Genomic DNA, 55,196 nt, shown 5'->3' with positions numbered 1-55,196 from the left:
GCTGGTTCGTCAGCGGCGATTACGACCAGAACAAGAATGGCCTGGAAAACCCGGTCGACAGCCTCAACCCCATCCACGACAAAACCCATCAGGGCAAGGGCTTCGCCGATCTGACCTACCTGGTCAACGAGAACACCCGTCTCAGCCTGCTGGTCGGCTACGCGAACAACCGCTTCCAGATCCCCAACAATCCGGGGCAGACGCCAGCCTTCGATTACCTGGGCACCACCGATTTCGACTCCTCGCGCCTGGACGAGAACCAGCGCGAAAACACCCGTTTCGGCACCCTGGCCCTGCAAGGCACGCTCGGCGACACCAACTATCAGCTCTCCGCCGGCCAGCGTTACAGCAGCGTCGCCTTCTCCCCCGACGTTGCCGGCGACCTGATCTTCAACGGCATCGCCTCGCAGGTGGACCGCAGCAACCGCGCCAATACCGTGCAGGCGGACTTCGCAACGCCATGGGGCGGCTCGCATACGCTGCGCTACGGCGTGTACGGCAATTTCGAACACGCCATCGCCAGCAACAATTCGTCTGTCTTCCCCGCCAACGACGACGGCAGCCAGAGCAGCAACGTGCCACTGTTCATTCCCGACGGCAGCCGTTTCCATGCCAGCACCTACGCGCTCTACCTGCAGGACGAGTGGAAGATCGGCGAAGATTGGACCGTCAATTACGGGTTGCGCGGCGACAAGTACAAGGCCTTCGGCACGACCGAAGGTCAACTCAGCCCGCGCCTGGGCGTCATCTGGCACGCCACCGACAGCACCACCATGCATGCCGGATACGCGCGTTACTTCACCCCGCCGGCCAGCGAGCTGATCTCCACCAGCGACATCGCGCTCTACGACGGCACCACCAACCAGCAGTCGGCCGGTGACGGTCCGACCACGCCACTGAGCGAACGTAGCGACTACTACGACCTGGGCATCTCGCAAGTGGTCACCGACCATCTGACGCTTGGCCTGGACACCTATTACCGCAAGGCCGACCGGCTGCAGGACGAAGGCCAGTTCGGTGCCGCCTATATCTATTCCACCTTCAATTACCGCTATGGCCGCATCCGCGGCGCCGAATTCAGCGCCGACTACACCAACGGGCCAGTGACGGCATATTTCAACCTCGCCTACAGCAAAGCCATGGGCAAGCGGGTCATGACCAGCCTGTACAACTTCGATCCGGATGCGCTGGCCTACACCTACGACAACTGGATCCACCTGGATCACGATCAGAAGCTGACCTCGTCCGGCGGCATCAACTACGCCTTCAGCGAAGGCAGCAAGGTCGGCCTCAACTATCTGTTCGGCAGCGGATTGCGCACCGATACCGACACCGTGCCCAACGGCGCCTCGCTTCCGTCGTACTTCCAGTTGAATGCCAGCGTCGGCCACGACTTCGACGTCAATACGCATCCGCTGCATGTGCAACTGGCCGCGGTCAATGTCCTCAACCGCAGCTACCAGTTGCGCGATGGCGGCGGTATCGGCGTCTTCGCGCCGCAGTGGGCGCCGCGCCGCGGCGTCTATGTGAGCCTGCAGCAGGACTTCTGACGCGGTGCAAGGCAGCGAATGGACCGGAACAACACCGGCCCATTCGTTGCCGAAGTCCGATGACCAAGCCTGCAGCACGGCTGGCCACGCTGCGGACCGCCTGCCCGGCTGATGCGCATCGTTTGGCAGACACGTAAATATCGGCTTATCGATTGAAGCAATGCCGCGATCCATCCGCGCTAGCCAGCGGAAAGAGCCAGGAATCAGTCACGTCTCCAATGTCGTTCTTGGCGCTCGCGGTCGACACGCCGCAGACGCATGCAAGCGGCAGCAACGGCATCCAGTATCAAGGCCAGGAAGCAGACGCGTCGAGCAAGCGCAGCGCAGGCGCCTTGCGACGAATCAAGCCGCCTGACCTGCAGCGGATCAGGCGGCCCTTCAACCGCCAACCGCGCATCAGCCTCGCCTAAGCAACGCACAGCGCCCGTTGCCCGTCACGATCCCACTGCACGCCTACAAGGCTGCCGCAGGGCTTTGCAAGGCGCTAGCCCTGCCATGCGTCAGTGATGGACCGAGCTACGCCGCGCCTTGAAGCCCGCGTACAGCGCCCACAACGCCAACCCCACGAACCACACCATGCTCCACATGGGCATGCTCAACCCGAGGAAGCGCCAATCGATATTGCCGCAATCGCCGGTGCCGGTCAGCACGGTGCGGAACACCTCGAAGGGCCCCATGGTCTCGCTCAGAAAGCTCAACGGCGGCCCGCACGAAGACATCATGTCCTTGGGCCGGATCTGCACCCACACATGCCGCGCAGCGATGCCCATGCCCACGCCCGCGGCGATGAAACTCAAGACCCCATAGACCTTGCGCCCGGCGGCGGCACGCGGCCCATGCAGCGCGCCGAGCAGAAAAAACACGGCCAGCGCCGCGAAGGCGATCCGTTGGAAGATGCACAGCGGGCAAGGCTCCAGACCCAGATGCAACTGCACATAGATCGCGTAAGCCAGCAATCCTGCGCATGCAAGAAAGCCCAGCAGAAACTGCGCCCGGAAACTCCAGCGAAATGGATTCATCGTCACTGCTTGCCTTGGGTCAAGTCGTCGATTATCAGCCATCGCCACGGCCGTGACCACGCATGACTGAGCGGGCAGTCCAATCGCGCGAGCGCCTGGTGCTTGTGCGCTGCAGCGCCGCGGCGACACGGGCTGACACGCATGCGATGTCCGAAAGACCAGGGCCCACCGCACGCCCACCCGCGAGCGGCAATCCAGAGCCCGCAAGCCGTCGTCGACCAAGCGGAAGGAGATTCCAATTGGCCGAGCAAGCGGCAGCAGCTGCACTGGATCATAGGCTTTGGCGACGTCGCCCTGCTTGCTGCGTAACGCACACATCCACGCGCACGCACGCGTGCCCGTGCAGTCGACAGCCGTCGGCAGACACGCAGTTTCAAGCATCCAACAAAAAAGCCCGGCGTCAGCCGGGCTTCTTCGAGAATCTGTGCAGCAGCGATCCGATTACTCGGCCACTTCTTCGGCAACGACCGGACGGTCGACCAGCTCGACATACGCCATCGGCGCATTGTCGCCGGCACGGAAGCCGGCCTTCAGGATGCGCAGGTAGCCGCCGGGACGGGTCGCGTAACGCGGGCCCAGTTCGACGAACAGCTTGCCCACGGCTTCCTTGTCGCGCAGGCGAGCGAACGCCAGACGACGATTGGCAACGCCATCGACCTTGCCGATGGTGATCAGCGGCTCGGCGACGCGACGCAGTTCCTTGGCCTTCGGCAAGGTGGTCTTGATCAGCTCGTGCTTGAACAGCGAGGCGGCCATATTACGGAACATGGCTTCGCGATGCGCGCTGGTGCGGTTGAACTTACGGCCGGATTTCTGGTGACGCATGAGTATGGTTTCCTAGGGAATGTTGAGACTGCTTGAGAAACGTTGTCGCCATCCTGGCGCTGTTGAATGGACTGCGGTTGGTCCGAGCCGGCCGTCCTTGAACCGGATGTCATCGCAGGCTTTAACCCGTCGATGTAGAAAACAAACATGGGCGCCCGAAGACGCCCATGCCTTGATGCATTAACCAAGCATGCCGTGCTGGGCGACACCGGCCGGCGGCCAGTTCTCCAGCTTCATGCCCAGCGCAAGGCCTCGCTGTGCCAGCACTTCCTTGATTTCTGTCAGCGACTTCTTGCCCAGATTCGGGGTCTTAAGCAGCTCGACTTCGGTCTTCTGGATCAGATCGCCGATGTAGTAGATGCTCTCGGCCTTGAGGCAGTTGGCCGAACGCACGGTCAGCTCGAGGTCGTCGATCGGACGCAGCAGCACCGGATCCACGCCGCTGGCAGCCGGCTTGGCCGCACCGCGATCGCGGTGGGTGAAATCGCCGAACACCGACAGCTGATCGCTGAGGATGTCGGCGGCGGTGCGCACGGCTTCCTCGGCATCGATCGTGCCGTTGGTTTCGATATCGATGACCAGCTTGTCGAGGTCGGTACGCTGTTCGACGCGCGCAGCTTCCACGGCGTAGGCAACGCGACGCACCGGCGAGAACGACGCATCCAGCATCAGACGACCGATGGTGCGGGTCTCTTCATCCGGGCGACGACGCGCAGCAGCCGGCTGGTAGCCAAAGCCACGCTCGATCTTCAGGCGCATGTTCAATGCGGTGTCTTTGGTCAGGTGGCAGATCACGTGGTCGCCGTTGATGATCTCAACGTTGTGATCGGTCCTGATGTCTGCCGCAGTGACCGTACCCGGACCCTGCTTGGACAACGACAGCGTGGCGCTGTCGCCACTGTGCATACGAATCGCCACGTCTTTCAGGTTCAGCAGGACGTCAAGCACGTCTTCCTGCAAACCTTCCACCGTGGTGTACTCGTGCAGCACGCCGTCGATCTCGACCTCGGTGATCGCAAAACCGGGGATCGACGACAACAACACACGACGCAGGGCATTGCCCAGCGTGTGCCCGTAACCGCGCTCCAAGGGTTCGATCACGACCTTGGCGCGGTTGTCGGTAAGACGTTCGATCTGCGGACCACGGGGGCGCAGAACCTGGTTGGCGGTAACCGTCATGTTGCGGGGTCTCCTGCGAACCTCCGGCAGTACCGGAGGTTCTCCAATGTGAATTACTTCGAATACAACTCGACGATCAGCGCTTCGTTGATATCCGAAGGCAGGTCAGCGCGATCCGGAACGGCCTTGAACACGCCGCTAAACTTCTTCGAATCGACTTCAACCCACGACGGCGTCATGTCGTGCTGCTCAGCCACGGTCAGGGCTTCCTGCACGCGGAGCTGCTTCTGTGCCTTTTCCGACAGCGTGATCGCATCGCCAGCCTTGATCTGGTACGAGGCCAGATTCACCGACTTGCCGTTGACCAGCACGCCACGGTGCGACACCAGCTGGCGCGCGGCCGGACGGGTGACGGCAAAGCCCATGCGGTAGCAGACGTTGTCCAGACGGGTTTCCAGCAACTGCAGCAGGTTCTCGCCGGTGTTGCCCTTCTTGGTCGAGGCCTTCTTGTAGTAGTTGCGGAACTGACGTTCCAGCAGACCGTAGATACGCTTGACCTTCTGCTTTTCGCGCAGCTGGGTGGCGTAGTCGGAGAGCTTGCCCTTGCGAGCAGCACCGTGCTGGCCGGGCTTCTGCTCAAGCTTGCACTTGGAGTCCAGCGCACGCGCCGGGCTCTTGAGGGAAAGGTCGGCGCCTTCGCGACGCGCGAGCTTACAGGTAGGACCGATATAACGAGCCATTTCTTATCGCTCCCTTTAGACGCGACGCTTCTTCGGCGGACGGCACCCGTTGTGCGGGATTGGCGTCACGTCGATGATGTTGGTGATCTTGTAGCCCACGTTGTTCAACGAACGCACGGCCGACTCACGGCCCGGACCCGGACCCTTGATACGCACTTCCAGCGACTTCACGCCGTAATCGAGCGCAGCGCGGCCAGCCTTCTCGGCGGCAACCTGCGCAGCGAACGGGGTCGACTTGCGCGAACCACGGAAACCGGCGCCGCCGGACGTAGCCCACGACAGCGCGTTGCCCTGGCGATCGGTGATGGTGACGATGGTGTTGTTGAACGAAGCGTGGACGTGAGCGACGCCGTCAGTGATGACGCGCTTGATCTTCTTCTTCGTTTTCTTTTCTGCTGGCTTGGCCATGATCTATCCCTTACTTCCTGATCGCCTTGCGCGGACCCTTACGGGTGCGGGCGTTGGTACGGGTGCGCTGACCACGCAGCGGGAGACCACGGCGATGACGCAGACCGCGATAGCAGCCCAGGTCCATCAGTCGCTTGATCGCGATACCGATTTCGCGGCGCAGGTCGCCTTCGACGACATACTTGCCGACTTCGGCGCGCAGGCGCTCGATTTCGGGTTCGGACAGATCACGAATCTTCGTGGTCGAGGTAACGCCTGCGGATTCGCAGAGCTTCTTCGAACGGGTACGGCCGATGCCGTAGATGCTTTGCAACCCGACCCAGACGTGCTTCTGGGCTGGCAGGTTGACGCCTGCAATACGCGCCATGACGCGATTCTCCAACTGAGTGATGGCCCGACAGCGCCCAGGCGCCATCCGGCAGGATGGATCAAAAGTGAACTCGGAATTATAGCAAGGCCTCGGATTGCTTTGAAGCCCGTGAAACCAGAGGTTCCATGGACCCGGCGTGGGGAGTGTGCCCTCGCTCCGGCGCCGGACGATGTTGATCCAGAAAACTGCTCCGAATCGCCTGTGCTACTCCCGCACAGGACCACCCCGTCACACCCGCGCGCGAGACGTCGCGCGAGCCGCCCTTCTGATCGGAAGATCGTGGCCCGGGAACCGGGCCGTCTTCACGCAATGAAGATCTAGTGTACCACTTAACCGCGCGCAAGACCGCCGCGCGAGCCGCCCTTGAGGTTGGCCTTCTTCAGCAAGCTCTCATACTGGTGCGACATCAGATGCGCCTGAATCTGCGCAATGAAGTCCATCACCACGACCACTGCAATCAACAGCGAGGTGCCGCCGAAGTGGAACGAGGTGCCGAGCTGCGTGCGCATGATTTCCGGCAACAGGCACACGATCACCAGGTACAGCGAACCGGCCGCGGTCAGGCGCGTCAGCACGCCATCGACGTAGTCGGCGGTGGCCTTGCCAGGACGGATGCCCGGAATCAGCGCGCCCGACTTCTTGAGGTTGTCGGCGGTTTCCTGCGAGTTGAACACCAGCGCAGTGTAGAAGAACGCAAAACCGATGATCAGCGCAGCGAAGACCAGCATGTGCACCGGCTCACCGGGCCCAAGCGCGTTGGCGATCTTCTGCAGCCAAGACCCCACCCCACCCGACGCCGCCTGGCCCGACCACATCGACAGCGTCGCCGGGAAAGCGAGGATGCTGGACGCAAAGATCGGCGGAATCACGCCGGCCATGTTGAGCTTGAGCGGCAGGAACGAGGTCTGGTTCATGTACGCATTGCGACCGCCCTGGCGGCGCGCGTAGTTGACCGTGATCCGGCGCTGCCCACGTTCGACAAATACGACGAACAGCGTGAACGCCAGGATCGTGATGACGATCAACAGCAGCGAAATGAAGCTCAGATTGCCTTCGCGGAAGGCTTCGACCGTCTGGATGGCTGCCGACGGCAGGCCAGCCACGATGCCGGCAAAGATGATCAGCGATACGCCGTTACCGATGCCGCGCTCGGTGACCTGCTCGCCTACCCACATCAGGAAGATGGTGCCAGCGGTTAATGCGATCACCGCGGTGAGCACGAAGCCCATGCCCGGCGCATACACCACCGGAGCGCCACCGGGCGCGGTCTGGTTCTGCAGTGCCAGCGCGATACTGCCGCCCTGCACCACAGCCAGCAACACCGCACCGATGCGCGAATACTGGGTGATCTTGCGTCGACCCGACTCGCCTTCCTTCTGCATCGCCTTGAGGGCGGGAAAGATATGCGTGGCCAACTGGATCACGATCGACGCCGAGATGTACGGCATCACGTTCAACGCAAAAATACTGAAACGGTGCAGGGCGCCACCCGAGAACATGTTGAACATGTCCACGATGCCGCCGCCCTGCGCCTGCATCAACGAAAGCATGGCATCGGGATTCACGCCCGGCACCGGCACATAGCAGCCGATGCGATAGACGATCAATGCCCCGAGGACGAACAGTAGCCGCTGGCGAAGTTCCGTGAACTTGCCGAGCCCGCCACCGAGGTTACCAATGCCAGCCTGCGCCATCTGCCGATTACTCCTCTACGCTGCCGCCGGCAGCTTCGATTGCCGCCTTGGCGCCTGCGGTTGCCGCAACGCCCTTCAGCACGAACTTCTTGCTCAGCTCGCCCTTCAGCACGACCTTCGCCTTCTTGGCGCGGCTCGGGACCAGATTGGCCGCACGCAGCGCTGCGAAGTCGACATCGCCGGCATCCAGCTTGTCCAGCTGGTAGGACAACACTTCTGCGGTATCGCGCGCCATCTTGGAGCGGAAACCGATCTTCGGCAGACGGCGCTGCATCGGGGTCTGGCCGCCTTCGAAGCCGGCCTTGATCTTGCCGCCGCCCTTACGAGCGAACGAACCCTTGTGACCGCGACCAGCGGTCTTGCCGAGGCCCGAACCGATACCACGACCGACGCGGGTGCGCTCGGTACGGGCGCCGTCGGCCGGCTTGAGGTCATTAAGACGCAGAGTCATGGGATTACTCCTCAACCTTGACGAGGTAATGAACCGTATTGATCAGGCCACGCACCTGCGGGCTGTCCTTCAGTTCACGCACATCGTTCAGCTTATTCAGGCCCAACGCACGCACCGACAGGCGGTGACGCGACTGGGTTCCACGCAGGCCACGCACCAGGCGCACCTTCACGGTCTTGTTGGTGTCCTTAGCCATGGTTGAGCTCCTCCACCTTCTTGCCGCGCTTGGCCGCAACGCGTGCCGGCGACTGCACTTCCGACAGACCCTTCAGGGTCGCACGGACCAGGTTGATCGGATTACGCGAACCGACAGCCTTGGCCAGCACGTTCTTGACGCCAACCGCTTCCAGCACAGCGCGCATGGCGCCGCCTGCGATGACGCCCGTACCTTCCGAAGCTGGCTGCATGTAGACGCGTGCTGCGCCATGGCCGGACTTGACGGCATGCCACAAGGTGCCGTTGTTCAGATCGACAGTGGCCAGATTCTTGCGCGCCTGTTCCATCGACTTCTGGATGGCAACCGGCACTTCGCGCGCCTTGCCGTAACCGAAACCGACCTTACCCAGACCATCGCCGACCACGGTCAGCGCGGTGAAGGTGAACTGGCGACCGCCCTTGACCGTCTTGCTGACGCGATTGACCGCGACCAGCTTTTCGATCATGCCATCGTCGACTTTCTCTTCGCGGTTACGGTCGCGATCACGACCCCGCGGTGCACGTTCTTCTGCCATCTTGATTCCTTGATTGATTGAGTATGTACGGCTCGAAGCCGCTTATGGTTGTGAAGTGAAGCGGTGTTCCCGGCACCGTTGCAAAAGAACGGGACGGTCCGGCATCTCCCTGCCGGCGGTATCGCGAAGGTGGTCGATGACCACCTCCGCAGCAGTGCTTTAGAACTGCAGGCCGCCTTCGCGCGCAGCGTCGGCAAGCGCCTTGATGCGGCCGTGGTAGCGGTAGCCCGAGCGGTCGAATGCGACCTTCTCGATGCCTGCAGCCTTGGCGCGCTCGGCGATCAGCTTGCCGACCTTAGCGGCCGCATCGCTGTTCTTGCCGTTCTTCAAGCCATCCTTGACGTCGGCCTGCAGGGTATTCGCAGCAGCGATCACCTTGGAGCCGTCGGCAGTGAAGACCTGCGCATACAGATGTTGACCGGTGCGCAGCACCGACAGACGGGCAACGCCGAGCTCACGGATGTGCGCACGGGTGGACTTGGCGCGACGCAGACGGGCGATGTTCTTGTTGATGCTCATGATATTTATCCTACGAAAGCTGAAGGAAAACAGGCTTGTACATTGAAAAGTCCGGCCATGGATGGCCAGGCTCCTCGCAGAGGGACCTGCCTTACGCCTTCTTGGCTTCCTTGCGAATGATGACTTCACCGGCGTACTTCACACCCTTGCCCTTGTAGGGCTCCGGCGGACGGAAGCCGCGAATCTTGGCGGCAACTTCGCCGACGCGCTGCTTGTCGGCGCCCTGGACCACAATTTCGGTCTGGGTAGGAGTCGACAGCGTGATGCCTTCCGGCGCCACGAACACCAGCGGGTGCGAGAAACCGAGCGCCAGGCTCAGGTCCTTGCCCTGCATGGCAGCACGGTAACCGACGCCGACCAGCTCGAGCTTGCGCTCGAAGCCTTCGGAAACGCCCTTGACCATGTTGGCCAGGATGGCGCGCACGGTGCCGGTGAGGGCGATCTGCGACGGATCGTTAGCCGACAGCGTGGCAACGTCGCCATCGATGGCGATTTCGACACCAGCCGGCTTGGGCAGGGTCAACGTGCCCTTCGGGCCCTTGACGCTGACCAGCTCAGGCTGGACCTTGAGTTCAACACCCTTCGGGAGGGAGACAGGCTTCTTGGCTACACGGGACATGTTCGATTCCTTCCCTTAGGCCACGAAGCACAGAACTTCACCACCAACGCCGGCTTCGCGAGCCTGCGCATCGGTCATGATGCCCTTCGACGTGGAGATGATGGCGATACCCAGGCCACCGAGGACCTTGGGCAGCTCGGTCTTGCCGCGGTACTGGCGCAGACCCGAGCGCGAAAAACGCTTCAGGGTCTCGATGACCGGGCGGCCTTCGAAATACTTCAGCACGATTTCCAGTTCCGCCTTGTTGTTTTCGGTCTGGGTCACGCGCAGGTCGGTGATGTAACCCTCGTCCTTCAGGACCTGGGCGATCGCAACCTTAATCTTGGACGACGGCAATTTCACCGTCTGCTTACCAACCGCGGCCGCATTCTTGATGCGAACCAGCAGGTCGGCGATGGGATCAGTCATGCTCATGTGAGTACCTTTGAGTGCACCGATATCCGCTTTCGCGAAAATCTTGTGTTTTCCTGGGGACGGGCCAGGACCCTTGACGCCATGCCAAGCCCGAACGGGCAAGACAGAAGCGGAAGTATACGACAAAAGAGCCCGACTTGCGTCGGACTCTCTTGTTGAACAGAACCATCCTGTTCAAATCCGGCCGCGAACGGCCGAAATGCTGTTACCAGCTCGCCTTACGCAGGCCCGGAACGTCGCCGTTCATCGTGGCCTTGCGCAGCATGTTGCGACCCAGACCGAACTTGCGGTAGACACCGCGCGGACGACCGGACAGCTCGCAACGGTTGCGATAGCGGCTCGGCGACGAATCGCGCGGCAGCTTCTGCAACTTGGTCGACGCTTCGATCTTCTCTTCGTAGGACGCATCCTGACTGGAGAGGATCTTCTTCAGCGCATCACGCTTGCCGGCGAATTTCTTCGCCAGCTTTGCACGCTTGATGTCGCGGTGGATCATGGAGGTCTTTGCCATTTCGGATGTCCTCGACGGTCAGTTACGGAACGGGAACTTGAACGCTGCCAGCAGCGCCTTCGCTTCCGCATCCGTCTTGGCGGTGGTGGTGATGGCGATATCCATACCGCGAATCGCGTCGACGGCGTCGAAGTCGATTTCCGGGAAGATGATCTGTTCCTTCACACCCATGTTGAAGTTGCCACGACCGTCGAAGGAGCGACCGGACACACCACGGAAGTCGCGCACGCGCGGCAACGAGATGTTGATCAGGCGATCCAGGAACTCGTACATCTTGGCGCGACGCAAGGTGGTCTTGCAGCCGATCGGCCAACCGTCACGGATCTTGAAGGATGCGACCGAAACGCGCGACTTGGTGACCACCGGCTTTTGACCGGAGATCTTGGCCATGTCGGCGACCGCATTTTCCAGGATCTTCTTGTTGGTAGCGGCTTCGCCCACGCCCATGTTGAGCGTGACCTTGACCAGCTTCGGCACTTCCATCGGATTGGTGTAGCCGAATTCCTTCATCAGGGCCGGCACCACGTTTTCCTTGTAAAACTTTTCGAGACGAGTGTTCATGATCTCATTCCTCAGGCGTCGAGCGCCTCACCGCTGGAGCGGAACACACGCAGTTTGCGTCCATCCTCCAGCACCTTGAAGCCAACGCGCTCGCCCTTGCCCGTTGCCGGGTTGACGATATTGACGTTGGAGATATGGATCGACGCTTCACGCTCGACCACGCCGCCGGCAACGCCTGCCTGCGGGTTCGGCTTGGTGTGGCGCTTGATGACGTTGGCGTTGGAGACGATCACGCGATCGCCCTCCACACGCACCACTTCACCCTGCTTACCCTTGTCCTTGCCGGTGTTGATGACGACCTGGTCGCCCTTCTTGATACGGTTAGCCATGTGTATGTCCTCCGCTCACAGCACTTCGGGAGCGAGCGAGACGATCTTCATGAACTTCTCGGAACGCAGCTCGCGCGTCACCGGCCCGAAGATGCGGGTCCCGATCGGCTCCTGCTTATTGTTCAACAGCACAGCGGCGTTGCCATCGAAGCGGATCAGCGAACCGTCGGGACGGCGCACACCCTTGCGGGTACGCACCACGACGGCGTCGTAGACTTCGCCCTTCTTGACCTTGCCACGCGGAATGGCGTCCTTGACGGTCACCTTGATGATGTCACCAATGTGTGCGTAACGGCGCTTGGAGCCGCCCAGCACCTTGATGCACATCACTTCCTTGGCACCCGAATTGTCGGCGACATCGAGGTAGCTCTGCATCTGGATCATGATTCAGATCTCCCTTATTCGGCCGAACGGGTGACGATTTCCACCACCCGCCAGTTCTTGGTCTTGGACATCGGAGCAATCTCGGTCACACGCACGACGTCGCCTTCGTTGCAGGCATTGTCGGCATCGTGTGCGTGCAGCTTGGTCGAGCGCTTGATGTACTTGCCGTACAGCGCATGCTTGACCTGGCGCTCCACCAACACGGTGACCGTCTTGTCCATCTTGTTGCTGACGACACGGCCTTCGACCGTGCGCAGCGTTTGCTTTTCGTTATTGTCGCTCATCGCGGCCGTCCTTACTTGGTGCTGCCGAGCAGGTGCTTGACGCGAGCAATCTCGCGGCGCACCCGGCGGGTTTCGTGGGTCTTCGGCAGCTGGCCGGTGACCTGCTGCATACGGAGCGAGAACTGCTCCTTACGCAGATCGGTCAGGTGGGCCTTCAATTCGTCAGCCGACTTCTCGCGGAGTTGTTTGATATCCATCAGCGCACCGTCCGGGTCACGAAAGTGGTGGTCACCGAGAGCTTGGCAGCGGCAAGGCGAAACGCCTCACGTGCGGTCTCTTCGGGGATTCCCTCGATTTCATAGATCATGCGGCCCGGCTGAATCTGCGCGACCCAGTACTCCACGTTGCCCTTACCGGAGCCCATGCGGACTTCGATCGGCTTCTTGGTGATCGGCTTGTCGGGGAACACACGGATCCACATCTTGCCGCCCTTCTTGACGTGGCGGCTGATCGTGCGGCGTGCTGCTTCAATCTGGCGTGCGGTCAGCTGACCGTGCGCCGTGGCCTTGAGGCCGTACTCGCCGAAGCTGACGGCGTTTCCGCTCCATGCCAGGCCGTCGTTACGGCCCTTGTGCATCTTGCGATATTTGGTTCGCTTGGGTTGCAACATTGCCGTTACCTCGCTTCACGAGCCGGGCGCGACGGGCGGTCACCACGGTCGCCGCGATCGTTACGATCGTTGCGCGGGCTGTCGTCCTGCTTTTCCTGGCCAACCTGAGAGAAGTCGAAGACTTCGCCCTTATAGATCCAGACCTTGATGCCGATGATGCCGTACGTCGTGGACGCCTCGGCAAAACCGTAATCAATGTCGGCACGTAGCGTGTGCAGCGGCACGCGGCCTTCGCGGTACCACTCCGAACGGGCAATTTCTGCACCGTTGAGGCGGCCAGCCACATTGACCTTGATGCCCAAGGCACCCAGGCGCATCGCGTTACCGACCGAGCGCTTCATTGCACGGCGGAACATGATGCGACGCTCAAGCTGCTGCGCGATCGACTCGGCGACCAGCTGCGCATCCAGCTCCGGCTTGCGCACTTCGGTGACGTTGATGTGCGCCGGAACGCCCATCAGCTGGCTCACTTCCTTGCGCAGCTTTTCGATGTCCTCGCCACGCTTGCCGATCACCACACCCGGACGGGCGGTGTGAATGGTCACGCGGGCGGTTTTGGCAGGGCGCTCGATCAAGATCTTGCTGACACCTGCCTGCGCGAGCTTCTTGCGCAGCATTTCACGCACTTTCAGGTCGGCTGCCAGATAGGAGGCGAACTCGGCCTTGTTTGCGTACCACTTGGAATTCCAGTCCTTGGCGATGCCGAGGCGGATTCCAGTCGGATGAACTTTATGACCCATGGTCTTTTCCTTTCCGCTTACTTGGCGGCGCCCACAACCACAGTGATGTGGCTGGTGCGCTTGAGGATGCGGGTACCGCGGCCTTTCGCCCGCGCCATGAAACGCTTCAGGGAGGGACCTTCATCAACCATGATGGCCTTGACCTTCAGCTCGTCGACATCCGCGCCCTGATTGTTCTCGGCATTGGCGATCGCCGACTCCACCACCTTTTTGATCAGGTGTGCAGCCTTCTTGTCCGAGAACTTCAGCAGATTGACCGCACGTTCGGCGGACAAACCACGCACCTGGTCAGCGACCAGGCGGGCCTTCTGCGGGGAGATGCGCGCGGTGCGCAGGATTGCTTTCGCTTCCATCGTCATCTCTCCTTACCTGCCCGACTTCTTGTCGCCACCGTGACCCTTGAAGGTCCGGGTGACGGCAAATTCGCCGAGCTTGTGGCCGACCATATTCTCGTTGACGAGCACCGGAATGTGGTTCTTGCCGTTATGCACGGCGATGGTGATGCCTACCATTTCAGGCAGGATCATCGAACGGCGCGACCAGGTCTTGATCGGCTTCTTGCTACCCGCAGCGGACTCCACCTTCTTTGCAAGGTGGTGATCGACGAACGGGCCCTTCTTAAGTGAACGTGCCATGGTCGATTAGCCCCTACGATCGCGGACGATGAACTGCTGGGTGCGCTTGTTCTTGCGCGTCTTGTAACCCTTGGTCGGAACACCCCACGGGGTGACCGGATGCGGATTACCCTGACCAGCCTTCGCTTCACCACCACCGTGCGGGTGATCGACCGGGTTCATGGCCGCACCGCGAACGGTCGGACGAACACCGCGCCAACGCTTGGCGCCGGCCTTGCCCAGCTTCTCAAGGTTGTGCTCGTCGTTGCCGACTTCGCCGATGGTGGCGCGGCACTCGACCGGCACCTTGCGCATTTCGCCCGAGCGCAGACGCAGCGTGGCATAGATGCCTTCGCGAGCGACCAGCTGGACGGCTGCACCGGCGGCACGTGCGATCTGAGCGCCCTTACCCGGCTTCAGCTCGATACCGTGAACCGTCGTACCGACCGGGATGTTGCGCAGCGGCAGCGTGTTGCCGGTCTTGATCGGTGCGTTGGCACCGGCAATGACCTGGTCGCCGGCCTTCAGGCCCTTGGGGGCGATGATGTAGCGGCGCTCGCCGTCGACGTAGCACAGCAGGGCGATATGAGCGGTACGGTTCGGATCGTATTCGATCCGCTCCACACGCGCCGGAATGCCTTCCTTGTTGCGCTTGAAGTCGATGATGCGGTAGTGCTGCTTGTGGCCACCACCGACGTGACGCACGGTGATGCGGCCGTGGTGGTTACGACCACCGGACTTGCTCTGCGAGTCGAGCAGCGCCGCGTGCGGTGCGCCCTTGTGCAGATCGGGAGTAACCACGCGCACGGCGGAACGACGGCCGGGAGAGGTGGGTTTGAACTTCATCAATGGCATGGGATGGACCTCAGGCCTTGGCCGTTACGTCGATGGACTGACCATCAACCAGGCGGACGTACGCCTTGCGCCAATTGCCGCGGCTGCCAGCACGGTTACGGAAGGACTTGCTCTTGCCCTTGACGTTGACCACGTTGACTGCCTTGACCTTGACGTCGAACAGCTGCTCAACCGCGGCCTTTACATCGGCCTTGGTGGCTTCGTTCGAAACTTCGAAGACATACTGGTTGGAAATTTCCTGCAGGCGCGCGGTCTTTTCGGAGACTCGCGGAGCACGCAGCACGCTGAAGATTTTTTCGTTGCTGCTTTTTTCGTTGCTGCTCATGCCAGCCACTCCTCGACCTTCTTGACCGCGTCGGCGGTGATCACGACCGTATCGGCCCCGACCAGAGCGACCGGATCCAGACCCTGCACGTCACGCACCTGCACATACGGCAGATTGCGAGCGGACAGATACAGGTGCTCGGAAGCCTCTTCGGTAACGATCAGCGGGCGCTTACCCACTTCCAGCCCCTTGAGCTTTTCGATCAAGCCCTTAGTCTTGGTCGCTTCGAGGTCGAACGCGTCGACGATCATCAGACGACCCTGACGGTTCAGCTCGGAGAAGATCGCGCAGATGGCCGCACGGTACATCTTGCGGTTGACCTTCTGCTCGAAGCTGCGCGGCTTGGCCGCGAAGGTCACGCCACCGCCGACGAAGATCGGAGCCGTCAGCGCGCCATGACGCGCACCGCCGCCCTTCTGCTTTTTCGACTTCTTGGTCGTGCCCGCAACTTCCGAACGCGTCTTCTGTGCCTTGGTACCGGCGCGACCGGCATTGCGATAAGCGACAACGACCTGGTGAACCAGATCTTCGCTGAATTCGCGACCGAACACGGCATCGGAGACCGAGACCTTGTTGTTGCTACCCGTGATAACGAGTTCCATCGTCATCTCTCCTTATGCCTTGCTCGCCGGACGGACGATCACATCGCCACCAGCTGCGCCAGGCACGGCGCCGCGGATAGCAATCAGACCACGCTCGACGTCGACCTTGACCACTTCCAGGTTCTGCGTGCTTTGCTGCACTGCGCCCATGTGGCCCGACATCTTCTTGCCCGGGAAAACGCGACCCGGGGTCTGGCGCTGACCCAGCGAACCCGGCGCGCGATGCGACAGCGAGTTACCGTGGGTTGCATCGCCCATACGGAAGTTGTAGCGCTTGATGGTGCCCTGGAAACCCTTACCCTTGGTGACGCCCTGGACGTCGACCTTCTGGCCGACCTCGAAGATGTCCGCCTTGATTTCGCCACCGACGGCGAAATCGCCGAGCTGGGCATCTTCAACACGGAATTCCCACAGGCCGCGACCCGCTTCCACCTTCGCCTTGGCGAAGTGGCCTGCAGCCGGCTTGTTGACCAGCGCGGCACGACGGGCGCCAACGGTGACCTGCACGGCGCTGTAGCCGTCAACTTCGACGGTCTTGATCTGCGCGATGCGGTTCGGAGTTGCTTCGATCAGCGTGACCGGTACCGAGCGGCCGTCTTCAGTGAAGACGCGGCTCATACCAGCCTTGCGGCCCACGAAGCCCAACGAATATTTCTTCGTCATGGTCGTAGTCCTCAGGTCAACTTGATCTGGACGTCGACGCCAGCCGCGAGCTCGAGCTTCATCAGCGCGTCCACGGTCTTGTCGTTCGGGTCGATGATATCGAGCACACGCTTGTGCGTGCGGGTTTCGTATTGGTCACGCGCATCTTTGTCAGCATGCGGGGATACGAGGATAGTGTAACGTTCGATCTTGGTCGGCAACGGGATCGGGCCACGCACTTGCGCGCCAGTCCGCTTAGCCGTTTCGACGATCTCGCTGGCCGAACGGTCAATCAAGCGATGATCGAACGCCTTCAGCCGGATACGGATCTTCTGATCCGCCTTCTGACCGGTCTTTTGCTCCGCCATGACGGTGGGTTCCTTCGTTAAAAGAGCGACGGGCAAGGCCTCTGGGATACCTGCCCCGATATTCCTGACGTTGATGAAATCGCCGCGCATCCTGCTGGCGAGGGCATTTCCTCCGCCCAAAAACTGAGGCAGCCCGGTGACCCGGCCTGCCCAGACGGAAAAGTATAATGCGCAACAAGAGCACGGTCAACAACGTGAGAGTTGTTGAGTGCTCCATGCAACGCGACCTTCCCGGTCTGGCGAACACGAGCGGCATCCTGCCGTTCTTTTCGCTGTAACTCAGCGCCCTACCCAGGGACACCGAGCCGCGCATTCTAGCGGCTCACCTCCGCTCCTGCAAGCGCGCGACTCTGATCCGGAGTTAGCCCGGTAGCAGCTGTGACGCATAAACCCGCCCCGGACACCACCTTTGTCGTGGCGCTAGTCCGGACTGACCAGACTCAGGGCCGGGAATCAAACACGACGGACATGGACAACGGCCGGTGTATAGCGGCCCTGGCTCCAGGCAATATCTAACCCCAGCGGCGTTGCCGGGATACTGCGGTGATCGTTGCAGGGCCCTACTTTGCCAACGCGTTTGCATCACCGGTGTGCTGGTGCAGGCAAAGCCTGCCACGACTGCAGCAATGCTGCTTCCGAAGATGGCCCTGCAGATAACACCTAAGCAGCACGCCCCCCCGATCCGCCCGGTGGCAGGGTGTCGACCACCGGCAAGAATCCGCCCACTACACTGGGAACGCCATCCATATCGAACTCACCAACGACGTCCGTATCCGCGCAAGCGGCGCGCCATTTGACGGCGCTGATGCTAGACCGTATCGCGGTGGACGCTTCCGGTCTCAGCGACATCGACGGCCCCACCGGCGCTTATCGGGTCGACCTCCGTCGCGGACCGGATTACCGACAGCTGCAAAGGCGGCATAAGGTAGACGTATCAACCAATATAAGTAACCAACCTTTCTTTCCCACCCGGCCTCGTCCTTGCAGGATTTCGCCACCGGACACCCCCTATGCCCCGGCACTCTCTCTTGTTTTGCGGCCTACTACTCTTCGGACTCGTCGCCCCGCCTTCCCGCGCTGCCAGCAACGATGGCAAAGCCTGCTCGCGCGCGTTGCACCTGACGTTTATTACCTCCGCCAGCGCGACCACGTTGCCGGCGGCATGCGCGCACATCGGTCCGCTCGCACTTGGAATGCGCAAGCAACAGGTACTGGCCGCGCTAGGGCAGCCTGACGTTACCCACACCGATGCGGTGGATCCGAACAGACTCAGCCTGCTGTATCTGTACCCGCGCGACATCAAAGCACAGCTGGCGCAGCATCCGCGTCGAGCTGTCGTGCAAGGCGAGCTGGCGGTGGGATTGCGCAATGACCGTGTCAGCAACCTGATCGCCTTCGCCGATCAGAGGGCGCCCCTGCCCTTCCATCTGCTCGGCCATCCGGTCGGCACCCACATCAACCGCATCCTCCAAACGATCGGCGGCAGCCCGCAATGGAATGCCAGCCGCGATTACGTCCAGTTCTCCGCCATGCCACTGGGCATTGACGTGGACCCGGACACTTTGGCCATCGTCGGGCTGAACATCGCAACCACCAAACAGGAGCTGGACAATTTCGACCTGCCCGGCCTGAATCTGCTCAAGAGCCCGACAAGCGGCTTGATCAACGGCATTCGCTGACTGTTGCCGGCATCTGCGCGCCATGCCGCCTCACGTCATGACAGCCGGTTTGCCAATCCGCGATCATGCCGCCGATGCGACTTGCGCACGCACCCACCGGATGCAGCGTTATGAGTGGGGCAGGCGCCTATTTTCTTCATCTTTCTCTTTGCATCGGCAAGCGCATTCCCGCGCCAGTCAGAGCCCGGCCAACACGCGGACAAAGAAAAAGGCCGGCTCTCGCCGACCTTTTCTTTTCCAGCGACACGGCAGCCGAAGCTGCCGTGCTGCAGGTGTTGCTTACTTGATGATCTTGGCAACCACGCCGGCGCCGACGGTACGACCGCCTTCACGGATGGCGAAGCGCAGACCTTCGTCCATCGCGACCGGGTTGATCAGGGTCACGACCATCTTCACGTTGTCGCCCGGCATCACCATCTCCACGCCTTCCGGCAGCTGGCAGGCGCCAGTGATGTCGGTGGTGCGGAAGTAGAACTGCGGACGGTAGCCCTTGAAGAACGGGGTATGACGGCCACCCTCGTCCTTGGACAGCACGTAGACTTCGGCTTCGAACTCGGTGTGCGGCTTGATCGAACCCGGCTTGCACAGCACCTGGCCGCGCTCGACGTCGTCACGCTTGGTGCCGCGCAGCAGCAGACCGGCGTTGTCGCCTGCCTGACCCTGGTCCAGCAGCTTGCGGAACATTTCCACGCCGGTAACGGTGGTCTTCTGCGTGTCGCGGATACCGACGATTTCGATTTCGTCGCCCACCTTGATGATGCCGCGCTCGATACGACCGGTCACCACGGTGCCGCGACCGGAGATCGAGAACACGTCTTCGACCGGCATCAGGAACGGACGATCCACGTCGCGGGTCGGCTCCGGAATGAACGAATCCAGCGCCTCGACCAGCTTCAGGATCGCCGGCACGCCGATGTCGCTCTGATCGCCGTCCAGCGCCAAACGCGCCGAACCGTGGATGATCGGGGTGTCGTCGCCCGGGAAGTCGTACTTGCTCAGCAGTTCGCGCACTTCCATTTCGACCAGCTCGAGCAGCTCGGCGTCGTCGACCATGTCGGCCTTGTTCAGGAACACCACGATGTGCGGCACACCGACCTGACGCGAGAGCAGGATGTGCTCACGGGTCTGCGGCATCGGGCCGTCAGCGGCCGAGCACACCAGGATCGCGCCGTCCATCTGCGCTGCACCGGTGATCATGTTCTTGACGTAGTCGGCGTGGCCGGGGCAGTCAACGTGCGCGTAGTGGCGGGTCGGGGATTCGTATTCGACGTGTGCGGTCGAAATCGTGATGCCGCGCGCCTTCTCTTCCGGCGCCGCGTCGATCGCGTCGTACGCCTTGAACTCACCACCGAAACGCTCGGCACCGATCTTGGTCAGCGCAGCGGTCAACGTGGTCTTGCCATGGTCAACGTGACCGATGGTGCCGACGTTCACGTGCGGCTTGGTGCGCTCGAATTTAGCTTTTGCCATGACTAACTACCTCTAATTGAAAAATTTGTGAGAAGCGGCTGAGCGAACTCAGCCCTTCTTGGTGACGGCGTCGGCGATATTGGCCGGTGCCTCTTCGTAGTGGTCGAACTCCATCGAGAACGTCGCACGGCCCTGGCTCATCGAGCGCAGCGAAGTGGCGTAACCGAACATTTCACCCAACGGGATCATCGCGTTGATGATCTTGCCCGACGGGCTGTCGTCCTGACCCTGCAACACGCCACGACGGCGGCTCACGTCGCCCATCACGTCACCCAGGTAATCCTCCGGACTGACGATTTCGACCTTCATGATCGGCTCCAGCAACACCGGGCTGGCTTTCGCGAAGCCCTGCTTGAACGCCATCGATGCAGCCAGCTTGAACGCCATTTCCGAGGAGTCGACGTCATGGTACGAGCCGAACACCAGCTTGACCTTCACGCCCACCACCGGGAAGCCGGCGATCGGACCACTGGTGATCGTTTCGCGCAGACCCTTTTCGACCGAGGGGATGAATTCCTTCGGAATGATGCCGCCGGTGATGTCGTTGATGAAGAGGAAATCGTCCTTGACGTTCTCGCTCTTGCGCTCTTCCTCGGTCATCGGCGACAGCTCGATCACGACGTGACCGTACTGACCCTTACCACCGGACTGCTTGGCGTGCTTATAGTCAGACTTGACGTCGGACTTGCGGATCGTTTCGCGGTAGGCCACCTGCGGCTTGCCGACGTTCGCCTCGACATTGAACTCGCGACGCATGCGGTCGACGATGATGTCCAGGTGCAACTCGCCCATGCCCGAGATGATGGTCTGGCCGGATTCTTCGTCGGTCTTGACGCGGAACGAGGGATCTTCCTGCGCCAGACGGCCCAGGGCCATGCCCATCTTTTCCTGGTCCGACTTGGTCTTCGGCTCCACCGCCATCGAGATCACCGGCTCCGGGAACACCATGCGCTCCAGGGTGATGATCTTGTCCTGCGCACACAGCGTGTCGCCGGTGGTGACATCCTTCAGACCCACGGCAGCGGCGATGTCGCCCGCACGCACTTCCTTGATCTCTTCGCGATTGTTGGAGTGCATCTGCAGGATGCGGCCCACGCGCTCCTTCTTCGACTTGACCGGGTTGTAGACCTGGTCGCCGGAGTTCAGCGTGCCCGAATAGACACGGAAGAACGTCAGCGAGCCCACGAACGGGTCGGTCATGATCTTGAACGCCAACGCCGAGAACGGCGCGGTATCGGTGGCAGCGCGCGTGTCTTCCTTCTCGTCTTCGTCGATACCCTGCACCGGCGGACGGTCAGCCGGCGACGGCAGCAGGTGCACGACGCCGTCGAGCATGGCCTGCACGCCCTTGTTCTTGAACGCCGAGCCGCAGAACACCGGCACGATCTCCACCTTCAAGGTGCGCTCGCGCAGACCCGACAGGATCTCCTGTTCGCTCAGGTCGCCCTCGTTGAGGTACTTGTCCATGAGGTCTTCGCTGGCTTCTGCAGCCGCTTCGACCATGAACGAGCGTGCCTCGGTCGCGACATCGACCAGGTCGGCCGGAATATCGCGGTATTCGAAGGTGGTGCCCTGCGATGCGGTATCCCAATGGATCGCCTTCATCTTCAGCAGGTCGACCACGCCCTCAAAGCCGTCTTCGGCGCCGATCGGCACCTGCATCGGCACGGCGTACGCACCCAGACGGGCCTTCAGCTGCTCAACGACCTTGTCGAAGTTGGCACCGGTACGGTCCATCTTGTTGACGAAGGCCATGCGCGGCACGGAATACTTGTTGGCCTGGCGCCACACGGTCTCGGACTGCGGCTGCACGCCACCGACGGCGCACAGCACGAACACCGCACCGTCGAGCACGCGCAAGGAGCGCTCCACTTCGATGGTGAAGTCGACGTGCCCGGGGGTGTCGATGATGTTGAAGCGGTGCTGCGGCATGGACTTGTCCATACCCGACCAGAACGCGGTGGTCGCAGCGGAGGTGATGGTGATACCACGCTCCTGCTCCTGCTCCATCCAGTCCATCACTGCAGCGCCGTCATGGACTTCGCCGATCTTGTGACTCACACCGGTGTAGAACAGGATGCGTTCGGAAGTGGTGGTCTTGCCGGCATCGATGTGGGCCATGATGCCGAAGTTGCGGTAACGCTCGATAGGGGTGGTGCGGGCCACGGGGAGCCTCTCAATTTCTTGGATTTCGGATGGCCGAACGCCGCCTTTCGGCGGCCTTCGGATTGGATGCGACGCAACATGCGTCGCAAACAGCACTCATATGGTGCTGAAGGGCCCCGTTACCAAGGCCCCCGAGGTCACCAGCGGTAATGTGCGAACGCCTTGTTCGCCTCCGCCATACGGTGGGTCTCTTCGCGCTTCTTGATCGCGCCGCCGCGGCTTTCCGAGGCGTCCAACAGTTCTGCAGCCAGCTTACGCGGCATGGTGTTCTCGCCACGCTTGCGCGCGGAATCGATCAACCAGCGCATTGCCAGCGCCATGCGACGGGAGGAACGCACTTCGACGGGCACCTGATAGGTAGCACCACCGACGCGACGCGATTTAACTTCGACAGCCGGGGCCACGTTGTCCAGTGCCTTCTGCACCAGTTCGATGGCATTCGGATTCTTTTCGCCAATGACGTCCATTGCGCCATAGACAATTTTCTCAGCAACCGACTTCTTGCCACTCTGCATCACCATATTGATGAAGCGGGCAATGGTTTCGCTGCCATGCTTTGGATCTGGCAGGACGGTGCGCTGCGGAGTAGAACCTTTACGGGACATTTGAGTATTTCCTTAGCTCTTCGGGCGCTTGGCGCCGTACTTGGAACGGCCTTGACGACGCTTGGCGACGCCGGCGGCGTCCAGCGAACCACGGACGGTGTGATAACGCACACCGGGAAGATCCTTGACGCGGCCACCGCGAATCAGGACAACGGAGTGCTCCTGCAGGTTGTGGCCTTCACCACCGATGTAGCTGATGACCTCTTCCTGGTTGGTCAGGCGCACCTTGGCGACTTTACGCAGGGCCGAGTTCGGCTTCTTCGGGGTAGTGGTGTAGACGCGTGTGCAGACGCCACGGCGCTGCGGACACTTGTCCAGTGCCGGAGAGGCACTCTTGTAGGTGGTCGCTTGCCGAGGCTTGCGGACCAGCTGGTTGATCGTCGTCATCAGTTGATTCTTCTGATTGATAGGCCGAGACGGCCTGCACGAAAACAAAGGCAGGCCGAGACCGGCCCACCGAGACAGAGAAGTATAGCTGGCAGGACGAAACTCCGTCAACTTCACGGAATCTGAACCTGCTGGCCCATCCAAGGCCGGAAAACGGAGGGCCTCCTGCCCTCCTTTTCGCCTGGCTTACGGCGGTCTTGCGACCGCCGTCGGAGCGCTTACTCCTCGTCCGCGCCAGCGTCGGCCACTGCAGCGACCGGTTCGGCGGCTGCCGGCTTGCCCGACAGCGTTTCCATTTCCGAGTCGGTCAGACCCGAGGCCTTGCGACGTCCGGCGTGATACGCCAGACCCGTACCGGCCGGGATCAGGCGACCCACGATCACGTTTTCCTTCAGACCGCGCAGGTTGTCGCGGGTACCGCGGACGGCCGCCTCGGTCAGCACGCGGGTGGTTTCCTGGAACGACGCCGCCGAGATGAACGACTCGGTGGCCAGCGACGCCTTGGTGATACCCAGCAACACCGGATCGTACTTGGCCGGCAGTTCGTTGCGCTTGACCAGGCGGGCATTTTCCTCGATGACGCGCTGGCGCTCGACCTGCTCGCCGTTGAGGAACTTGCTGTTGCCCTGGTCAACGATCTCGACCTTACGCAACATCTGGCGCGTGATCACCTCGATGTGCTTGTCGTTGATCTTCACGCCCTGCAGGCGGTACACGTCCTGGATTTCCTTGACCAGGTATGCGGCCAGCGGTTCGACACCCAGCAGGCGCAGGATGTCTTGCGGACTCGGCTCGCCGTCCACCACGGTCTCGCCCTTGGTCACGTGTTCGCCTTCGAACACGATGATCTGGCGGTACTTGGGAATCAGCTCTTCGTGTTCCGAACCATCGGTGTCCTTGATGATCAGGCGCTGCTTGCCCTTGGTGTCCTTACCGAAGCTGATGATGCCCGAGCGTTCGGCCAGGATCGCCGGATCCTTCGGCTTGCGTGCTTCGAACAAGTCCGCAACGCGCGGCAGACCACCGGTGATGTCGCGGGTCTTGGACGCTTCCTGCGGGATCTTGGCCACCACGTCGCCCACGCCGACGGCAGCGCCGTCCTGCAGGTTGACGATGGAGCGCGGCGGCAGCAGGTACTGGGCCGGCAGATCCGTGTTCGGAATCGTCAGGTCGTTACCCTTGGCATCGACGATGCGCACGATCGGGCGCAGTTCCTTGGCCTGTGCACCGCGACGCTTCGGGTCGGTGATTTCGCGCGACGCCAGACCGGTCAGCTCGTCGGTCTTCTCGATCACGGTGACGCCGTCGACGAAGTCGATGAAGCGGATGAAACCGGCCACTTCCGACACGATCGGGTGGTTATGCGGATCCCAGTTGGCAACGCTCTGCCCGGCCTTGACCGCATCGCCGTCTTTGGCGGTGATGGTCGCGCCGTACGGCAGCTTGTAACGCTCGCGCTCGCGGCCATGGCCATCGAGCACGGACAGTTCGCCAGAACGCGAGACCGCAACCAGCGAACCGCTGGCATGCGCCACCGACTTGAGGTTGTTGAACTTCACCGAACCGGTGGTCTTGACGGTGATGTTGTCCACCGCAGCCGCACGCGATGCCGCACCACCGATGTGGAACGTACGCATGGTCAGCTGGGTACCCGGCTCGCCGATCGACTGCGCGGCGATGACGCCGACCGCTTCGCCGATGTTGACCTGGTGACCACGTGCGAGGTCGCGGCCGTAGCAGCGTGCGCACACGCCGAACGAGGATTCGCAGCTGATGGTCGAACGCACCTTCACCGACTGCACGCTGGCGTCTTCGAGCTTGGCTACCCAGGCTTCGTCGAGCAGCGTGTTGCGGGTGACGATTGGCTCTTCGTCGTTGCCCGGCAGGTACACGTCCTCGGCCACCACGCGGCCCAGCACGCGCTCGCGCAACGGCTCCACCACGTCGCCGCCTTCCACGATCGGGGTCATGATTAACCCTTCGGTGGTGCCGCAATCGATTTCGGTGATTACCACGTCCTGCGCCACGTCGACCAGGCGGCGGGTCAGGTAACCGGAGTTCGCCGTCTTCAGCGCGGTATCGGCCAGACCCTTACGGGCACCGTGGGTGGAGTTGAAGTACTCCTGCACGTTCAGACCTTCGCGGAAGTTCGCCTTGATGGGCGTCTCGATGATCGAGCCGTCCGGACGCGCCATCAGGCCGCGCATGCCGGCCAGCTGACGGATCTGCGCCTGGCTACCACGGGCACCGGAGTCGGCCATGATGTACAGCGAGTTCATCGACTTCTGGTCGATGGTCTCGCCCTTGGCGTTCTCGACCTTTTCGGTACCGATGGTGTCCATCATCGCCTTGGCGATGCGCTCGCTGGTACGCGACCAGATGTCCACGACCTTGTTGTAGCGCTCGCCGGCGGTGACCAGGCCCGACTGGTACTGCTCCTGGATTTCCAGCACTTCGGCTTCTGCCTCGGTGAGGATGCCCTTCTTCTCGTCGGGGATCAGCATGTCGTCGATACCGATCGACACGCCGGCGCGGGTTGCGTAGGCGTAGCCGGTGTACATCAGCTTGTCGGCGAACACGACGGTGTCCTTCAAGCCCAGCAGACGGTAGCTGGAGTTGATCAGACGCGAGATGTTCTTCTTGGTCATCTCGGTGTTTGCCAGCTGGAACGGCAGGCCTTCAGGCAGGATTTCGCTCAGCAGCGCACGGCCGACCGTGGTGTCCACGATCGAGGTGCCGCTGCTGCGCTTGCCGCCGGCTTCCACGTCCACCTGGGTGATGCGCACCTTGACCTTGGCGTGCAGTTCGACCACGCGGTTGTCGTAGGCGCGCTTCACTTCGCTGGTGTTGGCGAACACCATGCCCTCGCCCTTCTTGTTCTCCAGGGCGCGGCTCATGTAGTACAGGCCCAACACCACGTCCTGCGACGGCACGATGATCGGCTCGCCGTTGGCCGGCGACAGGATGTTGTTGGTGGACATCATCAACGCACGCGCTTCCAGCTGGGCTTCCAGCGAGAGCGGCACGTGGACGGCCATCTGGTCGCCGTCGAAGTCGGCGTTGAAGGCAGTACACACCAGCGGATGCAGCTGGATGGCCTTGCCTTCGATCAACACCGGTTCGAACGCCTGGATGCCCAGACGGTGCAGGGTCGGCGCACGGTTCAACAGCACCGGATGCTCGCGAATCACCTCTTCCAGGATGTCCCAGACTTCGGCTTCTTCGCGCTCGACCAGCTTCTTGGCGGCCTTGATGGTGGTGGCCAGGCCACGACGCTGCAGCTTGGCGAACACGAACGGCTTGAACAGCTCGAGCGCCATCTTCTTCGGCAGGCCGCACTGGTGCAGCTTGAGGTACGGACCGACGGTGATGACCGAACGACCGGAGTAGTCCACGCGCTTGCCGAGCAGGTTCTGACGGAACCGGCCCTGCTTGCCCTTGATCATGTCGGCCAGCGACTTCAGCGGACGCTTGTTGGTGCCGGTGATGGCACGGCCGCGACGGCCGTTGTCCAGCAGCGCATCGACCGATTCCTGCAGCATGCGCTTTTCGTTGCGCACGATGATGTCCGGCGCATTGAGCTCGAGCAGGCGACGCAGACGGTTGTTGCGGTTGATCACGCGGCGGTACAGATCGTTCAGATCCGAGGTCGCGAAGCGGCCGCCATCCAGCGGCACCAGCGGACGCAGGTCCGGCGGCAGCACGGGAAGCACGGTCATGACCATCCACTCCGGACGGTTGCCCGATTCCAGGAAGGCTTCGATCAGCTTGATGCGCTTGGTCAAACGCTTGAGCTTGGTTTCCGAACCGGTGCTGGCGATTTCTTCGCGCAGGCGGGTCATTTCCGACTGCAGGTCGATCGTGCGCAGCAGCTCGTACACCGCCTCGGCGCCCATGGCGGCGTCGAAGTCGTCGTTGTACTCCTGGCGTGCGGTCAGGTACTGCTCTTCGGTCAGCAGCTGGCGGCGCTCGAGCGGGGTCAGGCCCGGCTCGGTGACGACATAGGCTTCGAAGTACAGCACGCGCTCGATGTCACGCAGGGTCATGTCCAGCATCAGGCCGATGCGCGACGGCAGCGACTTGAGGAACCAGATGTGCGCGACCGGCGAGGCCAGGTCGATGTGACCCATGCGCTCGCGACGCACCTTGGCCAGGGTGACTTCGGTGCCGCACTTTTCGCAGACCACGCCACGGTGCTTCATGCGCTTGTACTTGCCGCACAGGCACTCGTAGTCCTTGATCGGTCCGAAGATGGCGGCGCAGAACAGGCCGTCACGCTCGGGCTTGAAGGTACGGTAGTTGATGGTTTCGGGCTTCTTCACTTCGCCGTAGGACCAAGAACGGATCAGGTCCGGCGACGCCAGCGCGATCTTGATCGCGTCGAAATCCAGCGTCTGGCGCTGCTGATTGAAGAGGTTGAGCAGGTCTTTCATTTGATATCTCCGGGTCGGAGGAATTTCGTATCTGAGATGAAACCGAGGGCGTTACGTTCCGGATCCCGGCAGCGCATTGCGGCGCCGGGATCCGTCTCGATCACTCTTCCAGTTCCATGTTGATCGCCAGCGAGCGGATTTCCTTCACCAACACGTTGAAGGATTCCGGCATGCCCGCGACCATCTCGTGCTCACCATCGACGATGTTCTTGTACATCTGGTTGCGGCCCTGCACGTCGTCGGACTTCACCGTCAGCATTTCCTGCAGGGTGTAGGCCGCGCCGTAGGCTTCCAGCGCCCAGACTTCCATTTCACCGAAGCGCTGACCACCGAACTGTGCCTTGCCGCCCAGCGGCTGCTGGGTCACGAGCGAGTACGGGCCAGTCGAGCGCGCATGCATCTTGTCGTCGACCAAGTGGTTCAACTTCAGGTAGTGCATGTAGCCGACCGTGGTCTTGCGATCGAACGCTTCGCCAGTGCGACCGTCGTACAGCTGGGTCTGACCGCTCTGCGGCAGGTCGGCCAGTTCCAGCATGCGCTTGATTTCCGCTTCGCTGGCGCCGTCGAACACCGGGGTCGCCATCGGCACGCCGTCGATCAGGTTCTTGCCCAGGTTGAGCAATTCCTCATCGCTGAACTGCGACAGGTCCACGCGCTGTGCATTGATCGCGTTGTCGTGGTTGTAGATGTCGTTGAGGAACTTGCGCAGCTCGCTGACGGCGGCCTGGGCTTCCAGCATGCGCTGGATCTTGCGACCCAGGCCCTTGGCGGCCCAACCCAGATGCACTTCCAAAATCTGGCCGATGTTCATACGCGACGGCACGCCGAGCGGGTTCAACACGATGTCGACCGACTCGCCGGTGGCCATGTACGGCATGTCTTCCACGGGCACCACGTTGGAGACCACACCCTTGTTGCCGTGGCGGCCTGCCATCTTGTCGCCCGGCTGGATACGGCGCTTCACGGCCAGGAACACCTTGACCATCTTCAGCACGCCCGGTGCGAGGTCGTCGCCCTGAGTGATCTTGCCGCGCTTGTCGGCAAAACGTGCTTCGAATTCCTTCTCGTGCGCCTGGATCTGCTTCTGCGCACGCTCGATGGCGTCGGCAGCGTCTTCGTCCTTCATGCGCAGCTGGAACCAATCGGACTTCTTCAGCCCGTCCAGGTACGCGTCGGTGACGGTGTCGCCCTTCTTCAGGTTGGCGCCGCCGTTGGCGACCTTACCCACGATCTGCGAGCGCAGACGTGCGTAGATGGCCGCTTCCAGGATGCGGAACTGGTCGTCGAAGTCCTTCTTGACCCGCTTGATCTCGTTTTCCTCGATCTGGCGGGCGCGCTTGTCCTTCTCGATGCCGTCGCGGGTGAAGACCTGCACGTCGATGACGGTGCCGTCCATGCCCGGGGGCACGCGCAGCGAGCTGTCCTTCACGTCGGACGCCTTTTCGCCGAAGATCGCACGCAGCAGCTTTTCTTCCGGGGTCAGCTGGCTCTCGCCCTTCGGCGTGACCTTGCCGACCATGATGTCGCCGGCGCGCACTTCCGCACCGATGTACACCACGCCGCTTTCGTCCAGACGGTTCAAGGCCTGCTCGGACACGTTCGGGATGTCGGCGGAAATTTCCTCCGGCCCCAGCTTGGTGTCGCGCGCAACGCAGGTCAGTTCCTCGATGTGGATCGTGGTGTAACGATCCTCTTCCACCACGCGCTCGGAGAGCAGGATGGAGTCTTCGAAGTTGTAGCCGTTCCAAGGCATGAAGGCGATCAGCATGTTCTGGCCCAGCGCCAGTTCACCGATGTCGGTGGACGGGCCGTCGGCCAGCACGTCGCCGCGCGCGATCACGTCGCCCACATTCACCAGCGGGCGCTGGTTGATGCAGGTGTTCTGATTGGAGCGGGTGTACTTGATCAGGTTGTAGATATCCACGCCGGCATCGGTGCCGCCGCCGATTTCTGCCTCGTTGACCTTGACCACGATGCGGGCTGCGTCGATCTGCTCGATCACGCCACCACGCAGCGCATTGACGGTCACACCCGAGTCGCGCGCAACCGCACGCTCGATGCCGGTACCGACCAGCGGCTTCTGCGAACGCAGCGTCGGCACGGCCTGGCGCTGCATGTTGGCGCCCATCAGTGCGCGGTTGGCGTCGTCGTGCTCGAGGAACGGCACCAGCGCCGCTGCGACCGACACGGTCTGCATCGGCGAGACGTCCATGAAGTGCACTTCGGACGGCGGCTTCAACAGCGATTCGCCCTGGAACCGGCACGGCACGAACTGCTCGGTGAGCATGTTCTTGGCATCGGTCAGCGCGTTCGCCTGGGCGATCACGTACTCGTTTTCTTCGATCGCCGACAGGTATTCGACGTCGTCGGAGACCTTGCCGTCCAGCACCTTACGGTACGGCGTCTCGAGGAAGCCGTACTGGTTGGTGCGGGCGAACACGGCCAGCGAGTTGATCAGGCCGATGTTCGGACCTTCCGGCGTTTCGATGGTGCAGACGCGGCCGTAATGGGTCGGGTGCACGTCGCGCACTTCGAAGCCGGCGCGTTCGCGGGTCAGGCCGCCCGGACCCAGCGCGGAGACGCGACGCTTGTGCGTCACTTCCGACAGCGGATTGTTCTGGTCCATGAACTGCGACAGCTGCGAGGAGCCGAAGAATTCCTTGATCGCAGCAGCCACCGGCTTGGCATTGATCAGTTCCTGCGGGGTCAGGCCTTCGGACTCGGCCATCGACAGGCGTTCCTTGACCGCGCGCTCGACGCGGACCAGGCCCACGCGGAACACGTTCTCGGCCATTTCGCCCACCGAACGCACGCGACGGTTGCCCAGGTGATCGATGTCATCGACCACGCCGCGACCGTTGCGGATTTCGGTGAGCACCTTGATCACTTCCAGGATGTCGGAGGTGTCGGCGTGCTCGGCGACCAGGCGCTTGGATTCTTCGTCGTTACGCTCGGCAAAGTACTTCTTGTCGTACAGCACCGACTCGCCCAGCACGTCCTTGCGGCCGACGCGACGGTTGAACTTCATGCGGCCGACCGTGGACAGGTCGTAGCGCTCGAAGGTGAAGAACAGGTTGTGGAACAGGTTCTGCGCCGCTTCCTTGGTCGGCGGCTCGCCCGGACGCATCATGCGGTAGATTTCGACCAGCGCTTCCAGCTGCGTCTTGGTCGGATCGATGCGCAAGGTGTTGGACAGGTACGGACCACGATCCAGATCGTTCACCCACAGGGTGCCCACCGCATCGACGCCGGCCTTGCGGAAGGCAGCCAGCTGGTCTTCGTTGATCTCGTCGTTGGCATTGGCCAGCAGTTCGCCGGTGGAGCCATCGACCACGTCGTGCGACAGGATGCGACCGACCAGGTAGTCGTCCGGCACGGCCAGCGCGGCAACGCCGGCAGCTTCCAGTTGTTTGACGTGGCGCGCAGTGATGCGCTTGCCCGCTTCCACGATGACCTTGTCGCCATCGGCCAGGTCGAAGTTCAGCGTTTCACCACGCAGGCGCTCAGGCACCAGCTCCAGCTGCACGCCTTCGTCCGGGTTGATGTGGAAGGTATTGATCTCGAAGAACTCGGCCAGCATCTCTTCGTTGCTGTAGCCAAGCGCACGCAGCAGGATCGATACCGGCAACTTGCGGCGACGGTCGATACGGGTGAACAGCGCGTCCTTCGGGTCGAACTCGAAGTCCAACCACGAGCCACGGTAAGGAATGATGCGGGCGCTGTACAGCAGCTTGCCCGAGCTGTGGGTCTTGCCACGGTCGTGGTCGAAGAACACGCCCGGCGAGCGATGCAGCTGCGAAACGATCACGCGCTCGGTGCCGTTGACGATGAAGGTACCGTTGCCGGTCATCAGCGGAATCTCGCCGAGATAGACCTCCTGCTCCTTCACGTACTTGATCGCCTTGGTCGACGACTCGCGGTCGTAGATCACCAGGCGCACGGTCACGCGCAGCGGCGCGCCATAGCTCATGCCGCGCTGACGGCATTCACGCTCGTCAAACACCGGCTGACCCAACTTGTAACCGACATACTCCAGCGCAGCGTTGCCGCTGTAGCTGGAAATCGGGAACACCGACTTCAATGCCGCGTGGAGACCGAGGTCCTTACGCTTGTTCGGCTCCACGTCTTCCTGCAGGAATTCGCGGTAGGAATCCACCTGGATGGCAAGCAGGAACGGCACTTCGAGGATCGAGCGCTGCTTACCGAAGTCCTTGCGGATACGCTTTTTTTCGGTGAACGAATAAGACGTCATGAGGTCTTCACCCTAGGCTGCGGGGGCCACATCGCGGCGGCCCTGAAATAACAAAATTGTCAGTTGGAAGTCGCTGGTATTGCCGGCACCAGCACGCCTTCTCCCGCTACTTCCAACTACCAACTCGGTGAGGCCGGGAATCGGGAATCGAGAATCGGATGATCGCGCGATGTTGCACTGCGATTGTCCAATCCCGATTCCCCTCCGAAACGGCCAAAGGCCGGGAGCTTTACGCTCCCAGCCTTCAGTGCATCACCATGAAACGCTGGCGATGCAAGGTACTGCTTACTTGATTTCGACAGTCGCGCCAGCTTCGGTCAGTTCCTTCTTGATCTTCTCGGCTTCGTCCTTCGAAGCGCCTTCCTTCAGCATGCCACCGGCTTCGGTCAGATCCTTGGCTTCCTTCAGACCCAGGCCGGTCACGGCGCGCACGGCCTTAATGACGCCAACCTTGTTGGCGCCACAGTTGGTCAGCACCACGTTGAACTCGGTCTGCTCTTCAACCACGGCCGCCGGGCCAGCTGCAGCAGCAGCGACCGGGGCAGCGGCGGAGACGCCGAACTTTTCTTCGATGGCCTTGACCAGCTCCATCACTTCCATCAGGGACTTCTCGGCGATGGCGTCGACGATCTGTTCGTTGGTAAGGGACATTGTGATTACCTTTAAATGATTTTCTGGATTGGGGTTCTAGCGAACGCTAGGACATCAAGCTTCGGCAGTCTCGGCGACCGGCGCGGCGGCTTCGTCGCCACCACCCTGCTTGTCGCCAACGGCCTTGACGGCACGGGCGAACATGGCAGCCGGTTCGGACAGCACGCGGGCCAGCATGGCCAGGGCCTGGTCACGGGTCGGCAGCGAGGCCAACACGTCGACGTGACCCGCCGGGAACAATTCCCCGCCGATGGACACGACCTTGGCCTGCAGCTTGTCGTTGCTCTTGGCAAATTCCTTGATCAGGCGACCGGCTGCGCCGGGCTCCTCCATCGAAAACGCATACAGCAAAGGACCGACCAGCTTGTCAGCAGCGACAGCGAAATCAGTACCTTCAACGGCACGCGCGGCCAGGGTGTTCTTGACAACTTTCAAGAACACGCCGGTTTCGCGGGCCTGCTTACGCATCGCGGTCATCTGGGAGACCGTGGTGCCAGCGTATTCGGCGGCGATCAGGGAGTGGGCCTTGGCGGCGATGTCTGCCAGCTCGGCGACTACTTCTTGCTTCTGGGACAGATTGAGAGCCATTGCACTCCTCCGTTAAAGCCGGGATTCGGGATTGGTACTTCGGAATCCGTCACAGCAATCACGCCGTTGCCAGATCCCACATGCCGAATCGTCATCCCCGCTTCAAACTACTCCGCTCGCGGCTCCTGCCGGTTGCGGTCCAGGGCAGCCTCCTTCCTGGAAGCCGGGAACATCGACCGATGTTCCTTTGGTGGCCGTTCTAGACCTGGAGTGGACTCGATCCGGGATGTCCCAGACGCGCGTAAACCAGAAAGCTCCAGAAGGGCGACACCATCTACGCCGGCCGGTTCGACACGAACCAATTAAGCGATCCCGCTGCATCGACGGCGACTCCTTGCCAGTGCGAGCATCCGTGCCCGTCGTCGATCTGCGCTGACCGCGCCTGCGGTCTTTGACGGCTACCGCCGGACGTGCCGGCGATCGCCTTCAAAATGTCCGTTGCCCCAAAGGAGGGAACGGACTCCCAGCACACGGTGACCCGGGCCGGAAAAACAATGCTGTACTGCCAAATACGTCAGGCGCATGACGCCGGACGCATTCGCTTACTTCAACGACAGGCTCGACTGATCCACCGTCACGCCCGGACCCATGGTCGAGCTGACCGACACCTTCTGCAGGTAGGTACCCTTGGAGGTGGCCGGCTTGGCCTTGACCAGATCCAGCAACAGCGCCTGCAGGTTCGACTTCAGCGCTTCGTCGTCGAAGCTGGCCTTGCCGATCGTGCAGTGGATGATGCCGGCCTTGTCGGTGCGGTAGCGCACCTGGCCCGACTTGGCATTCTTGACCGCTTCGCCCGGATTGGCCGACACGGTGCCGACCTTCGGGTTCGGCATCAAGCCGCGCGGACCCAGCAGGGTGCCCAGCTTACCGACGACGCGCATGGCATCCGGGGTCGCGATAACCACGTCATAGTTCAGATCGCCGGCCTGCATCTTCTCGGCCAGGTCGTCCATGCCCACCGCCTCGGCGCCCGCAGCCAGGGCTTCGTCAGCCTTGGCGCCTGCCGGTGCGAACACTGCAACGCGCACGCTCTTGCCAGTACCGGCCGGCAGCACGGTGGAACCGCGCACCTGCTGGTCGGACTTCTTGGCGTCCACGCCCAGGCGCACGGCGACGTCGATCGACTCGACGAACTTGGCCTTGGTGGCAGTCTTCAGGATCTTGATTGCGTCTTCGAAGGCATAGGTCTTGCCCGGAACGACAGCGGCCGTGATGGCCTTAACGCGCTTGCTCTGTGCCATGTCTTAGCCCTCCACCGTCAAACCCATGCTGCGGGCAGAACCCGCAATCGTGCGCACCGCCGCTTCCAGCTCGGCTGCCGTCAAATCGGCTTCCTTGACCTTGGCGATTTCTTCCAGCTGCTTGCGCGTCACCTTGCCCACCTTGTCGGTGTTGGGACGCTTCGAGCCGGAGGTCACGCCTGCGGCCTTCTTGAGCAGCACGCTGGCCGGAGTGCTCTTGGTGACGAACGTGAAGGTACGGTCGGAATACGCGGTGATGATCACCGGCGTCGGCAGACCCGGCTCCAGCTTCGACGTCGCGGCGTTGAATGCCTTGCAGAATTCCATGATGTTCAGACCGCGCTGACCCAGTGCAGGGCCGACCGGCGGTGCAGGGTTGGCCTGACCGGCCTTGACCTGCAACTTGATGAAAGCAGTAATCTTCTTAGCCATTTCAATACTCTCCGGGTGCTAGCGCCTGACCTGCAGGCTCCCCATCGGACCGGGATTCACGTGTCCCGGCTTCACGTTGTTGACCACACACGCAGATGGCCGCCATGCGGCAGCCATTGGTTCCAGGCGGTTCGCCAGGACAGCGAGCCGCGCACTATAGCAGCATTTGGGGCGAGCGCCTAGCTGGCGCCCGCAGGGTCAGCCCTTCTCGACCTGACCGAATTCGAGCTCGACCGGCGTGGAGCGGCCGAAGATGAGCACGGCAACCCGCAGCCTGCTCTTTTCGTAATTGACTTCCTCGACAACGCCATTGAAGTCGTTGAACGGACCCTCGGTGACGCGCACCATCTGGCCCGGCTCGAACAACACCTTCGGACGCGGCTTTTCGACGCCATCCTGCACTCGCTGCAGGATCGCATCCGCTTCTTCGTCGCGAATCGGCAGAGGACGGTCGGCGGTACCGCCGATGAAACCCATCACCTTCGAAGTCTCCTTCACCAGGTGCCAGCTTTCGTTGTCGATGCGCGGAATACCGCCCTCTTCATGCGTTTCGATCTGCACCAGCACGTAGCCGGGGAAGAACTTGCGCTCGGACCGACGCTTCTGGCCGGCGCGCATTTCGATGACCTCTTCGGTCGGCACCAGCACGTCGCCGAAACGGTCCTCCATTTCGGCGCGCGCGATACGGTCACGCAATGCCTGCGCAACGGATTTTTCGAAGCCTGAATAGGCGTGAACGACATACCAACGCTTCACTGCTTGATTCTCCTCAACGAGCCAGGAACCACTGCGTGAGCTTCTGGATGACAAAGTCGAAGCCGCCCAACAGCAAACTCAGAATGATTACAACCACAATCACGACCCAGGTGGTGCGGATAGCTTCCTGGCGCGTCGGCCAGACAACCTTACGCAACTCGAACCTGGATTCGGACAGGAATTCGCGGGTCTCCCGGCCCTTGCCGGTACCCAAAAACACAAATGCGCCCGCCACCAACCCAACGATGACAGCCAACGCACGCAACTGCGGCGTCCACGCGCCCAGCTGGGTCGCGCGCTCGGGAGCGGAGAACCAGAACCACACAAAAAGCCCCGCAACCACCAGGGCAGCGGAGACAACGTACTTAACGACATCAGCGCTGGAGGACGCGCTCTTGGAAGGCTCGATTTTGCTATTCATCCGGCTCTAGTTACCGATCTGACCCGAATCGCTGGGCCGGAAAGAGGAGTGGCACGCCAGGAGGGACTCGAACCCCCAACCTGCGGTTTTGGAGACCGCTGCTCTGCCAATTGAGCTACTGGCGTATGTACTCGTTTACCGCAAACCCCAAGACAACGAAGGCGGACCGCGGTTCAGCCGGCCCGCCATTCGTTTGAATCCAGCCGCCCATAGGCAGCTGGATACAGGCACTTACTTGATGATCTTGGCAACCACGCCGGCGCCGACGGTACGACCGCCTTCACGGATGGCGAAGCGCAGACCTTCGTCCATCGCAACCGGGTTGATCAGGGTCACGACCATCTTCACGTTGTCGCCCGGCATCACCATCTCCACGCCTTCCGGCAGCTGGCAGGCGCCAGTGATGTCAGTGGTGCGGAAGTAGAACTGCGGACGGTAGCCCTTGAAGAACGGGGTATGACGGCCACCCTCGTCCTTGGACAGCACGTAGACTTCGGCTTCGAACTCGGTGTGCGGCTTGATCGAACCCGGCTTGCACAGCACCTGGCCGCGCTCGACGTCGTCACGCTTGGTGCCGCGCAGCAGCAGACCGGCGTTGTCGCCTGCCTGACCCTGGTCCAGCAGCTTGCGGAACATTTCCACGCCGGTGACGGTGGTCTTCTGCGTGTCGCGGATACCGACGATTTCGATTTCGTCGCCCACCTTGATAATGCCGCGCTCGATACGACCGGTCACCACGGTGCCGCGGCCGGAGATCGAGAACACGTCTTCGACCGGCATCAGGAACGGACGGTCCACGTCGCGGGTCGGCTCCGGAATGAACGAATCCAGCGCCTCGACCAGCTTCAGGATCGCCGGCACGCCGATGTCGCTCTGATCGCCGTCCAGCGCCAGACGCGCCGAACCGTGGATGATCGGGGTGTCGTCGCCCGGGAAGTCGTACTTGCTCAGCAGTTCGCGCACTTCCATTTCGACCAGCTCGAGCAGCTCGGCGTCGTCGACCATGTCGGCCTTGTTCAGGAACACCACGATATGCGGCACACCGACCTGACGCGAGAGCAGGATGTGCTCACGGGTCTGCGGCATCGGGCCGTCAGCGGCCGAGCACACCAGGATCGCGCCGTCCATCTGCGCTGCACCGGTGATCATGTTCTTGACGTAGTCGGCGTGGCCGGGGCAGTCAACGTGCGCGTAGTGACGGGTCGGGGATTCGTATTCGACGTGTGCGGTCGAAATCGTGATGCCGCGCGCCTTCTCTTCCGGCGCCGCGTCGATCGCGTCGTACGCCTTGAACTCACCACCGAAACGCTCGGCACCGATCTTGGTCAGCGCAGCGGTCAACGTGGTCTTGCCATGGTCAACGTGACCGATGGTGCCGACGTTCACGTGCGGCTTGGTGCGCTCGAATTTAGCTTTTGCCATGGGTGCGTGTCTCGGTAATCGTTTGGAGTTGAAGACGATTGAGTAATGGTGCTCACGAAAGGAATCGAACCTTCGACCTCCTCCTTACCAAGGAGGTGCTCTACCGACTGAGCTACGTGAGCGAGTTTTGCATTATGCCATGCATTTGCGTTCAATGGAGCGGGAGACGGGAATCGAACCCGCACCATCAGCTTGGAAGGCTGAGGTTCTACCGTTGAACTACTCCCGCGCCGGGAACTGCATGCCACAACGTGAAACTGGTGGAGGGAGGTGGATTCGAACCACCGAAGGCGTAAGCCAGCAGATTTACAGTCTGCCCCCGTTGGCCGCTTGGGTATCCCTCCAGCTTTTACTACCGGACCGGTGCGCCGCGAGGCATATTCGGTTCGGGGTGAAGCAGCCCGTTATTTTGTTGTGGGACGCATGCAGTGTCAACAAAAATTTTGAGCAATTCTTCACTCCCAACGATACGCGGCGTCAGGCGCCACGCACAGCCGATCACACGTTGAAGCGGAAGTGCAGCACGTCGCCTTCCTGGACGCGGTATTCCTTGCCTTCCAGGCGCAGGCGCCCGGCATCGCGGGCACCGGCTTCGCCGCGGTACTTGATGAAGTCGTCGAAACCGATCGTTTCGGCGCGAATGAAGCCCTTCTCGAAATCGGTGTGGATCACGGCTGCAGCCTGCGGCGCAGTCGAACCGGCCTTGACCGTCCAGGCACGCACTTCCTTGACGCCTGCGGTGAAATAGGTCTGCAGGCCCAACAGCGTATAGGCCGCACGGATGACGCGATTCAAGCCTGGCTCTTCCAGGCCGAGATCGGCCAGGAAGCTGTCGCGATCGGCATCGTCCAGCTGCGAGAGCTCCTCTTCGATGGCCGCCGAGACCGGCACCACTTCGGCACCTTCGACAGCCGCATGCGCACGCACCGCATCCAGGTGTGGATTGTTCTCGAAGCCGTCTTCCAGCACGTTGGCGATGTACAGCACCGGCTTGAGCGTCAGCAGGAACAGATCGCGCACCAGTGCCTTTTCTTCATCGTCCAGACCGGCGGCACGCCCCGCCTTGCCGTCGGCCAGCGCGGCCTGCAACTTGGCCAGCACCGGCTTGCGCGCCGCTGCATCCTTGTCGCCGCCCTTGGCGCTGCGTTCGGCACGGTTGAGGGCCTTTTCCACGCTATCCAGATCGGCCAGCGCCAGCTCGGTATCGATGGTTTCGATATCGGCGATCGGGTCGACCTTGTTGTTGACGTGGATGACGTCGTCGTTCTCGAAGCAACGCACCACGTGGGTGATCGCATCGACTTCGCGGATGTGCGCCAGGAACTTGTTGCCTAGGCCTTCGCCACTCGCCGCACCAGCCACCAGACCGGCGATATCGACGAACTCGACCGCAGTAGGAATCAGCTTTTGCGGCTTGACGATGTCAGCCAGCTGATTGAGACGCGGATCCGGCACCGGCACGATACCGACGTTCGGCTCGATGGTGCAGAACGGGAAGTTGGCCGCAGCGATGCCCGCCTTGGTCAGCGCGTTGAACAGGGTCGACTTGCCGACATTGGGCAGGCCGACGATGCCGCATTTGATACCCATGGGTTTTCCAGTGAATGGAGAATCGGGAATGGAGAATGGCAGGAGCAGCGCCCTGTCCATTCCCTATTCCCCATTCTCTATTTTTTTTCGGTATGCAGGCGTTTCATCGCCTCGTTGAAATTGCCTTCCATCGCCAGCGGCAGCACATCGATGGCGGCATCCACCGCAGCGCCGATCGCTGCGTCGTCCTCGCGCCCTGCCCGTCCCAGCACCCAGGGCACCACGCGGTCCTTGTGACCGGGATGACCGATGCCAACGCGTAGACGGTGAAATTTACCGTGCCCGAGCAGGCGAATGGTGTCGCGCAAGCCGTTTTGCCCGCCGTGACCGCCATCGAACTTGAGCCGCGCGATGCCCGGCGCAAGATCCAGTTCGTCGTGTGCAACGAGCAGTTGCTCCGGCTCGATCTTCCAGAATCGCAATGCGGCGGTGATCGACTTGCCGCTGAGATTCATGAAGGTGGCCGGCTTGAGCAGCCAGACCGGTTGTCCCGCGACCTGGACCTTGGCGGTCTCGCCGAACAACTTGCTATCCAATGCCCAGCGGGCGCCACTGCGCTCGATGAGGGCATCGACGAAACGAAACCCGGCGTTATGCCGGGTTTGCGCGTGTTCCGGGCCGGGGTTTCCCAGCCCGACGATCAGACGAAGTGCAGACATGCCAGTGACCGCAGCCGATCCCGCGCGCAATGCGGGGGACCGGCCAACGGATTACTTGGTCTCGGCGCCTTCGCTGCCTTCTTCGCCGGCAGCGTCGTCTTCTTCGATCCGTACGTGCTTGGCAGCCACCACGGCAACGTCGTGTTCCTTGCCCAGCTTCAGTTCCGGAATTTCAACACCGGCCGGCAGCTTGATTTCGGACAGGTGGATCACGTTGCCCACTTCCAGTGCACCGAGGTCCACTTCGATGAACTCCGGCAGATCCTTCGGCAGGCAGACCACCTGGACTTCGTTGAGTTCGTGGGTGACGACCACTTCGCTCGACTTGCCAGCCGGCGAAGACGCTTCGTTGATGAAGTGCAGCGGCACGGCAGCACTGAGCTTCTCGTTGGCGCTGACGCGCTGGAAGTCGATGTGCATGATCAGCTGCTTGAACGGATGGCGCTGCATGTCACGCAGCAGCACCTGCTGCACGTCGCCATTGAGGTTCAGGTCCAGGATGGAAGAGTAGAACCACTCGTTCTGCTGGGCGAGCCAGATCTGCTCGTGGTTGAGCTGGATGCTGACCGGCTCGAGTTCGCCACCGTAGACGATGGCCGGGATGACGCCAGCGTGACGCAGGCGGCGGCTCGCACCCTTCCCCTCGTCAGCGCGGCGCTCGACCTTGATTTCATGAGTCTTTGCCATTGGATTTCACTACCTAGTTGGAACACCGCCTCGCGGCGATGAAGCGTCTCACCCGCGACCAGGTGAGACGTGTGGCGGCACCCGGGAATCCGGGCACCGAATGGGGTATCAGTCGACGTAGAGCGAGCTGACCGATTCGCCGAAGGCGATACGGCGGATGGTCTCGGCCAGCAGTTCGGCCACGCTCAGCTGACGAATCTTGGCGCAGGTACGCGCCGCTTCGCTCAGCGGAATCGTGTCGGTGACCACCAGCTCGTCGAGCTGCGAATTGTTGATGTTGTCCACCGCCGGACCCGACAGCACCGGGTGGGTGATGTAGGCCACGACCTTGAGCGCGCCGCGCTGCTTCAGCGCTGCGGCAGCGGCGCACAAGGTACCGGCGGTGTCGACCAGGTCGTCGACCAGCACGCAGGTCTTGCCCTGCACGTCGCCGATGATGTTCATCACGGTGGCCACATTGGCGCGCGGACGGCGCTTGTCGATGATGGCCAGATCGGCGTCGTCCAGGCGCTTGGCGACGGCGCGTGCGCGCACCACGCCGCCAACGTCCGGCGACACCACGATCAGGTTGTCGGTGCCGTAGGCGCGCCAGATGTCGGCCAGCAGCAGCGGCGAGGCATAGACGTTGTCGACCGGCACATCGAAGAAGCCCTGGATCTGGTCGGCGTGCAGGTCGACCGTCAGCACGCGGTCCGCCTCCATGGCGCAGATCATCTTGGCAGCCACCTTGGCAGTGATCGGCACGCGCGAGGAGCGCATGCGACGGTCCTGGCGCGAATAACCGAAGTACGGGATCACCGCGGTCACCGACTGGGCGCTGGCGCGCTTGAGCGCATCGATCAGCACCAGCAGTTCCATCAGGTTCTCGGCACTGGGCGCGCAGGTGGGCTGGATGACGAACACTTCCTGCCGACGCACGCTCTCTTCGATCTCCACCTGCACTTCGCCGTCGGAAAAGCGCGTGACCAACGCCTTGCCCATGCGAACGCCGAGTTCCTTGCAGATGCTCTGGGCAAGCGGCTTGTTGGCATTGCCGGAGAACACCAGCAGATTACGTTGGTCTTGCATGAGATCTCTCGGGCGGCGGCGAAGAGCGTGCGGATCGATGGTGGAGCAGGACAAAGCCGAACCAATGCCGGGCTTTCGTTCGATTCCCGCGCAAGGATGCGCGAGGTATTGCAGAAGGATCTGCAGTGAAACCTGGTGCAGGCGGACCTGCCTTTCTCGACAAACTGGCAGGGGCGGTAGGATTCGAACCTACGAATGCCAGGATCAAAACCTGGTGCCTTGGGCCTCTTGGCGACGCCCCTGCATCAAACCTGTGTCGCGTCCAGCGCATCGAGCAATGGCGAGTGCGCTGCACCCTCCACCACCCACGCCCGCAGGCTGCCCGGCAACTGCGCCAGCGCCTGCTCTGCAGCAGCGCGCGTGGCGAACTCGACGAAACAGCCACTTCCCGACCCGGTCAAACGCGGTGTACCGACCCTGGAAAGCGCCTGGAACACGGCCTCGACGGCGGGTTCGCGGCGCCGCAGGACCGGCTCGAACGCATTGTCGAGCAGGGAACCGGAAGCGAAGTCCGCTATTTTCGCGGGCGCAGCATCCCGCGTCAATTCCTGTGATCGAAATAACGCCGGGGTCGGTACATGAACGCCGGGATCGACCAGCAGATACGCCGCTTCCGGCAGGGAAATCGGGGTCAGTTGTTCGCCCACGCCTTCGGCCCAGGCATTGCGGCCGCGCACGAAGACCGGCACGTCTGCGCCCAGCTGCAGGCCCAGCTCGGCCAGCACATCGGCCGCCAGGCCCAGGCCCCACAAGGCATTGAGCGCCACCAGCACAGTCGCCGCGTCCGAGGAGCCGCCACCGAAACCGCCGCCGGCGGGGATGCGCTTGTCGACCCGAATCTCCGCGCCCGCCTGGGTGCCGGCTGCCGATTGCAGCAGGCGCGCAGCGCGGATCACCAGGTCATCGTCTTCGGATACGCCGGGCAGACTCTCGCCGAGGCGGCGGATCTGGCCGTCACGACGCACGCGAAGATGAACGGTGTCCCCCCAGTCCAGCAGCCGGAACACGGTCTGCAGCAGGTGGTAGCCGTCGGCACGGCGCCCGGTGATCTGCAGGAACAAATTCAGCTTGGCCGGCGCAGGCCACGCCGACCAATCAGTGCCCGGCGCGTCCATCAGGGCGACACGGTCCATTGGTCGACCAACAGGCGCACCTTTGCCTCGCCGTTGCGGGCTTCGATCCGCTGCGGCAGCTCGGGCTGGTCGGCGCCGGCTGGTGTCCAGGCCAAAAATTCGATCGTCCAGCCATCCTGCTGCACGGTGCGCGGGCGCCCGGCGGCATCCAGGTCGACGCGTGCGGCACCGGCGTCGGCGATGCGCAGCGCGCGCACCCAGTCAGGCATCTGGTTGACCGGGATGGTCCAGCCGGTTGCTTCCAGCAGCACCTGCTCGGCATCAGGACCACTGCGCGGACCGCCGTCCAGCCCTTCCAGCCGGCCGGCGCCGCTGGTGGTGTCGCCGGTGAGCACCCAGCTTTGCCGGGTGACCGGCGCACTGAGTTGCACGCGGTAGCGTGGGCCATCCTGCTGCCAGTCGATGCGGCCGCTGCCGCCATTGCGGTCCTTGCTGATCGCCACCCGGCCCTGGAAGGACCAATTGGGGTGCGCCTGCAACCAGGCCTGGCGAGCGGCTTCGGCCTGGCGCGCACTGTCGGAGACGTGATCGGCCACGGCCGCCCCACTGCCCTGCCCGCGCGGCACGCTGACGCAGGCCGACAGCCCGACCAGCACCAGCCCGCCCAGGGCCAACGTTCGAACCGCCCTGCTCATAGCCCGAACTTTTCCACGGCGCGCTGCAGCGCACGGTTGTCCGGGTCGAGGCGGCGCGCTTCATCGAAGTAGCGACGCGCTTCGTCCTGCTTGCCGCTGACCCACAGCACTTCGCCCACGTGGGCCGCGATTTCCGGGTCCTTGACCAGCGCCCAGGCGCGGCGCAGCTGCACCAACGCTTCCTTGGTGCGGCCCATCCGGTACAGCACCCAGCCATAACTGTCGACAATGGCCGGGTTGTCCGGGTCGGCCGTGCGGGCACGGTCGATCAGCGCCAACGCTTCCTTGTAGCGGGTGGTGCGGTCGGCCAAGGTGTAGCCCAGCGCGTTCAGCGCGGCGACGTTTTCCGGCTCGGTCACCAGGATCTTGCGCAGATCGGCCTCGGCACGCGGGACGTCGTCGCGCCGCTCCCAGGCCAGCCCGCGGGCGTACAGCAACGCGCTATCGTCCGGGTAGGCGGCCAGGCCACGTTCGAAGGCATCCAGTTCGCCCGGCGCATCGTCGGCCCGCTGATGCAGCTCGGCTTCGAGCACGTAGGCGTCGCGGCGCGCGTCGTCGTCGGCACTGGCGTCGCCCTGCAGGGCGCGGGCTTCGGCAAGCGCTTCGGGCTTGCGGCCCAGTTCGTACAAGGCACTGGCGGTGCGCAGACGCGCCTCGCTGACCTGCGGACCACCCGGCACGCCGCGATACCACTCCACCGCCTCGTCGTAGCGCTTGAGGAATTCGGCGATCTTGCCCAGCAGCAGACGGCGGTCCGGATCGGGCTTGGTAGCGTTGCTCTTGAGCTCGGCGTACAGCGCCTCCAGCGAGCTGCGGTCTTTCTCCTTGGCCAGCATCGAGGCACGCAAGCCATAGGTCTGGGTGTCCTGCGGCCCGGTCGAAAGCACGCGTGCAGCAGCTTCGGTCTGGCCCATGGCGTCGTAGGCAAATGCCAGCGCGCCGCGCAGCTCGGAGTCCTTGACCGCCTGCGGTTCGATATTCTTCAGCAGCGCCAGCGCTTGGTCGTTCTTGCCTTCCTGCTGCAACTGGGTGGCATGCAACAAGGCCACGCGCGGCTCTTCGGGGAAGCGGCGTACCACCTCGTCGACGATGCGCTTGGCCAGCGCGGGGCGCTCCATGCGCAGCGCGAGCCGGCCGAATTCCTGCCAGGCTTCGATCTGATTCGGGATGGCGCCGGCCTTGACCAGGTCTTCGAGCACATCGGCCGAGGCTTCCGGCTCGCGGCCGCCGTTGGCCAGGGCGATCAGCGCAAAGCGCCAGCCACGCGGATCGGGCTCCTTGAGCAAGCCGAGCAAATCGCGGCGCGCGGTGCGCAGGTCGTTGCGGCGCAGCGCCAACGAGGCCTCGGTGCTGCGCATGGACATCGACGACGGCGCGCGGGCGCGCCACAACGCCAGCGCTTCGATCGCGCGCGGGTCGTCGTTGGCCAGCATGGAGATGCGGGCGGCGCGCTCGGCCAGCCCGGCATCGCCGGCTTCGGCCTTGGCGGCGTCCAGGTAGGCGCGCGCGGCATCGTCCAGCTGCCCGGCCTGCAAGGCGAATTCGCCGGCCAGCACGGGTTCCAGCGACGAGGTGCCGGCATTGCCTGGGGGCGGAGCGGGCCGTGCTTTCTTGGGTGCTGCAGTGGCGCTGGCGGAGACTGCGACCAGCAAAAGAACACTCAGGATGCGAATCGGTACAGGCATCGGGGGCAACCGGGCCGTAAAATGGGGCCCTGAATGGCCGCCAGCTTATCGCAAGCAACTGAACAATGACGTTGTGGGTGCTCGGACTGAATCACCAGACCGCACCTGTGGACCTGCGCGAACGCGCGGCGTTCGCAGGTGATGCGCTGCCGCGCGCGCTCGAATCGCTGCGTGCGCTGCCCCAGGTAAGCGAGGCCGCGCTGTTGTCCACCTGCAACCGTACCGAGTTGTATGCGATGGCCGACGAGGCGCACAGCCTGGTCAACTGGCTGGAAACGCACGCGCCCGGGCTGAGCGGTCATCTGTACCAGCACCGGGAAGCCGAGGCGGTGCGCCACCTGTTCCGCGTCGCCACCGGGCTGGATTCGATGGTGCTGGGGGAACCGCAGATCCTGGGCCAGGTGAAGGACGCCTGGGCGGTGGCGCGGGCGCACGGCGCGCTGGGCAGCGGGTTGGACCGGCTGTTCCAACAGACCTTTTCGGTGGCCAAGCGCGCGCGTACCGACACCCGTGTCGGCGCAAATCCGGTTTCGGTCGCATCCACGGCGGTGCGGCTGGCACAGGACTCCTTTGCCCGGCTCAACGAGTCGACGGTGTTGCTGATCGGTGCCGGCGAAACCATCGAACTGGCGGCCAAGCATCTGAGCGAAGGCCGCGTGCGCCGCCTGCTGATCGCCAACCGCACCCTGGCCCATGCCCAGACGCTGGCCAGCCAGCACGGCGGCTTCGCCTTGCCGCTGACCGATCTGGAACGCCACCTGGCCGAGGCGGATGTGGTGTTTTCGGCCACCGCTGCGCGTGAGCCGCTGGTGACCCGCGCACAGGTGGAACAGGCGTTGCGCACGCGCAAGCGCAAGCCGATGCTGCTGTTCGACCTGGCCGTGCCGCGCGATATCGAGGCCTCGGTGGGCGAGTTGAGCGACGCCTACCTGTACACGGTGGACGACCTGGAACGCGCGGTCGAAGACAACCGCCGTGGCCGCCGCGAAGCGGCCGACCAGGCCGAAGCCATCATCGACCTGCAAGTGGCGCGCTATGTCGAAACGCTGCAGGCCAGTGCGCGCCAGGCACCCCTCAAGCGGCTGCGCGCCTTTGGCGATAGCACCCGCGACGAGCTGCTGGCCAAGGCACGCCAGCAGTTGCACAACGGCAAGCCGGCCGACGAAGTGCTGGAACAGTTGGCGCATGCGCTGACCAACCGTTTGTTGCATCCGCCCACGGCCGCATTGCGCAATGCGGCGCTCAACAACGACCTGGAATTGACCACTGCGGCCGACCGGCTGTTTCCGGAAAAGCCGGGTTACCAACACCCCCCCATAGCTACCCCGATCGTGAGGACCGATGACGCCGACCCTGCGCCGTAAGCTCCAAGCGCTGGCCGAGCGCCGCGAAGAACTGCAGCACCTGCTCTCCGACCCCGATGTGGTGGGCAACAACGACACGTTCCGTACGCTCTCGCGCGAACTGTCGCAACTGGAGCCGGTGGCGATGGCGCTGGAAGAGGAGGCGCGTGCCAAGGCCGACCTGGCCACGGCCGAAGCGCTGCGCAACGACCCGGAGATGCGCGAACTGGCCGAAGAGGAAATCGCCGCTGCACAGGCGCGCCTGGAACAACTCGATGCACAACTTGCATCGCTGCTGGTACCGCGCGACCCGCGTGACGACGGCAACCTGTTTCTGGAAGTGCGCGCCGGCACTGGCGGTGACGAAGCGGCGATCTTTGCCGGCGACCTGTTCCGCATGTACGCACGCTACGCCGAGCGCCAGGGCTGGAAGGTGGAAATCGAATCCGACAGTCCCGGCGAGCATGGCGGCTACAAGGAAGTGGTGGCGCGGGTGGTCGGGCGCGGTGCGTATTCGCGCCTGAAATTCGAATCCGGCACCCATCGCGTGCAACGCGTGCCGGCAACCGAATCGCAAGGCCGTATCCACACCTCGGCTGCCACGGTGGCGATCATTCCCGAAGCCGACGACGTGGAAGAGATCACGATCAATCCGGCCGATCTGAAGGTGGACACGTTCCGCTCGTCCGGTGCGGGCGGCCAGCACGTCAACAAGACCGAATCGGCAATCCGCATCACCCACGTGCCCAGTGGCGTGGTGGTGGAATGCCAGACCGAGCGCAGCCAGCATGCCAATCGCGACAAGGCGATGAAGCGGTTGAAGGCGCAGCTGCTGGACGCCGAACGCAGCAAGGCGGCAGCGGCCGAAGCGCAGACGCGCAAGTTGCAGGTGGGCAGCGGCGACCGCAGCCAGCGCATCCGCACCTACAGTTTTCCGCAGGGTCGCATCACCGACCATCGCGTCGAAGGGCTGACCTTGTACGACCTGCCCAACATCATCGAAGGCGATCTGGATGCATTGATCGGCCGGCTGCTGCACGAACATCAAGCCGACGAACTGGCACGGTTGAGCGATAGTCCGTGAGTGCGCAAGTCCCGCGCGAGCTGCTGCAGCTGCGCGAGCAAGTGCGACGCCAGCCCGGCGATTTCGTCGCCTGGTTGATGCTGGCCGATGCCGAGCTGGGCATGGGCGTCACCGCTGCCGGCGAGGCGGCCGTGCAGCGCGCGCTGGCGCTGCATCCGGGTCATCCGGAAGCGGTGGCGCGGCTGGGACGGGTGCGCTGGGCGCAGCAGCGCCATGCAGAAGCGGCCACGCTGCTCCAACAGGCCTCGGACCTGGTACCGCAGCATCCGGGGATCGCCCTGTGGCTTGGGCACGCGCTCGAAGATGCACTCCAACCGGAACAGGCCGCGGCCGCCTATACGCGCGCCCACAAGCTGCTGCCCGACGAGCCCTACATCACCGCACAACTGCTCAACTGGCGACGCCGCCTATGCGATTGGCGCGAGCTGGACTCACTGGCTGCACAGGTGCGCGCCGCAGTCACACAAGGCGAGGCGGCCGTGGAGCCTTTCGCGTTCCTGAGCGAGGACGCCAGCGCCGCGGAGCAACTGGCGTGCGCCCGTACCCGTGCGCAGGCCATTGCCTCCTCGGTGCGCCCGCTGCCAGCGTCCACGCTGCGCAGCCGCGGCCCGCTGCAACTCGGGTTCGTGTCCAACGGCTTTGGCGCCCACCCGACGGGCTTACTGACGGTGGCCTTGTTCGAAGCGTTGCAGCAACGCCAACCGGATCTGCACGTGCAGCTGTTTGCAACCAGCCCGGACGATGGCAGCGACATTCGCGCGCGCCTGGCGCAGGCAACGCGCATGCACGAGGTCACTGCGCTGGGGCATCTGGCAACCGCGCAACATATCCGCGACCAGGGCATCGATCTGTTGTTCGACCTGCGCGGCTGGGGCGGTGGCGGACGGCCGGAAGTCTTCGCATTGCGGCCGGCGCCGGTGCAGCTCAACTGGCTGGCGTATCCGGGCACCTCGGGCGCGCCGTGGATGGATTATGTGCTTGGCGATACCGTTGCATTGCCGACGTCGCTTGAGCCGTTCTACAGCGAACAGGTGCTGCGCCTGCCGCGCGCCTTCCAGCCATCGGACACCTCGCGCACGGTAGCCGAACCGCCATCGCGTGCGCAGTGCGGGCTGCCTGAGCACGCTGTGGTGCTGTGCTGCTTCAACAACAGTTACAAGCTCAATCCACGCAGCATGGCGCGCATGCTGGCGGTGTTGCGCGCGGTGCCTGGCAGCGTGCTGTGGCTGCTGTCCGGCCCGGGTGAGGCGGATGCGCGATTGCGTGCAGCAGCGCAGGCACAGGGCGTGCACGCGCAGCGTTTGGTCTTCATGCCCAAACTGCCGCACCCGCAGTATCTGGCGCGCTATCGACATGCGGATCTGTTTCTGGATACGCACCCCTACAACGCGCACACCACCGCCTCCGATGCGTTATGGGCAGGTTGCCCGGTCTTGACCACACCTGGCCAGACGTTTGCCGCGCGTGTGGCCGGCAGCCTGAATCATCATCTGGGGCTGGATGAAATGAATGTGGCCGATGACGCTGCGTTCGTGGCCACGGCGGTGGCGTTGGCGAGCGATCCAGCGGCACTGGGTGCGTTGCGTGCTCGGGTGGCGGAGCGTCGGCGCGAATCGGACCTGTTCAATATGGACGGGTTTGCGGATGCGTTTGGAGAATTGGTGCGTGGGGTCGCGGGAAAGCATGGCTGGTTAGGGGTTTAGCAACGGCCGCTACGTGATGGATCGCTGTCTGCCGCCGCACCCTGCCCCCAACCTCCGCGCCCCGCCGTGGCCGGCGCTTGCAGCGCGGGCGCTCCGGGGCACGTGCACCCAGGGCGCGCAGCCGTCCTTCCCACCCCGGGCCGGAGAGGATTGAAAGGGCCATCAAGTTTCGTCGAGACCTTTTCAGGCCATGGAAGCCACGCGCCGAGTCGGCAGCGTGGCCGGGGATTGGCGGAAAGCGGCACACGGATGTGCCGCGACGGCGAGCCAGACAGGATGTGTGCCGGGCCGAGGAGCCGATCCGCGGCCGCGCTGTCGCCCTGACCGACGCCAGCAGCTGCGTTGTGCGGCTTCACGCCGTGGTGCTGTACCCGGTCGTCCCGGCTCGCTAGGCTTGTGGCATGCCTTCCACTCTCGACTTCATTCCCTTGCGCCTGTGCGTGCTGACGGTGTCCGACAGCCGCACGCTGGCCGACGATCGCTCCGGCGATTACCTGGCCGATGCCCTCACCCACGAAGGCCATGTGCTGCACGAACGTGCACTGTGCCCGGACGACCGTTACCGCATGCGTGCGATCGTGTCGCGCTGGATTGCCGATGCGCAGGTCGACGGCATCCTGATCACCGGCGGCACCGGCTTCACCGGTCGCGACAGCACCCCGGAAGCGATCACCCCGTTGCTGGACAAGGTCATGCCTGGCTTCGGCGAGATGTTCCGCGCGATCAGCGTGGAAGAAATCGGTACCTCCTCGCTGCAGTCGCGCGCCTTTGCCGGGCTGGCCAATCACAGCTTCGTGTTCTGCCTGCCCGGCTCCACCTCGGCCTGCCGCACGGCCTGGGAGAAGATCGTGCGTGCGCAGCTGGATGCGCGCACCAGGCCCTGCAATCTGGCGACATTGCGTCCACGCCTGGGGCAATAGCCTGCGCGCTCTCCACTGTTGCTGGAACGCGCATGTCGCACCTGAAACGCAAGGCCTATAAAAAGTTGCTGGCGCCGATGCAGCTGGAGCTGGTGGACATGGCGCGCTGGTTGCGCCACACCAACCAGCGCGCCCTGGTGCTGGTGGAAGGCCGCGACACCGCCGGCAAGGGCGGCGTGATCCAGACCATCGCCAGCCATCTCAACCCACGCCAGTGTCGCGTGGTGGCGCTGCCCAAGCCCAACGACCGCGAAAGCACGCAGTGGTATTTCCAGCGCTATGTGACGCACCTGCCGGCGGGCGGCGAACTGGTGCTGATGGACCGCAGCTGGTACAACCGCGCCGGCGTCGAGAAGGTGATGGGCTATTGCACCGACGCGCAATACGACCTGTTCCTGGAGCAGGCGCCACGTTTCGAACAGATGCTGGTCGACGACGGCATCCTGCTGTTCAAGTACTGGTTGTGCGTGGACCAGGCCGAGCAGGAAAAGCGCTTTGCCGAACGCCGCGAAGACCCACTCAAGGGCTGGAAGCTCTCGCCGGTGGACCTGCAGTCACGCACCAAGTACGACGACTACACCGCCGCGCGCGAACGCATGCTGGAGGCGACGCATACGCCCGATGCACCGTGGACGCTGGTGGATTTCAACGACCAGAAGCGTGGCCGCCTGAGCCTGATCCGCGATCTGCTGGACCGGCTACCGGACACCGCAGTGCCCGACGAGCTGGTGCAGCTGCCGCCATTGCCCGGCAAGCTGCACAAGGAACGCTATGGCGTGCTGGAGCCGATCGACGATTACGCCGCCCAGTCTTGAGAGATTTCGTCGCTGGCCGCGGTGGCACGCGGTAGCGGGTGCAGGCCGGCCTGACGTTCGGCCTGCTCGGCCTGCAGCACCAGCTGGCTCAGGCGCTGACTGAACAATTGCATGAAACCGCGATGCAGCGGGCGCATCGCTTCCATGTAGTCCACATCGTCGGCCTGCGCACCGAGCGGGCTGCAGGACGACAGCAGCACTTCGTCCAGGCGCAGCGCGCTGTCGGGCAGGCGCACCAGCGCGGCGCGGCGTAGCCAGTCGCGCATGCCTTCGCGGTATTCGGCGGCCAGGATGTAGGCCACTTCGACCTGGTCCAGGTCCACATCCGGATTCCATGCCAGCACCTGGATCACCTGCGAACGTTCGTCCAGCATGCGACCTTCGGCGACCAGCGCATGCAATTGCTGCAGCAGGCGCCATTGCACGCCGGCGGCCTCGCGCTGGGCGGTCGGCATGGCCTCGATGGCCAGTGCCAGGCGCCGTGCAAACAATGCCGGCACCTCGGACAGCACGATCGGGCCGGCATCGGCGCCCAGCAGGAAACGTTCGGTACGCAGCGCGGCGGTGTCGGGAAGGTAGCCGTCCTGCAGCGGGCGCATCACGCCGTGGTCGAGCAGCGACAACACCACATCCAGCCAGTAACGGCGCTCCTGCTGCAGCGTGCGGTTGGCGGCAGCGTTGTGCCAGGCCTGACGCACATCGTCCAGACGCAGGATGCAGGACTGCGCATCCAGTCCGTCCCACGGCGCACGGGTGGCGTCGTTCGGGTCGAAGGTTTCCGCGCTGAGCATGCCGCCGCCGAAGCGATGCCAGGCTGCGCCACGCTGGGCGCCGGCCGGGTCCGGCCGGGCCGCGGCCATCGGAGCTACCGTGGCCGGGCGCAGGAGTGCGGCGTAGGCATCGGCCCACGAGTCGGGCAAGCGCGCCGACAGCGGGTAGCTTGCCGAGGGCTGACCCAGCCCCTGGCGTGCCAGACGCAGGCTCCACACCACTGCGCCGATCACGATGCCGCCAAAGATCCAGGCCAGCAGCCAGCTGGTTGCCGCCTGTCCGGTTGCTAGCACGCGGGTTTGCGGGTGCAGGAACAACAACCAGCCGCTGCCCAGTAGGACACCGAGATACAACCACGGCGCCAGCTGCGCCATCTGGCGGTGGCGGCGATGCGCGGGCAGGTCGTGCCCGTCGTTGCGGTCTTGAGATGGAGCGGCCATTACATTCCCCGTGCACGCCTGATCGCGTTGACAAGGTTATCGGCGAGGCAACCCAACTCTGTTGCCCCGCTTCAGTGGCGCACGCTCACCCAGTTACAAAGTCTTCAGTCGGCGGAACCGCGCAGGCAGTGCGCGTGACCGCCGCGACCGTGGCGGCCGGCGGGCCCTGCCATAGCCATGCTTCCAAGGCGTCCAGCGCCGCCGCGCTACCGGCGGCGACCACTTCCACGCTGCCGTCGGCCTGGTTGCGGGCATGCCCGACCAGGCCGAGTGCGACTGCGCGCTGGCGGGTGGACGCGCGGTACCACACGCCCTGCACCACCCCGCTCACCACGAAACGCGCCGCCTGCATCAACCCGCCTTGCCGGTGATGCCGACGGCGGCCTCGATATCGCGTGCGGTCACCGGGCCAAGGAATTGCTTGGCGACCTTGCCGTCCGGGCCGATCAGGTAGGTCATCGGCAGGCCGCGCGGGGTGGCGAAGTCCTGTGGCGGCTGGTACGGGTCGAGGATGGCGATCGGGTACGACACCGGGTGGTCCTTCAAGAACGCCTGCATGTCGGCGCTGGTGATGTCTTCGTAGGCCAGACCCACCACCTCGACGGTGTCGCGCATGGTGTGCAGCGCCGACAGTTCGGGCATTTCCTTCAGGCACGGCGCACACCAGGTGGCCCAGAAATTCACCACCACCCATTTGCCGCGGTGCGCGGCCAGGTCGTAGGTCTCGCCGGTCACGGTCGGCAGCGAGAGCCTGGGCATCTGGACGGTCTGCTGCACCACCGAGCTATTGGGCGGTGCAGCCGGGTCGGCCGGGGTGGCTGGCGTGGCTGGCGCCTGGGGCGTGGCGGCAGGCGCAGCGCCGTTGCCGGCAGCGGGAGTGGCCTCGCTGGCCGGCTTGCAGGCGGTCAGCAACAGCAGTGGCAACAGCAGCGCACAGGCGCTGCGGACAAGACGCACGGTCATGGAGGATCTCCGGGAAGGTGGGTGTAGAGGTCGCCGACCGGCTGCGCCAGCACGCTGCGCAAGGGTTGGCGCAGCTGTTCCAGCGCGGCGGCGGCGGCCTGGCCGTAGGCATCGTCGCGGCACGGCAACGGGCGGTCTTCGATCGGCACGCGCAGCTGGCAGTTTTCGTAGAGTTCGGCCAGCGGCACCACGTCAAGATCGCGTGCCAGCAGCCACTGCCCACGCTCGTCGCGACGCAGCAGGCGGATGCGTTTGAGCTCGCACAGCAGTTCCTGCATCAGCGTGTCGGTGAGCATCGGCTCCAGCGCCAGGATGCGGTCTTCGTCCAGGCCATCGCCGTGGACGCGCGCCTGGCGGAACCGGCCGAGCAGACGCAGCAGGCCGTAAATCTCAAAGCCCGGCGGCAGCCGCATGGCCTCGGGCTGGTAGCGGAAGGCGGACATCGAGGAGGCCAGCGAGGCGCCCAGCAACACCGACACCCAGCTCAGGTAGATCCACAACAGCAGGATCGGCAGTGCCGACAGCGCGCCGTAGATGCGTTGGTAGGTCTGGAAATTACCCAGGTAAAAGCCAAACCCCCATTTGACGATTTCCATCAGGATCACCGCCAGCAGCGCGCCCGGCAGCGCATGCCGCAGCCGCACCACGTGCTGCGGCACCACCCGGTAGATCAGCACGATGCACACGAACTCCACCGCCATCGGCGCCAGCCGCCAGGCGAATTCGGCCAGCCACTGGCCCTCGGTGGTGCGGAACAGCGGCAGCGCGAACACGTAGGCCGCCATCGCCATGGAGGCGGCAGCCAGCATCGTGCCCAGCGTCAGCACCGTCCAGTAGATCAGGAAGCGCGTCACCTTGGGACGGGCGGCGGCAACCCGCCAGATGCTGTTGAAGGTTTGTTCGATGCTGTGCAGGGTGATCAGCAACGAGGCCACCAGCGCGACCATGCCGGCCACGGTGAACTTGCCCAGGTCTTCCAGCGAGCGATTGAGATAGTTCTGTACCGAGCGCGCCGCGCCTGGCACGAAATTGTTGAAGATGAAGTCGGTCAGCGCGTCCTTCCACTCGTTGAAGGCCGGAAACGCCGACAGCACGCCGAATACCACGATCGCCAATGGCACCAGCGCGAACACGGTGGTGTAGGCCAGCGAGGCGGCGGCCTGGAACAGCCGGTCGTCCAGGAAGCGGCGCCACAGAAAGCGCCCGAAACTCACCGTCCGCGCGCGGTCGCGCAGACGTTCTTTCCATTGGTGGAGTTTGTTCACGCGCGACATCGCGCAAGGGTACCCGATGCGCCGTCATCGCGGCCTTGCCGCAGCTGCGGCGTGCAGCAACAGGCTGGCTTGGCCGATACTGCGGCAACTCACACAGGCGGCAACGACACGATGGCGGAGATTCTGGTGCTGTATTACAGCCGGGGCGGTTCGGTGGCGCGGCTGGCGCGGCAGATCGCACGCGGCATCGGCGAAGTGCCCGGCATGAGCGCGCGGCTGCGCACCGTCCCACCGGTGGCTGCGGTCACCCAGACCAGCGCCCCGCCGGTCCCGGACGAGGGCGCGCCCTATGTAGACCGCGCCGATCTGGCCGACTGCAGCGGCCTGCTGCTGGGCAGCCCCACCCGCTTCGGCAACATGGCCGCACCGATGAAGCATTTCCTCGACAGCCTGGGCGCCGAATGGGCCAGTGGCACCCTGGCCGGCAAACCGGCTGGCGTGTTCACCTCTACCGCGTCGATGCATGGCGGACAGGAATCCACCTTGCTGTCGATGCACCTGCCGCTGCTGCATCACGGTTGCCTGATCGTGGGGATTCCGTTTACCGAAGCTGCGCTCAGCCATACCACCAGTGGCGGCACGCCCTATGGCGCCAGCCATGTCTCCGGCGCTGGCGGCGACCCGCAACCGAGCGAGGAC

At 63.3% G+C, this 55,196-nt stretch carries 60 protein-coding genes, 5 tRNA genes and 1 pseudogene (2 of these 66 only partly in view); 9 read left to right on the top strand and 57 right to left on the bottom strand.

Annotated elements, in window-relative coordinates; all coding sequences use genetic code 11:
* Positions 1–1,550: the 3' portion of a TonB-dependent receptor gene (locus ACDH77_RS04820; protein ID WP_031421277.1), read on the top strand. 574 nt of this gene lie to the left of the window's left edge; only the last 1,550 of its 2,124 coding nucleotides appear in the window; the start codon falls outside the window, past its left edge; it ends in the stop codon at positions 1,548–1,550.
* Positions 1,551–1,609: 59 nt separating this feature from the next.
* Positions 1,610–1,880: pseudogene (locus ACDH77_RS04815) on the top strand (hypothetical protein); the annotation flags it as partial.
* A 170-nt stretch (positions 1,881–2,050) separates the two neighbouring features.
* Here ACDH77_RS04815 and ACDH77_RS04810 read toward each other — a convergent pair.
* From ACDH77_RS04810 to rpsJ, 28 genes are all read right to left on the bottom strand, one after another.
* Positions 2,051–2,569, bottom strand: coding sequence for a disulfide bond formation protein B (locus ACDH77_RS04810; RefSeq protein WP_008571663.1), 519 nt, complete (start codon positions 2,567–2,569; stop codon positions 2,051–2,053).
* Between the two features lie 441 nt (positions 2,570–3,010).
* Positions 3,011–3,394 (bottom strand): 50S ribosomal protein L17, encoded by a 384-nt coding sequence (gene rplQ / locus ACDH77_RS04805; protein WP_003486665.1) that lies wholly within the window; start codon positions 3,392–3,394, stop codon positions 3,011–3,013.
* 180 nt (positions 3,395–3,574) lie between these two features.
* On the bottom strand, positions 3,575–4,573 hold the full coding sequence (locus ACDH77_RS04800) for a DNA-directed RNA polymerase subunit alpha (protein WP_002811635.1): 999 nt from the start codon (positions 4,571–4,573) through the stop codon (positions 3,575–3,577).
* Between the two features lie 53 nt (positions 4,574–4,626).
* On the bottom strand, positions 4,627–5,253 hold the full coding sequence (gene rpsD, locus ACDH77_RS04795) for a 30S ribosomal protein S4 (protein ID WP_002811641.1): 627 nt from the start codon (positions 5,251–5,253) through the stop codon (positions 4,627–4,629).
* Positions 5,254–5,268: 15 nt separating this feature from the next.
* The gene (gene rpsK / locus ACDH77_RS04790) at positions 5,269–5,661 is read right to left on the bottom strand and encodes a 30S ribosomal protein S11 (protein ID WP_003486671.1); all 393 of its coding nucleotides are present in this window, start codon (positions 5,659–5,661) and stop codon (positions 5,269–5,271) included.
* 10 nt (positions 5,662–5,671) lie between these two features.
* On the bottom strand, positions 5,672–6,028 hold the full coding sequence (gene rpsM, locus ACDH77_RS04785; protein ID WP_003486672.1) for a 30S ribosomal protein S13: 357 nt from the start codon (positions 6,026–6,028) through the stop codon (positions 5,672–5,674).
* A gap of 332 nt (positions 6,029–6,360) precedes the next feature.
* Entirely contained in the window at positions 6,361–7,725 is a 1,365-nt protein-coding gene (gene secY, locus ACDH77_RS04780; RefSeq protein ID WP_008571664.1) for a preprotein translocase subunit SecY, read from the bottom strand.
* 7 nt (positions 7,726–7,732) lie between these two features.
* Positions 7,733–8,176, bottom strand: coding sequence for a 50S ribosomal protein L15 (rplO, locus tag ACDH77_RS04775; RefSeq protein WP_011346542.1), 444 nt, complete (start codon positions 8,174–8,176; stop codon positions 7,733–7,735).
* Between the two features lie 4 nt (positions 8,177–8,180).
* Positions 8,181–8,372 carry a 50S ribosomal protein L30 gene (gene rpmD / locus ACDH77_RS04770; RefSeq protein WP_003486678.1) on the bottom strand — a complete coding sequence of 64 codons (192 nt, stop codon included), beginning with the start codon at positions 8,370–8,372 and terminating at the stop codon, positions 8,181–8,183.
* Positions 8,365–8,907 carry a 30S ribosomal protein S5 gene (gene rpsE / locus ACDH77_RS04765; RefSeq protein WP_003486682.1) on the bottom strand — a complete coding sequence of 181 codons (543 nt, stop codon included), beginning with the start codon at positions 8,905–8,907 and terminating at the stop codon, positions 8,365–8,367. Before rpsE ends, rpmD begins: the two co-directional genes overlap by 8 nt.
* A gap of 159 nt (positions 8,908–9,066) precedes the next feature.
* Complete coding sequence (gene rplR, locus ACDH77_RS04760; RefSeq protein WP_003486684.1) at positions 9,067–9,426, bottom strand: 50S ribosomal protein L18; 360 nt, start codon at positions 9,424–9,426, stop codon at positions 9,067–9,069.
* A 91-nt stretch (positions 9,427–9,517) separates the two neighbouring features.
* On the bottom strand, positions 9,518–10,045 hold the full coding sequence (rplF, locus tag ACDH77_RS04755; RefSeq protein WP_031421274.1) for a 50S ribosomal protein L6: 528 nt from the start codon (positions 10,043–10,045) through the stop codon (positions 9,518–9,520).
* Between the two features lie 15 nt (positions 10,046–10,060).
* On the bottom strand, positions 10,061–10,459 hold the full coding sequence (gene rpsH, locus ACDH77_RS04750) for a 30S ribosomal protein S8 (protein ID WP_003486688.1): 399 nt from the start codon (positions 10,457–10,459) through the stop codon (positions 10,061–10,063).
* Positions 10,460–10,664: 205 nt separating this feature from the next.
* Positions 10,665–10,970 (bottom strand): 30S ribosomal protein S14, encoded by a 306-nt coding sequence (rpsN, locus tag ACDH77_RS04745; RefSeq protein WP_008571667.1) that lies wholly within the window; start codon positions 10,968–10,970, stop codon positions 10,665–10,667.
* 18 nt (positions 10,971–10,988) lie between these two features.
* Positions 10,989–11,531 (bottom strand): 50S ribosomal protein L5, encoded by a 543-nt coding sequence (rplE, locus tag ACDH77_RS04740; protein ID WP_008571668.1) that lies wholly within the window; start codon positions 11,529–11,531, stop codon positions 10,989–10,991.
* Positions 11,532–11,542: 11 nt separating this feature from the next.
* Complete coding sequence (gene rplX / locus ACDH77_RS04735; protein WP_008571669.1) at positions 11,543–11,860, bottom strand: 50S ribosomal protein L24; 318 nt, start codon at positions 11,858–11,860, stop codon at positions 11,543–11,545.
* A gap of 15 nt (positions 11,861–11,875) precedes the next feature.
* Complete coding sequence (gene rplN, locus ACDH77_RS04730) at positions 11,876–12,244, bottom strand: 50S ribosomal protein L14 (RefSeq protein WP_003486699.1); 369 nt, start codon at positions 12,242–12,244, stop codon at positions 11,876–11,878.
* Positions 12,245–12,258: 14 nt separating this feature from the next.
* Positions 12,259–12,528, bottom strand: coding sequence for a 30S ribosomal protein S17 (gene rpsQ, locus ACDH77_RS04725; protein WP_003486701.1), 270 nt, complete (start codon positions 12,526–12,528; stop codon positions 12,259–12,261).
* A gap of 11 nt (positions 12,529–12,539) precedes the next feature.
* Entirely contained in the window at positions 12,540–12,725 is a 186-nt protein-coding gene (gene rpmC / locus ACDH77_RS04720) for a 50S ribosomal protein L29 (protein ID WP_003486703.1), read from the bottom strand.
* On the bottom strand, positions 12,725–13,138 hold the full coding sequence (rplP, locus tag ACDH77_RS04715; RefSeq protein WP_003486706.1) for a 50S ribosomal protein L16: 414 nt from the start codon (positions 13,136–13,138) through the stop codon (positions 12,725–12,727). The genes rpmC and rplP overlap by 1 nt, the downstream gene beginning before the upstream one ends.
* A 5-nt stretch (positions 13,139–13,143) precedes the next feature.
* Positions 13,144–13,878, bottom strand: a complete 735-nt coding sequence (gene rpsC, locus ACDH77_RS04710; protein ID WP_008571670.1) for a 30S ribosomal protein S3 — start codon at positions 13,876–13,878, stop codon at positions 13,144–13,146.
* A 17-nt stretch (positions 13,879–13,895) separates the two neighbouring features.
* Positions 13,896–14,231: a 50S ribosomal protein L22 gene (gene rplV, locus ACDH77_RS04705; RefSeq protein WP_109291256.1), complete on the bottom strand. Its 336-nt coding sequence runs from the start codon at positions 14,229–14,231 to the stop codon at positions 13,896–13,898.
* Between the two features lie 12 nt (positions 14,232–14,243).
* A complete protein-coding gene (rpsS, locus tag ACDH77_RS04700; RefSeq protein ID WP_005917128.1) occupies positions 14,244–14,513 on the bottom strand; it encodes a 30S ribosomal protein S19 in 270 nt (89 codons plus the stop codon).
* Between the two features lie 6 nt (positions 14,514–14,519).
* Entirely contained in the window at positions 14,520–15,347 is an 828-nt protein-coding gene (gene rplB, locus ACDH77_RS04695; protein WP_003486715.1) for a 50S ribosomal protein L2, read from the bottom strand.
* Between the two features lie 10 nt (positions 15,348–15,357).
* Positions 15,358–15,672, bottom strand: coding sequence for a 50S ribosomal protein L23 (gene rplW, locus ACDH77_RS04690; protein ID WP_014089487.1), 315 nt, complete (start codon positions 15,670–15,672; stop codon positions 15,358–15,360).
* A complete protein-coding gene (rplD, locus tag ACDH77_RS04685; RefSeq protein ID WP_005917124.1) occupies positions 15,669–16,274 on the bottom strand; it encodes a 50S ribosomal protein L4 in 606 nt (201 codons plus the stop codon). The genes rplW and rplD overlap by 4 nt, the downstream gene beginning before the upstream one ends.
* A gap of 12 nt (positions 16,275–16,286) precedes the next feature.
* Positions 16,287–16,937 carry a 50S ribosomal protein L3 gene (gene rplC / locus ACDH77_RS04680; protein WP_005917121.1) on the bottom strand — a complete coding sequence of 217 codons (651 nt, stop codon included), beginning with the start codon at positions 16,935–16,937 and terminating at the stop codon, positions 16,287–16,289.
* An 11-nt stretch (positions 16,938–16,948) separates the two neighbouring features.
* Positions 16,949–17,284: a 30S ribosomal protein S10 gene (rpsJ, locus tag ACDH77_RS04675; protein ID WP_008571672.1), complete on the bottom strand. Its 336-nt coding sequence runs from the start codon at positions 17,282–17,284 to the stop codon at positions 16,949–16,951.
* A 1,010-nt stretch (positions 17,285–18,294) separates the two neighbouring features.
* On the opposite strand from rpsJ, the gene ACDH77_RS04670 reads away from it, so the two are divergent.
* Positions 18,295–18,963 carry a hypothetical protein gene (locus ACDH77_RS04670; RefSeq protein WP_031421265.1) on the top strand — a complete coding sequence of 223 codons (669 nt, stop codon included), beginning with the start codon at positions 18,295–18,297 and terminating at the stop codon, positions 18,961–18,963.
* 279 nt (positions 18,964–19,242) lie between these two features.
* On the opposite strand, the gene tuf (ACDH77_RS04665) is transcribed toward ACDH77_RS04670, so the two are convergent.
* The 25 genes from tuf (ACDH77_RS04665) to ACDH77_RS04545 form a co-directional block, all read right to left on the bottom strand.
* On the bottom strand, positions 19,243–20,433 hold the full coding sequence (gene tuf / locus ACDH77_RS04665) for an elongation factor Tu (RefSeq protein ID WP_003486726.1): 1,191 nt from the start codon (positions 20,431–20,433) through the stop codon (positions 19,243–19,245).
* Between the two features lie 48 nt (positions 20,434–20,481).
* Positions 20,482–22,599, bottom strand: coding sequence for an elongation factor G (fusA, locus tag ACDH77_RS04660; protein WP_008574200.1), 2,118 nt, complete (start codon positions 22,597–22,599; stop codon positions 20,482–20,484).
* A gap of 137 nt (positions 22,600–22,736) precedes the next feature.
* On the bottom strand, positions 22,737–23,204 hold the full coding sequence (rpsG, locus tag ACDH77_RS04655) for a 30S ribosomal protein S7 (protein ID WP_005917592.1): 468 nt from the start codon (positions 23,202–23,204) through the stop codon (positions 22,737–22,739).
* A gap of 12 nt (positions 23,205–23,216) precedes the next feature.
* Positions 23,217–23,591: a 30S ribosomal protein S12 gene (gene rpsL, locus ACDH77_RS04650; protein WP_002811712.1), complete on the bottom strand. Its 375-nt coding sequence runs from the start codon at positions 23,589–23,591 to the stop codon at positions 23,217–23,219.
* A gap of 218 nt (positions 23,592–23,809) precedes the next feature.
* On the bottom strand, positions 23,810–28,024 hold the full coding sequence (gene rpoC, locus ACDH77_RS04645) for a DNA-directed RNA polymerase subunit beta' (RefSeq protein WP_011346539.1): 4,215 nt from the start codon (positions 28,022–28,024) through the stop codon (positions 23,810–23,812).
* A 100-nt stretch (positions 28,025–28,124) separates the two neighbouring features.
* Positions 28,125–32,276: a DNA-directed RNA polymerase subunit beta gene (rpoB, locus tag ACDH77_RS04640; RefSeq protein ID WP_029818764.1), complete on the bottom strand. Its 4,152-nt coding sequence runs from the start codon at positions 32,274–32,276 to the stop codon at positions 28,125–28,127.
* A gap of 285 nt (positions 32,277–32,561) precedes the next feature.
* The gene (gene rplL / locus ACDH77_RS04635; protein ID WP_008574194.1) at positions 32,562–32,927 is read right to left on the bottom strand and encodes a 50S ribosomal protein L7/L12; all 366 of its coding nucleotides are present in this window, start codon (positions 32,925–32,927) and stop codon (positions 32,562–32,564) included.
* Positions 32,928–32,981: 54 nt separating this feature from the next.
* Positions 32,982–33,515 carry a 50S ribosomal protein L10 gene (gene rplJ / locus ACDH77_RS04630; RefSeq protein WP_005930748.1) on the bottom strand — a complete coding sequence of 178 codons (534 nt, stop codon included), beginning with the start codon at positions 33,513–33,515 and terminating at the stop codon, positions 32,982–32,984.
* Between the two features lie 542 nt (positions 33,516–34,057).
* Positions 34,058–34,756, bottom strand: coding sequence for a 50S ribosomal protein L1 (rplA, locus tag ACDH77_RS04625; protein ID WP_003486747.1), 699 nt, complete (start codon positions 34,754–34,756; stop codon positions 34,058–34,060).
* Positions 34,757–34,759: 3 nt separating this feature from the next.
* The gene (rplK, locus tag ACDH77_RS04620) at positions 34,760–35,188 is read right to left on the bottom strand and encodes a 50S ribosomal protein L11 (RefSeq protein ID WP_008574191.1); all 429 of its coding nucleotides are present in this window, start codon (positions 35,186–35,188) and stop codon (positions 34,760–34,762) included.
* Positions 35,189–35,386: 198 nt separating this feature from the next.
* On the bottom strand, positions 35,387–35,944 hold the full coding sequence (nusG, locus tag ACDH77_RS04615; protein ID WP_011346537.1) for a transcription termination/antitermination protein NusG: 558 nt from the start codon (positions 35,942–35,944) through the stop codon (positions 35,387–35,389).
* Between the two features lie 13 nt (positions 35,945–35,957).
* Positions 35,958–36,365, bottom strand: a complete 408-nt coding sequence (gene secE, locus ACDH77_RS04610; RefSeq protein ID WP_005917581.1) for a preprotein translocase subunit SecE — start codon at positions 36,363–36,365, stop codon at positions 35,958–35,960.
* Positions 36,366–36,414: 49 nt separating this feature from the next.
* Positions 36,415–36,490 (bottom strand) — tRNA-Trp (locus ACDH77_RS04605).
* Positions 36,491–36,596: 106 nt separating this feature from the next.
* Positions 36,597–37,787: an elongation factor Tu gene (gene tuf, locus ACDH77_RS04600; RefSeq protein ID WP_003486726.1), complete on the bottom strand. Its 1,191-nt coding sequence runs from the start codon at positions 37,785–37,787 to the stop codon at positions 36,597–36,599.
* Positions 37,788–37,833: 46 nt separating this feature from the next.
* A tRNA-Thr gene (locus tag ACDH77_RS04595) sits at positions 37,834–37,909 on the bottom strand.
* A 33-nt stretch (positions 37,910–37,942) separates the two neighbouring features.
* Positions 37,943–38,016, bottom strand: a tRNA-Gly gene (locus ACDH77_RS04590).
* A gap of 29 nt (positions 38,017–38,045) precedes the next feature.
* A tRNA-Tyr gene (locus ACDH77_RS04585) sits at positions 38,046–38,131 on the bottom strand.
* Positions 38,132–38,285: 154 nt separating this feature from the next.
* A complete protein-coding gene (gene ychF, locus ACDH77_RS04580) occupies positions 38,286–39,377 on the bottom strand; it encodes a redox-regulated ATPase YchF (RefSeq protein WP_011346536.1) in 1,092 nt (363 codons plus the stop codon).
* A 77-nt stretch (positions 39,378–39,454) separates the two neighbouring features.
* Positions 39,455–40,036, bottom strand: a complete 582-nt coding sequence (gene pth / locus ACDH77_RS04575) for an aminoacyl-tRNA hydrolase (RefSeq protein ID WP_008576043.1) — start codon at positions 40,034–40,036, stop codon at positions 39,455–39,457.
* 51 nt (positions 40,037–40,087) lie between these two features.
* On the bottom strand, positions 40,088–40,723 hold the full coding sequence (locus tag ACDH77_RS04570) for a 50S ribosomal protein L25/general stress protein Ctc (RefSeq protein ID WP_003486759.1): 636 nt from the start codon (positions 40,721–40,723) through the stop codon (positions 40,088–40,090).
* Between the two features lie 108 nt (positions 40,724–40,831).
* Complete coding sequence (locus ACDH77_RS04565; RefSeq protein WP_003486761.1) at positions 40,832–41,791, bottom strand: ribose-phosphate diphosphokinase; 960 nt, start codon at positions 41,789–41,791, stop codon at positions 40,832–40,834.
* A gap of 165 nt (positions 41,792–41,956) precedes the next feature.
* A tRNA-Gln gene (locus tag ACDH77_RS04560) sits at positions 41,957–42,033 on the bottom strand.
* A 3-nt stretch (positions 42,034–42,036) separates the two neighbouring features.
* Complete coding sequence (gene ispE / locus ACDH77_RS04555) at positions 42,037–42,924, bottom strand: 4-(cytidine 5'-diphospho)-2-C-methyl-D-erythritol kinase (protein WP_008576042.1); 888 nt, start codon at positions 42,922–42,924, stop codon at positions 42,037–42,039.
* Positions 42,906–43,559: a lipoprotein insertase outer membrane protein LolB gene (gene lolB, locus ACDH77_RS04550; RefSeq protein WP_029818760.1), complete on the bottom strand. Its 654-nt coding sequence runs from the start codon at positions 43,557–43,559 to the stop codon at positions 42,906–42,908. The genes ispE and lolB overlap by 19 nt, the downstream gene beginning before the upstream one ends.
* The gene (locus ACDH77_RS04545) at positions 43,556–45,244 is read right to left on the bottom strand and encodes a tetratricopeptide repeat protein (protein WP_031421256.1); all 1,689 of its coding nucleotides are present in this window, start codon (positions 45,242–45,244) and stop codon (positions 43,556–43,558) included. Before ACDH77_RS04545 ends, lolB begins: the two co-directional genes overlap by 4 nt.
* Positions 45,245–45,309: 65 nt before the next feature.
* On the opposite strand from ACDH77_RS04545, the gene hemA reads away from it, so the two are divergent.
* The 5 genes from hemA (at position 45,310) to ppk2 (ending at position 51,109) form a co-directional block, all read left to right on the top strand.
* Positions 45,310–46,608: a glutamyl-tRNA reductase gene (hemA, locus tag ACDH77_RS04540; RefSeq protein WP_031421254.1), complete on the top strand. Its 1,299-nt coding sequence runs from the start codon at positions 45,310–45,312 to the stop codon at positions 46,606–46,608.
* Entirely contained in the window at positions 46,586–47,671 is a 1,086-nt protein-coding gene (gene prfA, locus ACDH77_RS04535; RefSeq protein ID WP_029818759.1) for a peptide chain release factor 1, read from the top strand. The genes hemA and prfA overlap by 23 nt, the downstream gene beginning before the upstream one ends.
* Positions 47,668–49,374: a tetratricopeptide repeat protein gene (locus tag ACDH77_RS04530; RefSeq protein ID WP_031421251.1), complete on the top strand. Its 1,707-nt coding sequence runs from the start codon at positions 47,668–47,670 to the stop codon at positions 49,372–49,374. The genes prfA and ACDH77_RS04530 overlap by 4 nt, the downstream gene beginning before the upstream one ends.
* Positions 49,375–49,775: 401 nt before the next feature.
* Positions 49,776–50,294 (top strand): molybdenum cofactor biosynthesis protein B, encoded by a 519-nt coding sequence (gene moaB / locus ACDH77_RS04525; protein ID WP_011346528.1) that lies wholly within the window; start codon positions 49,776–49,778, stop codon positions 50,292–50,294.
* A 32-nt stretch (positions 50,295–50,326) separates the two neighbouring features.
* On the top strand, positions 50,327–51,109 hold the full coding sequence (gene ppk2 / locus ACDH77_RS04520; protein ID WP_008578152.1) for a polyphosphate kinase 2: 783 nt from the start codon (positions 50,327–50,329) through the stop codon (positions 51,107–51,109).
* Here the strand turns inward: ppk2 and ACDH77_RS04515 are convergent.
* The 4 genes from ACDH77_RS04515 to ACDH77_RS04500 form a co-directional block, all read right to left on the bottom strand.
* Positions 51,091–52,320, bottom strand: a complete 1,230-nt coding sequence (locus ACDH77_RS04515; protein ID WP_031421249.1) for a hypothetical protein — start codon at positions 52,318–52,320, stop codon at positions 51,091–51,093. The two genes, ppk2 and ACDH77_RS04515, sit on opposite strands and share 19 nt — an antisense overlap.
* 85 nt (positions 52,321–52,405) lie before the next feature.
* Positions 52,406–52,672 carry an acylphosphatase gene (locus ACDH77_RS04510; RefSeq protein WP_008578150.1) on the bottom strand — a complete coding sequence of 89 codons (267 nt, stop codon included), beginning with the start codon at positions 52,670–52,672 and terminating at the stop codon, positions 52,406–52,408.
* Positions 52,672–53,283 (bottom strand): TlpA disulfide reductase family protein, encoded by a 612-nt coding sequence (locus tag ACDH77_RS04505; RefSeq protein WP_031421247.1) that lies wholly within the window; start codon positions 53,281–53,283, stop codon positions 52,672–52,674. Before ACDH77_RS04505 ends, ACDH77_RS04510 begins: the two co-directional genes overlap by 1 nt.
* Positions 53,280–54,557: a YihY family inner membrane protein gene (locus ACDH77_RS04500; protein WP_008578148.1), complete on the bottom strand. Its 1,278-nt coding sequence runs from the start codon at positions 54,555–54,557 to the stop codon at positions 53,280–53,282. Before ACDH77_RS04500 ends, ACDH77_RS04505 begins: the two co-directional genes overlap by 4 nt.
* A 111-nt stretch (positions 54,558–54,668) precedes the next feature.
* Between ACDH77_RS04500 and wrbA the strand changes: the two genes are divergently transcribed.
* A protein-coding gene (gene wrbA / locus ACDH77_RS04495) for an NAD(P)H:quinone oxidoreductase (RefSeq protein WP_014089477.1) crosses the window boundary here: on the top strand, positions 54,669–55,196 show its 5' portion. The gene runs 69 nt beyond the window's last position; only the first 528 of its 597 coding nucleotides appear in the window; its start codon is at positions 54,669–54,671; its stop codon lies off the right edge, out of view.

The sequence above is a fragment of the Xanthomonas axonopodis pv. maculifoliigardeniae genome, from assembly GCF_041519315.1.
In the GTDB taxonomy this organism is placed as follows: domain Bacteria; phylum Pseudomonadota; class Gammaproteobacteria; order Xanthomonadales; family Xanthomonadaceae; genus Xanthomonas; species Xanthomonas euvesicatoria.
The sequence above is the reverse complement of the archived record's forward strand: the minus strand, read 5'-3'. Positions and strand labels throughout refer to the sequence as shown.

Excerpts from the sequence above, each read along its gene's own strand:
- ACDH77_RS04810 (WP_008571663.1), bottom strand. The coding sequence starts at position 2,569 with ATGAATCCATTTCGCTGGAGTTTCCGGGCGCAGTTTCTGCTGGGCTTT.
- rplQ (WP_003486665.1), bottom strand. The coding sequence starts at position 3,394 with ATGCGTCACCAGAAATCCGGCCGTAAGTTCAACCGCACCAGCGCGCAT.
- ACDH77_RS04800 (WP_002811635.1), bottom strand. The coding sequence starts at position 4,573 with ATGACGGTTACCGCCAACCAGGTTCTGCGCCCCCGTGGTCCGCAGATC.
- rpsD (WP_002811641.1), bottom strand. The coding sequence starts at position 5,253 with ATGGCTCGTTATATCGGTCCTACCTGTAAGCTCGCGCGTCGCGAAGGC.
- rpsK (WP_003486671.1), bottom strand. The coding sequence starts at position 5,661 with ATGGCCAAGCCAGCAGAAAAGAAAACGAAGAAGAAGATCAAGCGCGTC.
- rpsM (WP_003486672.1), bottom strand. The coding sequence starts at position 6,028 with ATGGCGCGTATTGCAGGCGTCAACCTGCCAGCCCAGAAGCACGTCTGG.
- secY (WP_008571664.1), bottom strand. The coding sequence starts at position 7,725 with ATGGCGCAGGCTGGCATTGGTAACCTCGGTGGCGGGCTCGGCAAGTTC.
- rplO (WP_011346542.1), bottom strand. The coding sequence starts at position 8,176 with ATGACTCTGCGTCTTAATGACCTCAAGCCGGCCGACGGCGCCCGTACC.
- rpmD (WP_003486678.1), bottom strand. The coding sequence starts at position 8,372 with ATGGCTAAGGACACCAACAAGACCGTGAAGGTGCGCCTGGTGCGTGGC.
- rpsE (WP_003486682.1), bottom strand. The coding sequence starts at position 8,907 with ATGGCAGAAGAACGTGCACCGCGGGGTCGTGATCGCGACCGTAACCGC.
- rplR (WP_003486684.1), bottom strand. The coding sequence starts at position 9,426 with ATGAGCATCAACAAGAACATCGCCCGTCTGCGTCGCGCCAAGTCCACC.
- rplF (WP_031421274.1), bottom strand. The coding sequence starts at position 10,045 with ATGTCCCGTGTAGCCAAGAAGCCTGTCTCCCTCCCGAAGGGTGTTGAA.
- rpsH (WP_003486688.1), bottom strand. The coding sequence starts at position 10,459 with ATGAGCATGACTGATCCCATCGCCGACCTGCTGGTTCGCATCAAGAAT.
- rpsN (WP_008571667.1), bottom strand. The coding sequence starts at position 10,970 with ATGGCAAAGACCTCCATGATCCACCGCGACATCAAGCGTGCAAAGCTG.
- rplE (WP_008571668.1), bottom strand. The coding sequence starts at position 11,531 with ATGAACACTCGTCTCGAAAAGTTTTACAAGGAAAACGTGGTGCCGGCC.
- rplX (WP_008571669.1), bottom strand. The coding sequence starts at position 11,860 with ATGGCTAACCGTATCAAGAAGGGCGACCAGGTCGTCATCAACACCGGC.
- rplN (WP_003486699.1), bottom strand. The coding sequence starts at position 12,244 with ATGATCCAGATGCAGAGCTACCTCGATGTCGCCGACAATTCGGGTGCC.
- rpsQ (WP_003486701.1), bottom strand. The coding sequence starts at position 12,528 with ATGAGCGACAATAACGAAAAGCAAACGCTGCGCACGGTCGAAGGCCGT.
- rpmC (WP_003486703.1), bottom strand. The coding sequence starts at position 12,725 with ATGGATATCAAACAACTCCGCGAGAAGTCGGCTGACGAATTGAAGGCC.
- rplP (WP_003486706.1), bottom strand. The coding sequence starts at position 13,138 with ATGTTGCAACCCAAGCGAACCAAATATCGCAAGATGCACAAGGGCCGT.
- rpsC (WP_008571670.1), bottom strand. The coding sequence starts at position 13,878 with ATGGGTCATAAAGTTCATCCGACTGGAATCCGCCTCGGCATCGCCAAG.
- rplV (WP_109291256.1), bottom strand. The coding sequence starts at position 14,231 with ATGGAAGCGAAAGCAATCCTGCGCACCGCGCGCATCTCCCCGCAGAAG.
- rpsS (WP_005917128.1), bottom strand. The coding sequence starts at position 14,513 with ATGGCACGTTCACTTAAGAAGGGCCCGTTCGTCGATCACCACCTTGCA.
- rplB (WP_003486715.1), bottom strand. The coding sequence starts at position 15,347 with ATGCCATTGATGAAGTTCAAACCCACCTCTCCCGGCCGTCGTTCCGCC.
- rplW (WP_014089487.1), bottom strand. The coding sequence starts at position 15,672 with ATGAGCAGCAACGAAAAAAGCAGCAACGAAAAAATCTTCAGCGTGCTG.
- rplD (WP_005917124.1), bottom strand. The coding sequence starts at position 16,274 with ATGGAACTCGTTATCACGGGTAGCAACAACAAGGTCTCGGTCTCCGAT.
- rplC (WP_005917121.1), bottom strand. The coding sequence starts at position 16,937 with ATGACGAAGAAATATTCGTTGGGCTTCGTGGGCCGCAAGGCTGGTATG.
- rpsJ (WP_008571672.1), bottom strand. The coding sequence starts at position 17,284 with ATGGCGGAGCAAAAGACCGGTCAGAAGGCGGATCAGAAGATCCGTATC.
- ACDH77_RS04670 (WP_031421265.1), top strand. The coding sequence starts at position 18,295 with ATGCCCCGGCACTCTCTCTTGTTTTGCGGCCTACTACTCTTCGGACTC.
- tuf (WP_003486726.1), bottom strand. The coding sequence starts at position 20,433 with ATGGCAAAAGCTAAATTCGAGCGCACCAAGCCGCACGTGAACGTCGGC.
- rpsG (WP_005917592.1), bottom strand. The coding sequence starts at position 23,204 with ATGTCCCGTAAAGGTTCTACTCCGCAGCGCACCGTCCTGCCAGATCCA.
- rpsL (WP_002811712.1), bottom strand. The coding sequence starts at position 23,591 with ATGACGACGATCAACCAGCTGGTCCGCAAGCCTCGGCAAGCGACCACC.
- rpoC (WP_011346539.1), bottom strand. The coding sequence starts at position 28,024 with ATGAAAGACCTGCTCAACCTCTTCAATCAGCAGCGCCAGACGCTGGAT.
- rpoB (WP_029818764.1), bottom strand. The coding sequence starts at position 32,276 with ATGACGTCTTATTCGTTCACCGAAAAAAAGCGTATCCGCAAGGACTTC.
- rplL (WP_008574194.1), bottom strand. The coding sequence starts at position 32,927 with ATGTCCCTTACCAACGAACAGATCGTCGACGCCATCGCCGAGAAGTCC.
- rplJ (WP_005930748.1), bottom strand. The coding sequence starts at position 33,515 with ATGGCTCTCAATCTGTCCCAGAAGCAAGAAGTAGTCGCCGAGCTGGCA.
- rplA (WP_003486747.1), bottom strand. The coding sequence starts at position 34,756 with ATGGCACAGAGCAAGCGCGTTAAGGCCATCACGGCCGCTGTCGTTCCG.
- rplK (WP_008574191.1), bottom strand. The coding sequence starts at position 35,188 with ATGGCTAAGAAGATTACTGCTTTCATCAAGTTGCAGGTCAAGGCCGGT.
- secE (WP_005917581.1), bottom strand. The coding sequence starts at position 36,365 with ATGAATAGCAAAATCGAGCCTTCCAAGAGCGCGTCCTCCAGCGCTGAT.
- tuf (WP_003486726.1), bottom strand. The coding sequence starts at position 37,787 with ATGGCAAAAGCTAAATTCGAGCGCACCAAGCCGCACGTGAACGTCGGC.
- ychF (WP_011346536.1), bottom strand. The coding sequence starts at position 39,377 with ATGGGTATCAAATGCGGCATCGTCGGCCTGCCCAATGTCGGCAAGTCG.
- pth (WP_008576043.1), bottom strand. The coding sequence starts at position 40,036 with ATGTCTGCACTTCGTCTGATCGTCGGGCTGGGAAACCCCGGCCCGGAA.
- ACDH77_RS04570 (WP_003486759.1), bottom strand. The coding sequence starts at position 40,723 with ATGGCAAAGACTCATGAAATCAAGGTCGAGCGCCGCGCTGACGAGGGG.
- ACDH77_RS04565 (WP_003486761.1), bottom strand. The coding sequence starts at position 41,791 with ATGCAAGACCAACGTAATCTGCTGGTGTTCTCCGGCAATGCCAACAAG.
- ispE (WP_008576042.1), bottom strand. The coding sequence starts at position 42,924 with ATGGACCGTGTCGCCCTGATGGACGCGCCGGGCACTGATTGGTCGGCG.
- lolB (WP_029818760.1), bottom strand. The coding sequence starts at position 43,559 with ATGAGCAGGGCGGTTCGAACGTTGGCCCTGGGCGGGCTGGTGCTGGTC.
- ACDH77_RS04545 (WP_031421256.1), bottom strand. The coding sequence starts at position 45,244 with ATGCCTGTACCGATTCGCATCCTGAGTGTTCTTTTGCTGGTCGCAGTC.
- hemA (WP_031421254.1), top strand. The coding sequence starts at position 45,310 with ATGACGTTGTGGGTGCTCGGACTGAATCACCAGACCGCACCTGTGGAC.
- prfA (WP_029818759.1), top strand. The coding sequence starts at position 46,586 with ATGACGCCGACCCTGCGCCGTAAGCTCCAAGCGCTGGCCGAGCGCCGC.
- moaB (WP_011346528.1), top strand. The coding sequence starts at position 49,776 with ATGCCTTCCACTCTCGACTTCATTCCCTTGCGCCTGTGCGTGCTGACG.
- ppk2 (WP_008578152.1), top strand. The coding sequence starts at position 50,327 with ATGTCGCACCTGAAACGCAAGGCCTATAAAAAGTTGCTGGCGCCGATG.
- ACDH77_RS04515 (WP_031421249.1), bottom strand. The coding sequence starts at position 52,320 with ATGGCCGCTCCATCTCAAGACCGCAACGACGGGCACGACCTGCCCGCG.
- ACDH77_RS04510 (WP_008578150.1), bottom strand. The coding sequence starts at position 52,672 with ATGCAGGCGGCGCGTTTCGTGGTGAGCGGGGTGGTGCAGGGCGTGTGG.
- ACDH77_RS04505 (WP_031421247.1), bottom strand. The coding sequence starts at position 53,283 with ATGACCGTGCGTCTTGTCCGCAGCGCCTGTGCGCTGCTGTTGCCACTG.
- ACDH77_RS04500 (WP_008578148.1), bottom strand. The coding sequence starts at position 54,557 with ATGTCGCGCGTGAACAAACTCCACCAATGGAAAGAACGTCTGCGCGAC.